This is a genomic window from Streptomyces sp. NPDC030165 (assembly GCF_055573595.1).
This window is the reverse complement of record NZ_JBVIBD010000030.1, coordinates 1-57,198: the sequence shown is the minus strand read 5'-3', so window position 1 is coordinate 57,198 and position 57,198 is coordinate 1. Positions and strand designations below refer to the sequence as shown.

Here is a 57,198-nt window from a genome sequence, read left to right as displayed (position 1 = left end):
TCACCCCGGCGCAGCGCCCGTTCGCCCCGGGTGCGCCAGAAGAGGTCCCGCTCGGCGAGCCGTTCGCCGCGCAGGAGGTAGCCCGCCAGGCTCGTACCGTCCAGGGGGTACGCGCGGTGCGGCCGGGCTCCGGCGACCTCCAGGAGGGTTGCCGTCCAGTCGGGGCTGAAGTGCGGCTCGTGGCTGACCTGGCCGCCGTCGATGCGGGCCGGCCAGCGAACGATCGCCGGGATGCGGATGCCGCCCTCCTGGAGGGTGAACTTGTTGCCGCTCAGCGGCCAGTTGTAGGACCAGCGCTCGCCGCCGTTGTCGCTCCCGAAGAAGACCAGGGTGTCCTGATCCTGCCCGGAGCGCTTCAGGGCGGCCAGTACGGTGCCCACGGACCGGTCCAAGTCCTCGACCATCTCCCGGTACTTCGCCAGCGAGCCACCGTCCCGGTGCTGGAGTGCGCTCTTGTCACCTGCCGTGATGCGGCGGACGATCTCCGCGCTCGCGGCCTGGTCGCCGTCCGCGACCCATGGCCAGTGCGGGGTGGTGTAGTTCAGGTTGAGCAGCCAGGGCCGGGTCCGGCGTTCGCCCACGAAGTCGACGGCGCGTTCGGTGATGATCCGTGTGTAGTAGCGCAGATCGCGGTACTCGGTGTCGCCTTCGGTGACGTTGCCTTCGTAAAGGTCGTACTCCCCGGCCAGGCCGAGCTTGGAGTAGTACTCCAGCGCGCCGCCGAAGTTCCCGAAGAAGGTCTCCCAGCCGGACTTGGTGGGGCTGTGGTCGGGCAGGTAGCCGCAGTGCCACTTGCCGATCAGTCCGGTGGCGTACCCCGCGTCGCGCAGCAGGGAGGCGAGGGTGGGGTGGTCCGGTTCCAGGCCGACGGACCGGTCCGCGATGGGCTCGGCCAGCCCGCCTTCGGTACGGCCGGGGAACCGTCCGGTGTAGAGCGAGAACCGGGTGGGTGAGCAGGTCGCCGACCCCGAGTACGCCTGGGTGAAGCGCACGCCCTGTCGGGCCAGGCGGTCCAGGTGCGGCGTACGGATGTGCGGTGACCCGTACGAGGACAGGTCGGCCCAGCCGAGGTCGTCACCGAGGATGAACAGGATGTTCGGGCGGCGTTCCGGCCGGCGGCCGGTGGCCGCGCGGAACGGCCGCTCCTGGTGGGCGGGCCCGGCTGCGGCGGCCGGACCCCCGGTACCCACGGCCAGGGTGCCGGTGGCGGCAGTCGCGCCGACCAGGCCGCCGAAGGCGCGGCGGGAGATGCCGACCCTAGGAGAAACCCGCTCTTCCCTGGAAGAACTCTCTCTGGACGCACCCTTCCTGGAGGCACCCTCTCTGGAGGCACCCTCTCTGGAGGAATCGGGGTGGGGCGAAGGCGTGCGGGCAGCGTCGGAACGCGTCACGGGACAGGACCTTCCGGAAGGGGGCGCAGGCGGGGAGCGCCATGGACGGGCGCGGAGAGCGCCATGGGTGAGCGCGGGGAGAGACGCGAGAAGCCGGGGTCGAAAAGCCCGGAAATCACCGGAACGCTCGCCGCGGCCCCACCTCCGTACGGCGGAGTGGCGCATCTCACCTCAGACCCGGTGCGGGCCGTCGGAGAGGCGGTACGGCGCACGCCGGCCCCGGACCGGAACCGGCCGGACCTCGCGTGAAGAGAACGTGAAGACAGATGCGGGGGTGAGCGGCGTTCAGCCGCGCCGCGCGCAGCGACAGATGGCGCTGGCGACGCGACCGAGGTCGACGTGGCGGCGCTGCACCAGGGGCTGCGGGCTCTGCATGACGCATGATCCTGTCCGTGAGTGCATGCCCACGTCAAGCACTCGGCCACCTGGAGCAGGCGCCCCGGACCCGGTCCCGGTTCGATCCCCGGTTCGGATGAATCGCGGACCTGCCCTAGACTCAGTGATGTGCCACGTGGTGACGGACGACTCAGCCACGACCTGCTCCCCGGAGAGAAGGGCCCCCAGGACGCATGTGGCGTCTTCGGTGTCTGGGCTCCGGGTGAAGAGGTCGCCAAACTCACCTATTTCGGGCTGTATGCCCTGCAGCACCGCGGACAGGAGTCCGCGGGCATCGCAGTGAGCAACGGCTCCCAAATCCTCGTGTTCAAGGACATGGGCCTGGTTTCCCAGGTCTTCGACGAGACTTCCCTCGGCTCCCTCCAGGGCCACATCGCTGTGGGCCACGCCCGCTACTCCACCACCGGTGCCTCGGTGTGGGAGAACGCCCAGCCGACGTTCCGCGCGACTGCGCACGGCTCGATCGCCCTGGGGCACAACGGCAACCTGGTCAACACCGCCGAGCTGGCCGAGATGGTCGCCGCACTGCCCCGTGAGGGCGGCCGCGCGACCCAGGTCGCGGCGACCAACGACACCGACCTCGTGACGGCCCTGCTGGCCGGCCAGGTCGACGAGGACGGCAAGCCGCTGACCGTCGAGGAGGCCGCGCCGCGCGTCCTGCCCAAGGTCTCCGGCGCCTTCTCGCTGTGCTTCATGGACGAGCACACCCTGTACGCCGCCCGTGACCCGCAGGGCATCCGCCCGCTGGTCCTCGGCCGCCTGGAGCGCGGCTGGGTGGTCGCCTCCGAGACGGCCGCCCTGGACATCTGCGGCGCCAGCTTCATCCGCGAGATCGAGCCGGGCGAGCTGATCGCCGTCGACGAGAACGGCCTGCGCAGCTCCCGCTTCGCCGAGGCCAAGCCCAAGGGCTGCGTCTTCGAGTACGTCTACCTGGCGCGTCCCGACACCGACATCGCGGGCCGCAACGTGTACCTCTCCCGGGTGGAGATGGGCCGCAAGCTGGCAGCCGAGGCGCCCGCCGACGCCGACCTCGTCATAGCGACCCCGGAGTCCGGCACGCCGGCCGCGGTCGGCTACGCCGAGGCCAGCGGCATCCCGTACGGCGTCGGCCTGGTGAAGAACTCCTACGTGGGCCGGACCTTCATCCAGCCCTCGCAGACCATCCGCCAGCTCGGCATCCGCCTCAAGCTCAACCCGCTCAAGGAAGTCATCCGCGGCAAGCGCCTGGTGGTCGTCGACGACTCGATCGTCCGCGGCAACACCCAGCGTGCCCTGGTCCGGATGCTCCGGGAGGCCGGCGCCGCCGAGGTCCACATCCGGATCTCCTCGCCGCCGATCAAGTGGCCGTGCTTCTACGGCATCGACTTCGCCACCCGCGCCGAGCTGATCGCCAACGGTCTGACCGTGGATGAGATCGGCACGTCGCTGGGCGCCGACTCGCTGGCGTACATCTCGATCGACGGCATGATCGAGTCGACGACGATCGCCAAGCCGGACCTGTGCCGCGCCTGCTTCGACGGCCAGTACCCGGTCGATCTGCCCGACCCGGAGCTGCTGGGCAAGCACCTCCTGGAGGCGGAGACCGCGGGCCAGGCCAAGCCGGACCTGGACGGCGTCGAGACGCTGACGGCCGGGGTCGGCGGCGCCGACGCGCTGCGCCGCCCGTAGAGCTCGTACACACCGACAGGAAGATCTCAACGCCATGTCTGCCGAGTCTTTTGAGCATGCCCAGCACGCGGGCACCAGCGCCAGCTACGCAGCAGCCGGCGTGGACATCGAAGCGGGCGACCGCGCCGTCGATCTGATGAAGCAGTGGGTCAAGAAGGCCACCCGCCCCGAGGTCGTCGGCGGCCTCGGCGGGTTCGCCGGCCTCTTCGACGCCTCGGCCCTCAAGCGGTACGAGCGGCCGCTGCTCGCCTCGGCCACCGACGGCGTCGGTACCAAGGTCGACATCGCCCGCCGGATGGGGGTGTACGACACCATCGGCCACGACCTGGTCGGCATGGTCGTCGACGACCTGGTCGTCTGCGGTGCCGAGCCGCTGTTCATGACCGACTACATCTGCGTCGGCAAGGTCTACCCGGAGCGGGTCGCGGCGATCGTCAAGGGCATCGCCGAGGGCTGTGTGCTGGCCGGCTGCGCGCTGGTCGGCGGCGAGACCGCGGAGCACCCGGGGCTGCTCGGGGCCGACGACTTCGACGTCGCGGGCGCCGGTACGGGCGTTGTCGAGGCGGATCAGGTGCTGGGCGCGGATCGTATCCGTACGGGTGACGTCGTCATCGCGATGGAGTCCTCCGGTCTTCACTCGAACGGGTACTCACTCGTCCGTCACGTACTGTTCGACCGGGCCGGGATGTCCCTGGACCAGCGGGTCGAGGAACTCGGCCGCACGCTCGGCGAGGAACTGCTGGAGCCCACCAAGATCTACTCGCTGGACTGCCTGGCGCTGACCCGTACGGCCGAGGTGCACGCCTTCTCGCACATCACCGGCGGCGGCTTGGCCAACAACCTGGCCCGGGTCGTCCCGGACGGCCTGCACGCCACGGTCGACCGGTCCACCTGGACCCCGGACCCGATCTTCGACCTGGTCGGCACGGCCGGCGACGTCGAGCGGCTGGAGCTGGAGAAGACCTTGAACATGGGCGTCGGCATGATGGCCGTCGTCCCGCCGGAGTCGGTCGACGTGGCGCTGGCCACTCTCGCGGACCGCGGCGTGGAGGCCTGGGTCAGCGGCGAGATCGTCGAGCGTGGTGACCACACCGAGGCAGTGACCCTGACCGGTGACTACTCTGCCTGAGCCGGCCGCCCGCAGGGCAGCACAGAACCCGGTCCGAGGTGACTACCCCGGACCGGGTCCGTGGAAATGCTGTGCACACCGTGCACGCACGACAGAGGAGACGTCGTACGTCAGGCGCGACGACGCTGCTGGGACGAGTTGCCCTCGTCCTCGTCATCGTCGTCTCGGTTGTAAAGGTCGGCGTACCGCGCGTACGGGTCGTCGTCCTCGTCATCCTCGAACGGCTCGCCGTTCGGCGGCTGCTGCTGTGCCGGCTGTTGCGGCGATGCACCCAGCTCTTCGGCCAGGCGTGAGAGATCAGTCCCACCGCTGTTGTACTTCAGCTGGCGGGCGACCTTCGTCTGCTTGGCCTTGGCCCGGCCGCGCCCCATGGCTCGACCCCCTCAACGACGGGGCTCGACGGCCCCAGAGTCTTGACACGCGTTCATGATTCAGAGCGGACTCTCGACAGAGAGACCGGCCCGTAGGGCTTCAACGGTACCTGCTTCCGCGGCCATACGGTACGTCGCCCGCATCACCGACCGCTCGGCATGACCGGCAGGACGCCCCGTCCCCGCTGGTCAGCTGCGATTTTAACCTGTCCGCCCGGGCGACCCGCCGACGGGTGGTGAGGGATGTCTCCTTCACCGCTCGTGATCCCTTACGGAGCGCTCGGAGATCGTTACGCGAGCGCTCCGCGGCGCATTTTCCGTACGTACCGTGACGGTGGCCGGTACGGTCCGTGACCGGCGCGGTGTCCGCAGGGTCGTACGGGTCCTCTCGGGACCTTCCGTGAGCATGACCGGATCGCGATCGGCTTCGGTCGGACCCGAGCATTGTCGGACATTGATGAGCGGAAACGGTCGCAGCCCGAGCCACGACCGGCTGGAAAATTGGCCTGAACCGAGCGGTACCGGCCGGGCCGGCGCCACCGGCGGGCAGTGGCGCCGGGCATGTCAGGCCCGCCGGGCGTCCGCCATGCGCTGCTCGGCCAGCCGGTCCGCCGCCGCGGCGGGCGGAATGCCGTCCTCCTTCGCACGAGCGAATATCGCCAGCGTGGTGTCGAAGATCTTCGCCGCCTTCGTCCTGCAACGGTCGAAGTCGAAGCCGTGCAACTCGTCGGCCACCTGGATGACGCCACCGGCGTTCACCACGTAGTCCGGCGCGTAGAGGATGCCGCGGTCCGAGAGGTCCTTCTCGACGCCGGGGTGCGCCAGCTGGTTGTTGGCCGCGCCGCAGACCACCTTCGCGGTCAGCGCCGGGACGGTCTCGTCGTTCAGCGCGCTGCCGAGGGCGCACGGCGCGTACACGTCCAGGCCCGCCGTACGGATCAGCGACCCGGTGTCCGGGACCACACTCACCTGCGGGTGCCGGCTGCGGACGCGCTCGATCGACTCGGCACGCACGTCAGTGATCACGACCTCCGCGCCGTCCTGGAGGAGGTGTTCGACCAAGTGGTGGCCCACCTTGCCGACGCCCGCCACGCCGACCTTGCGGCCGCGCAGCGTCGGGTCGCCCCACAGGTGCTGCGCCGAGGCGCGCATTCCCTGGAAGACACCGAAGGCGGTCAGTACGGAGGAGTCGCCGGCGCCGCCGTTCTCGGGGGAGCGGCCGGTGGTCCACCGGTTGGTGCGGGCGACGACGTCCATGTCCGCGACGTACGTGCCGACGTCGCACGCGGTCACGTAGCGGCCGCCGAGGGAAGCCACGAACCGGCCGTAAGCGAGCAGGAGTTCTTCGGTCTTGATCAGCTCGGGGTCACCGATGATCACGGCCTTGCCGCCACCGTGGTCGAGACCGGCGAGGGCGTTCTTGTACGACATGCCACGGGAGAGGTTCAGGGCGTCCAGCACGGCCTCGTCCTCCGAGGCGTACGCGTGGAAGCGGGTGCCGCCGAGGGCCGGGCCCAGGGAGGTGTCGTGGATGGCGATGACGGCCCGCAGGCCGCTGGCGCGGTCCTGGCAGAGCACGACTTGCTCGTGGCCACCCTGCTCGGAACGGAACAGAGTGTGCAGGACGCCTCCGTCAACGCTGACGGGGGAGGGACGTACGTCGGTCACGGTGGTGACTCCCATAAGTCGCGGAGGACGCCCTCCGAGGACTCCGGATTGCTTGTGGCAGGAGGAGGGGCGGAGGGCCGGTCGGGAAGAGAGTAAGACCTGGGAGGCACGCTGATCGGTGCAGTGCGGAGGATCACCCTCTCCTGAGGGACGGGCGTGGGACGATTTGCCGTATCCCGAGCCGGGTGGCGTGAGCCAACTCCCGGTACTTTGCACCTCTTTGCCAATCTTTGCGGTAGTTCTGCGGACGTCACGTTGTAGGAGACAAAGGAGCGGGCGTGGCCTTGGCGTCGTCGGTGATGGTCCCGTACGCGGCATATCTGCGGGTCTACGAGCCGCTGGCAGCGTTTCCCGAACCGGAGCGCTCCTACTGGGCGCGCTATGCCCGGCGCGCGGAGACCCCCACGGTTCAGGACGAACTTCGGCGGTCTCTGGCCGATTTGCTGCCGACCCCGCCCGTGCCGGTACCGGTCCACGAGAGCAGCGACGCCTTCGTCACGGTCGTGGACGGCGTGACGTGCGTCTGCCCCTGGCGTACGCGGCTGCGCGGCTGGCAGGCCCTGGAGGAGTTGTCCGAGCTGCTCCCGGCGCCCGTGCTGGACGCGGCGCTGCCGCCGGTGGTACGGCGTCAGGCGGCCGCGGACTACGAGGAGTGGCTGGAGCGCAATCCGGACGCCCGGCCCTGGATCCGCACCGCCACCTGGCACGTACCGGTGCGCTGGTTCGCGCTCTTCGGCGACGGCGAGCGGGAGTACACCAAGAGCGAGCACGGCCCGGTGCTGCGGTACCGCACACCCATGGTGCAGGCGCGGCGCCGGGTGGCGCGGGGCCTGCGCACGCTGCGCGACTCCCTGGAGGAAGGGCCGCTGATCGACGGCCTGGTGGACGTGGGCCGCTGGCTGGAGGAGTTCCATCCGCGGGCGCTGGTGGAGCTGGACTACGGCGGGCTGGTGCACGCGGTGCCCGAGGGGCAGCTCGCCGAGGACCGGTCGGCCGCCGAGGTGGCGGAGGGGCTGGCGGCACTGCGCGAAGGGGACAGCGACCGGGCCGGCGAGGCGTACGAGAAGCTGTCGGACCGGTGGCGCGAGGTGCGCGAGCGTCAGTTCGCCAGCTGAGACGGGGTCTTCCGTCCCTCGGCAGGACGACAAAATGATCTGCGACCGACGAGGCTCGTGCACACTACTGGTGCGGAGGTGCAGGACGTAGGTCCCGATCCGGGCGATTGCCTCAAGCGTGACCTAAAGCACTGACTTCGGGCCTTGCGGCCAAGCCATACCCTCGTGCCAAAATAGGACAAGGAGCCTGACAAGGGCCCCTTCCGCCCCGCTAAGGGCGGATAGTTCGGTATTGCGCTCCTTGGTGGGTCTGATGGCGGCTGATCACCGTGTGACTGATCGTCACGGTGGTGTGACTGTCCGCTATGGCATGGTCCATCGGCTTCCGCCGAGGTTGAACACCTGAGAGGGCAATTCCATCGGTTTGGCCGACGTGGCTGGACAGATGGTGTAGTTGTAGTGCCGAGGACAAGCCGTTCGTCCTATAACCGACTCGGCCCGCGTCCGCCATTTCGGGCAACGCGGGTCAAGGTGCAGAATTTAGAGGAAAGAACCGTGATGGTTCGGTTCTCCCGAGGAGGCCGCTCATGACCGCTCGCACCCCTGACGCCGAGCCGCTGCTTACCCCCGCCGAGGTCGCCACGATGTTCCGCGTGGACCCGAAGACGGTGACCCGCTGGGCCAAGGCAGGCAAGCTCACGTCCATCCGTACGCTCGGAGGACACCGGCGCTACCGCGAAGCCGAGGTTCGCGCTCTGCTCGCGGGCATTCCGCAGCAGCGCAGCGAAAGCTGAACAACCGCATGACCGGGCTGTTTTCGGGCCCCCCAACCCGACCTCGGCCCATGGAGCCCCACCCGGCTCCACTCAGCACCACCTAGCACCATACGACGCGGAGCCTGCCCCAACAGGCCCCACACCCGCATCATCTGGGTACGTCATCGATCGCGCTGGACTCCGCCGGGTCCAGCGCGATCTTTTTGTGCGCGCCAAGGCTCGTACGGGCGGCCGGTCCGGCCGGCCGCACACCGCCCGCGAGGGCTGCCGGGGGCGGGCCCCGTTGTTCTCCGGTCCGGTCCAAGGGCTGCCGGGTGAGCGGTGCAATTGCACATATTAAATTGACCGGGTGTAGGGCGACCGTAAGATTCCCGGTTCCTGAAACCCGGACGGTGACACCCGTCACAGCCCGATAAGGTTGTGGCGCCGACGCCGCTGCGATAGTGGGCCCACGCGCCCATCCCTGCTCAACAGCCTCCCACCGCAGGGCTGGTGGGAAAGCCGCCGTTGGTCACCGGGCCGGGGGACTTTGGTCCCCGCCCGCCTCCACGGGCGCCGCGGCGGGCGTACCGGCCGCCGTGCGCGGGGCTTCGGTGGACGCCGGGTCCGTACTCGGCGCGGCTCCAGAAGCCGTGGAGGGCCCCCTGGAGGGCTTCGCAGGCGTCGGGGCGGCGGAGTCGGCGGCCGGGGCGCCGGCGGCGCGGCCGCGGGGCTCCATGGCAAGCCGCAGCAGGCGGGCGCAGACGGGGCAGTGGCGGGTCAGGTGGCGATAGCCCGTGGCGGCCGACAGGTGGGCCCGCAGCAGCGCCCTCGTCTCATGCCTGGCGGCTGACGACATCGCACACCCCTCCCGGCCCCGCGCCCTTTCCTCGTGACTACCGGTGGTACGTGCCCCAGTCAATACGCGCACCGGCCCAGGCCCGTACGACCCGGACCTTCAGGCCACGGGATGGAACGCCGCTCCCGTCCACACTCCCCAGGCGCCGGGCGACGCAAACGGCCCGCGTCCGGGAGGGAGACGGGCCGGACGGCGCGGCAGGCCGGGCACTTGTCAAAGCAACGCAATCGGCCCGCATCCCTGAGGGATGCGGGCCGATATCTGCGGTCCTGACGGGATTTGAACCCGCGGCCTCCACCTTGACAGGGTGGCGAGCACTCCAAACTGCTCCACAGGACCTTGGTGCCGCTTCCGCTTGCGCGGTGCTGCGAAGCAAGACTCTACAGCAGGTCAGGGGGTGCGGTCGAACTCGGTCCCGGAGGCCCGCCCGGGAGGGGCCCCGGGACCGGTCACGCCTTGGGCACCGCCGCGTCCACGGCCTTCACGATCCGCTTGTCGGAGACCGGGTACGCCGTACCGAGCGCGTGCGCGAAGTAGCTCACCCGCAGCTCCTCGATCATCCAGCGGATCTCCCGGGCCCCGGCCGGCACCGGCCGGCCCTGGGGGTACTGCTCCAGCAGCCAGGCGTACTCGTCCTGCATCTCCTTGACCTTCGCCATCCGGGCGCGGTCCCGCTCGGCGTTGTTGGGGAGCTGCTGGAGGCGGCGGTCCACTGCGACCAGGTAGCGCATCAGGTCCGGCAGGCGCTTGGCGCCGTGCGCGGTCACGAAGCCCGGCTTGATCAGGGCGGCGAGCTGCTCCTTGATGTCGGTGAGGGACGGGAGCAGCGAGGCGAAGGTGGTGGCCTTCAGGCGGCGCTCGCACGCCTGCCAGGCCGCCAGCACCTCCCGTACCTGCTGGACCGTCTTCATCGTCGCGTCCACCAGGTCGGCGCGGACCGCGTCGAAAAGCTTGCGGAAGGACTCCTCGTCCCAGGCCGGGCCGCCGTGTGCGGCGATCAGCCGGTCGGCCGCGGCGGTCACGCAGTCCTCGAAGAGGGCCTGTATGGAGCCGTGGGGGTTGGCCGACAGCGCCAGCTTCTGTTGATTGGTGAGCTTGCCCTGCGCGAACTTGGCTGGGTTGCTCGGAATATTCAACAAGATCAAACGGCGGGTGCCGGTCCACATCGCCGTCTGCTGTTCCGCCTCGGTGTCGAAGAGGCGTACGGCCACGCTCGTGCCCTCGTCCACCAGCGCCGGGTACGCCTTCAGCGGCTGGCCCCCGCGCCGGGTCTCGAACGTGCGGGGCAGCGTGCCGAGCGTCCAGGACGTCAGGCCGGTGCGCTGTTCCAGGCCGCCCGGGGCGCCGGCCGCGGCCGCGGTGTCCCCGCCGCCCTTGGCGGGCCGTTCGGCGGCCTGGGCGAAGGCCTTGCTGAGGGCCGCCTGTGTCTTCGGCTTGAGTTTCAGGCGCAGCGCTTCGAGGTCCTTGGCCTCGGCCAGCTTGCGGCGGCGCTCGTCGATCACCCGGAACGTGATCTTCAGGTGGTCCGGGACCTTGGCCAGGTCGAAGTCGGCCGGGTCGACCGGGACGCCGACCATCCGCTGGAGCCCGGCCGCCAGGGACGTGGTCAGCGCGCCCTGGAGGGGCACCGTCGAGTCCAGGAAACGGGCGGCGAAGTTCGGTGCCGGTACGTAGTTGCGGCGGATCGGTTTGGGCAGCGAACGGATCAGTTCGGTCACCAGTTGTTCGCGCAGGCCCGGGATCTGCCAGTCGAAGCCTTCGGAAGAGACCTGGTTGAGCACCTGGAGGGGGATGTGGACGGTCACGCCGTCCGCGTCCGCGCCCGGCTCGAACTGGTACGTGACGCGGAACTTCAGCTTCCCCTGCCGCCAGGAGTCCGGATAGTCGTCCTTGGTGACGGCCTCGGCGGACTCGTTGATGAGCATGGAGTGCTCGAAGTTGAGCAGGTCCGGCTCGTCATGGCGCTTCTTCTTCCACCACGAGTCGAAATGGGCGCCCGATACGACGTCTTCGGGCAGCCGCTGGTCGTAGAAGTCGAAGAGCGTCTCGTCGTCCACGAGGATGTCGCGCCGCCGGGCGCGGTGCTCCAGCTCCTCGACCTCGCCGAGCAGCTTGCGGTTGTCGTGGAAGAACTGGTGGTGGGTGCGCCAGTCGCCCTCGACCAGGGCGTTGCGGATGAACAGGTCCCGGGAGGTCTCCGGGTCGATCCGCCCGTAGTTCACCTTCCGCTGGGCGACGATCGGTACGCCGTACAGCGTCACCCGCTCGTACGCCATCACCGCGGCCATCTTCTGTTCCCAGTGCGGCTCGCTGTACGTCCGCTTCACCAGGTGCTGGGCCAGCGGCTCGATCCACTCGGGTTCGATCTTCGCGTTCACCCGCGCCCAGAGGCGGGACGTTTCGACCAGCTCCGCCGACATGACCCAGCGCGGCGGCTTCTTGAAGAGCGCCGAGCCGGGGAAGACCGCGAACTTCGCGCTGCGGGCGCCCAGGTACTCGTTCTTGGCGTCCGTGTCCTTCAGCCCGATGTGCGAAAGCAAACCAGAAAGGAGGGAGGTGTGAATGGGGTCGGGGGCCGCGTCCTGCTCGCTGAGATGGACACCCATCGTCTTGGCGACCGTCCGCAGCTGCGAGTAGATGTCCTGCCACTCGCGTATGCGCAGGTAGTTCAGGTACTCGTTGCGGCACATCCGGCGGAACGCCGAGGACGACAGCGCCTTCTGCTGCTCGCGCACATACCGCCACAGGTTCAGGTACGCCAGGAAGTCGCTGGTCTCGTCCTTGAAGCGGGCGTGCTGCTGGTCGGCCTGCTGCTGCTTGTCGGCGGGCCGCTCCCGGGGGTCCTGGATGGACAGCGCCGCCGCGATCACCATGACTTCGCGTACGCACCCGTTGCGATCGGCCTCCAGCACCATCCGGGCCAGCCGCGGGTCCACCGGCAGCTGGGAGAGCTTCCGCCCCATCTGGGTGAGCCGCTTCTTGGGGTCCTTCTGCTTCGGGTCCAGCGCGCCCAGCTCGTGCAGCAGGTCGACGCCGTCCTTGATGTTGCGGCGGTCCGGCGGGTCGATGAACGGGAACTTCTCGATGTCACCGAGGCCGGCCGCGGTCATCTGCAGGATGACGGAGGCCAGGTTGGTGCGCAGGATCTCGGCGTCGGTGAACTCCGGCCGGGCGAGGAAGTCCTCCTCCGAGTACAGCCGGATGCAGATGCCGTCGCTGGTCCGGCCGCAGCGGCCCTTGCGCTGGTTGGCGCTGGCCTGCGAGACGGGCTCGATCGGCAGCCGCTGGACCTTGGTGCGGTAGCTGTAGCGCGAGATCCGGGCCATGCCGGGGTCGATCACGTACCGGATGCCCGGCACGGTCAGCGAGGTCTCCGCGACGTTGGTCGCGAGCACGATCCGGCGGCCGGTGTGGCGCTGGAAGACGCGGTGCTGCTCGGCGTGCGACAGACGCGCGTACAGCGGCAGCACCTCGGTCTGCGGCAGGTTCTTCTTGTTGAGCGCGTCCGCCGTGTCGCGGATCTCGCGCTCACCCGAGAGGAAGACCAGGATGTCGCCGGGGCCCTCGCCCCGCAGCTCGTCCACGGCGTCGCAGATCGCGGTGATCTGGTCGCGGTCGCTGTCGGTGCCGCCCTCCTCCAGGAGCGGGCGATAGCGGACCTCGACCGGGTACGTACGGCCGGAGACCTCGACGATCGGCGCGCTGGGGGCCTCCTCCCCGTCGCCGCCCCCGTCCGCCTGTACGGAGGTGAAGGAGCCGAAGTGCCGGGCGAATCGTTCCGGGTCGATGGTCGCGGAGGTGATGACGACCTTCAGGTCCGGGCGCCTGGGCAGCAGCTGGGCCAGGTACCCGAGGATGAAGTCGATGTTGAGGCTGCGCTCGTGGGCCTCGTCGATGATGATCGTGTCGTACTGGCGCAGCTCACGGTCGGTCTGGATCTCCGCGAGGAGGATGCCGTCCGTCATCAGCTTCACGAGCGTCTCGGAGCCGACCTGGTCGGTGAAGCGCACCTTCCAGCCGACCGCCTCGCCCAGCGGGGTCCTCAGCTCCTCGGCGACCCGCTCGGCGACCGTACGGGCGGCGATCCGGCGCGGCTGGGTGTGCCCGATCAGGCCGCGTACGCCGCGGCCCAGCTCCAGGCAGATCTTGGGGATCTGGGTCGTCTTGCCGGACCCGGTCTCACCCGCGACGATCACGACCTGGTGGTCGCGGATCGCTTCGAGGATCTCGTCCTTCTTCTGGCTGACCGGCAGCTGCTCCGGATACGTGATCGCGGGCACCGCGGCGCGGCGCTGCCCGACCCGCAGCTCCGCCTCCTCGATCCCGGCGGCGATCTCGGCGAGCACGGCCGCGCGGGCCTCGGGCTTACGGATCCGGCGCGCGCCGTCGAGCCGGCGCCCCAGCCGCTGCTGGTCGCGCAGCATCAGCTCGGGCAGCCGCTCCAGGAGAGCGGGCAGGGAGGGGGCGGCACCGTCGGGCCGGGCGGAGGCAGGCTGACTGGACATACGCGACCCAGGATCTCACCTCCGCGAATACGGTGGCGAACGAATTGCCGCCGGTGCGCGGACGGGAGGGGTTGTGCGGCGCTCAGGGGGAGAGGCCGCAGGGGGCATACGGCGTGCCACGGAGCGCGTGAGGACGGAGCTGCGGGGCGCCCCTGGGGAGCCCTCCCGGCCGCCCCCGGCAGGTCTCGCGCACGGTGGGCCGACCACCAGGGGAATGTCCGGGTTAGGTGCTTTAGCGTGGCCTTATGGCTGATCAGCACGGTGACCTTCCCCAACCGCACGGCGCCCACGGGCGGCCTCCCACCAAGGCCGAGAGATGGGCCGCGTTCAAGAAGTCGCCGTTCCTGCCCGCCACCGTGCTGGTCCTCATCCTCGCCGTCGCCGCCGGCCTCTTCGCGGGCTCGTACACGTACACCATGGCCAACCCGACCCCGCGGCACATCCCGACCGCCGTGGTCGGCCCGCCGGACTCCCCGCACGGCAAGGCGTTCGTCGGCGGCATGGAGAAGGCCCTGAACGCCTCCCTCCAGCTGCACACGTACGACTCGTACGCCGCGGCCGAGAAGGGCATCGAGGAGCAGGAGGTCTTCGCGATCCTGCGGGTTCGGGACAAGAGCATGGAGCTGGACGTGGCCGGGGCGGCGGGCGCCCAGGTCGCGCAGGTGCTGGAGCAGGCGGGCCCCAAGGTGGGGCAGGCGGTCGGCGTGCCGGTCGAGGTCAAGGACCTCAAGCCGCTCCAGGAGGGCGACCCGCGCGGGCTCGCCCTCTTCTACATCTCGCTCGCCGCCGTGATCATCGGGTTCGTCGGCGCGATCCAGCTGAGCGTGCACGCGCGCGGGCTCAATCCTCTGGAACGGATCGCCTTCACCGTCCTGTACGCGCTGCTGGGCGCCTTCGCGATCGCCGCGGTCGTGGACTGGCTGCTGGGCGCGCTGGACCTGCCGTTCGTGGAGTCCTGGCTGATCCTGGCGCTGACGATGTTCACGTCCGGCATGGTCTTCACGATGTTCAACACCCTGATCGGGCGCTGGGCGATGATCCCGACGTGGGGCCTGATGGTGCTGCTGGGCAACCCGTCCTCGGGCGGCGCGGTCTCCTGGCCGCTGCTGCCGTCCGCCCTCGGGCACATCGGCCGCTGGCTGCCCCCGGGCGCCTCGGTCAACGCGCAGCACACGGCCGTCTACTTCGGCGCTTCGCAGCACCTCTTCCCGTTCCTGGTGCTGGCCGGCTGGGCGCTGGTCTCCTGCGCGGTCTTCTGGACCTGGCGGCACCGGCACCCGGGCGGGCGTGAGGTGGGCGCGCTCGCGTCGGGGGTGCACCGGGCGGGCGCACCGGGCGCGCCGGGCGCCTGACGTACGCGGGGCCGGTCCTCGGGGCCGGCCCCGGTATCCGCCGTACGGGTGGACGGGGGCCGGGTGGAGACGGGCGGACCGAGACGGAAGCTGCCCCGAGCCCACGAAGAAGGCCCCGATCCGAAGATCGGGGCCTTCTTCCACTGCTGGTGGCTGGGGCCGGGGTCGAACCGGCGACCTATCGCTTTTCAGGCGATCGCTCGTACCAACTGAGCTACCCAGCCACAGCGGTCCTGACGGGATTTGAACCCGCGGCCTCCACCTTGACAGGGTGGCGAGCACTCCAAACTGCTCCACAGGACCTTGCACTGTGCGAGATCAAGCGTACCTGGTCTCGCACACGGTAATGCGTGCCCCCAACGGGATTCGAACCCGTGCTACCGCCTTGAAAGGGCGGCGTCCTGGGCCACTAGACGATGAGGGCTGATGGCCCGCCTCGGTGCCTTGTGGGGCGCCGTCGGGGACGTGAGAAGCATATGGGATGCAGGGACCGTTCGCCAAAACGGTTTGTTCGAGCCCGGCGGCGGAGGCGTTCGGGCGGGGTGACCGGGGCGGGTGGCGCGCCGTGTGCCCCAGCCGCCCGGGGGGCCTACGGGGAGCCCGGGGAGGGCGAGCCGGGCGGGGCCGAAGGGGCTCCCGGGGAACGTGTAGCCGGGGACCCGGCTCCCGGCGACGCCGTGGTGCTCGGCGACGGCGTGGCCCCCGGCCGGTTCTCCTGCGGCAGGTGGCGGCTGACCTCGGCCTTCGACAGTCCCAGCCCGCCGAGCGTGATCTCGTCCCACGCCTGGAGGCGCCGGGTCTCGCGGTCCAGGTAGAGGACGGACGCCTGCACCGGAGCGGGCTTCTTGCCCTGCACCGCGCGCAGCCCGCCACCGCCCGTGGAACCCTCGATCATCAGCCGGGTGCCCCGGGGGAGCACGCTGTTCTCGCGATGGTGGACGTGGCCGGCCAGCGCCAGCGGGACCAGGCCGTCCGCCTCGGACACCGCGACCGGGTTGTGCGCGAGCGCGACGTCCACAGGTGTGCCCGCGAGCCGCTGCGTACGGAGCGAGTCGGCCAGCTTGCCGCCCGCCGTGCGCTCGGAGAAGTCCCCCTCCGCGACGACCGAGCGGTCCGGCGTGAACTGCGGATCGCCGACCCCCGCGATCCGCAGCCCGCCGACGCTGACCGCCCGCCCGTCGTCGAGGACCGTGGCGTTCTTCCGGGTGGCGAGGTACTTCTGCGTGGTGGCGGAGTCGTGGTTGCCGCGCACCCAGACGTACGGCGCGCCGAGCGTGGCGACCGGGTCCAGGAAGGCGTTCTCGGCGGCCGAGCCGTGGTCCATGGTGTCGCCGGTGTCGATGATCACGTCGATCTTGTACTGCTTCACCAGCGACTTGATGATCTGCCAGGCCGCCGGGTTGAGGTGGATGTCGGAGACGTGCAGCACCCGGATCGTGGTGGGGTCGGGCGCGTACGCGGGCAGGGTCGAGGTGGCTTCGTACAGCTTGGTCACGTTCGTCACCAGGCGCGCCAACTCCCGCTGGTACACGTCGAACTCGCTGACGATGTTGCGGGCGTTGCCGACCACCGAGGGCGCGGAGGACAGCAGCCCGGAGAACTTCGGCTCCAGGACGGACTTCGGGTTCCAGGTGGCGTACGCGGCGGCGCCCGACGAGGCCAGCAGCGCGAGCGCCAGGCCGCCCGCGGCCAGCGCGCGGCGCGGCCGCCGGTAGACGGCCAGGCCCAGCGCGGTGGCGCCGGAGACGACCGCGACGCAGGAGCGGAAGGCGAGGGTGCCGGTGCCGCTGACGACGTCGCGGGTGACCTGCTCCTGGAGGCCGGCGAACCGTTCGGGGTGGTCGACCAGGGCCTGGGCCCGTACGGGGTCCAGCCGGTCGACGTCGACGTCGAGGCGTATCGGGGCGTAGTGGCTGCGCAGCTCCAGGGCGCCCAGCGGCGAGACATTGATCTTCGTGCCGCCGGAGAACGACGGGCGCAGTGTCATGTTCGTGTCCACAGGCCCCACGGGGGCGTGGACGCTGCCGACGATCAGCAGGCCCAGCCAGGCACCGAGCAGGGTGACGGCGATCAGGCCGAGGGCGCGGGCGTACGGGTGCGGGGTGTGGGTGAGGGTGCTGGTGGGGGCGGTGTGGTGGGAGCGGTAGTCGCGGAGGACGGCGGCGGGGAAGCCCCGTACCCGGGCGAGCGAGGCACGGAGCAGCCGGAGCACGGGAGAGCCGGGGGCGTCGTCCCCGGGCGGCGCGACACGGGCCATTGGGCGCGTATTCCCGGGCGCCGCGCCCGCCATGCCCGGGAACGGGCCCCGGCCGCGGCTTCCGGGTACCGGCCCGTCGGCGGTTCCGCTCGGTACCGCTGCCGCGCGGTGGCGTGGCGGACAATGGGTGGTGTGCTGGAGATGACGCGCGAGGAGTTCGAGGAACTGGTGGCCGAGGCGCTGGACCGGATCCCGCCGGAGCTGACACGGCTGATGGACAACGTGGCGGTGTTCGTCGAGGACGAACCACCGGCCGAGGACCCCGACCTCCTGGGGCTGTACGAGGGGACGCCGCTGACCGACCGCGGTGAGTGGTACGCGGGCGTGCTGCCCGACCGGATCACGGTCTACCGCAACCCGACCCTGCGGATGTGCGACACCCGGGAGGACGTGGTGGCGGAGACCGAAGTGACCGTCGTCCACGATACCCCGTCGTACACCTCTTCGGGTGACCTTCGCCCGGTCGGGTGACGCCCCGAAGGGCCTACCGCTACCCCCAGCCCAGTTCGTGGAGCCGCTCGTCCTCGATGCCGAAATGGTGCGCCACCTCGTGGACCACGGTCGTGGCCACCTCGTCCACGACTTCTTCCTTCGTCTCGCACATGCGCAACGTGGGCCCCATGTAGATGGTGATGCGATCGGGCAGTACGCCCGCGTACCACTCGCCGCGCTCGGTCAGGGGCGTTCCCTCGTACAGGCCCAGCAACTCCGGATCGTCCGCGGGTGGCTCGTCCTCCACGAATACGGCCACGTTGTCCATGATCCGCGTCAGCTCGGACGGGATCAGGTCGAGGGCGTCACTTACCAACTCTTCGAAGGTTTCGCGCGTCATCTCCAGCACACGGTCATTGTCCGGGACAGCGGCCCGCTGGCGCCCTCCGGGCAACGAGAAGGCCCCGCCCCGGCTGCCGATGACGGCAGCGCTCGGACGGGGCCAGTGCGAAGGTCACTGCGGGACGTGAGCGCGGGCGCTCTGCTCTCGCAGGTCGGTCAGCCGTCGCTGATACAGCATTCCGACGGCGTGAGCGCCCCTCTCTCGGCTGGGGGTGGCTTGCTCGATCAGGTGGTGGGCCGCCGCCTTCAGGTGCGCCGCCCACGCCAAGACGTGCTGCTGAGCGGTTCGCCCACACTCCTGGGGCTCACCAGGGAGACACAGCGGGAGATCAGGACCGACCTTGTTCGCGGCGTGGCGGATGTACCGGGCGATGACGGTCCACTCTTCCTCGGTTCGCTGTACGGCACTGGCGTTGCCGTCAGAACCCCACGCGCCGAAGTCGTCGCCGTGATCGTGCATGTGCGCGCTCCCTGGTGATCTCAGCGGGTCAGGCAGGTGCGCCGATCGTAACCGCCCCGGCCACGGCGTCAGCCTCCCTTGGGTCGCAATGCCCCACAGAGGGGACGCACGGCGAGCACGGTCCGCACATGGGCAGGAATTGCGGAGGTGTGCAGGACTGCGCCCCTTGGCCGTGCACGGCGGTGATGCCGGCCGTCACCTCGGTCATCTGTGTGCCGCCCCAGATGTCGGCGAGTGGCGTTTCCCGCACGTTGCCCATGGTCAGGAACCGGCCCAGGACGCACGGCCACACGTCCCCCGTCGGACCGATGGCGCACTTCTCGTGAGCGCAGTGCCCGCACAGGTCGGCGATCGTCGGTGCGGCCCCTCGGCTGGCCCGTCCGAACGCCCGGGCTCGGTCACCTCCCACCGTGCCCACGCCAAGGTCCATAAGGTCTCTGGCCGCTTCCTGGACGCGCTGCTCCTGGCGCACCGCGACCACGCCGCCGCGCACCGGGATGTCCAGGCTGAGCGCCTTTTGGATGTTCCTTCGGGTCCGGCGGTGTGATCCCCGGAGGTTGGTCACCTTGTCGTGGTCGTCGGCCATGTCGGAGTAGTACGACGTGGCGAGCTTGACCCCGCAGTCCGTGAAGGTCGCCCACAGGTGATCGCGGACGTGGGTGAGGTTGGAGAACACCTCCACGGACAGGCCCGCCTCGTGGGCGTGCCTGATCAGGCTCGACAGGTGCGGGTACAGCGTCGGTTCTCCGCCGATGAACTGCACGTCCAGCGCGCCCAAGGCCGCGAGCTGGTCAATGGTGCGTTTCCAGTCCTGGAGGGTCATCGTGCCGTGCGTCCCCTTCGGGGACGAGTCCGCATAGCAGTGATCACAGAACTCGTTGCAGAATCCCGTGACCTCCAGCCATGCGAATTTCAGCCGGTTCCGGGCATGGCTCATCGCCGCCTCCTTGCGACTGTGGATGAGAGATTGCCCGCCCCTCAAGCGGGTTGCGCAGCGTGGGGGAACACAGTGTTGCGCGCCGTCAGGCCACCGCGAGAGGGGCGGGGGCTAGCGGGCCGTGCGTTCCTGTTGCGGCCCTTCGGACGGAAGCGGCGGGATCGCCGCCCGTCCCTCGTTCAGCTCCAGACGGCGCACCAGGGCCACGTCCTTGAACGTCCGGGCGAACGTCGGGTGCCCCGTACGACCCGTGTGCGTCATCATCGCCAGATCGGCCGCCTTCAGGTCGGCGGTCGTCTCCAGCACCCACGGGCATCCGCCGTTCAGGCAGCGCGCCGATACAGTGATCTTGCTACGCGGGTGTGTGCCGATGGCGTGCTTCACGGCGCGGATCACGCTGCGGGCGCTCACGGGCGTACCGCCGGAGCGTCGAGCGGCAGCCCCGTCACGCGCGGCTGGTGCGGGTGGTTGCGGATCTCCAGGGAGCAGTCCACAGCCCGGGACTGGTTCGTGTAACCGTCCGTCGTGCCGTTTCCCGTCCGGTATGCCTGCCGCCACGCGGCAGCGTGCGCGCACACCTTGCAGCCTTCAACCGGCGCGGGTTCGAGCGATAGAGACCGTACGGGGAGATCTACCGGCGGTTCCGAATAGTTGTGGTGAGACACGAAGTAGGCACGGCTCACGGCCGGCCCCCAACCGGGCGGGTCCAAGTCAGCGCCCGCGCGTGCTCTTCATCAGTGGGCTTGCGCAATTGGTCGGGCTTGACCGCCCACTCCGCGCCACCACCAGGGGGCACGAGGTACGCAGACCCTTCGAACAGCCTGCGTACCTCTCCGATTCGGCCGGTCGCCTTGTCCACCGCGTACGTGCCCGTGGTGGGGGCCCAGTCGTAGGCCATGGTTTATCGCCGTCCCCTCGTGTGGTCCGATGGCTCCACGCTAGGAACGGCAACTTCCCATTGTCTGTGGCACTTCGAAGGCCCGATAACGGGAAGTGCCACAAACGCTAGAGCGGCAGGCCCACCACGTCGGCCATGGTTCGCATGTCCGACGTCAACGTCCGCCGCCCCCGGATCACCCGGCCGAGGATGTCACGCGCATAACGCTGGTTCGGCAGCCACTCCGGGCTGTCAGCGCGAATCTGTTCCAGCTTGCTGAATGCCTCGGCATAGTCGCCGGTCTTGGCGTACGCGTCGGCCACGTCCAGCAAATGGCGGTTCCGGTTGTTCGACGTGGGCTTCAGGCTGAAGACGGGCACACGTTCGGCGATGCGCAACACCATGTCGGGTCGGTCGATCACGCTGGCGTTCTCGGCGGCCTTGAGCTTGACCGTGGTCGGCCCGAACGTGCGAAGGAAGTCGTTGTTCGGGGTGTGTTCGCGCCCCAGTGCAACTGCGGCTGCTGTGGCGAGTTTCAAAGCGTCTTCCGCCGCCCCAGGCTGCGAGTTCCGGACGGCCGCAGCGGACACGCGAAGGAGCATCCAGCCCCACGTACTCAGCTCCTCCGGGGTCGCACGGGATATCCGGGGCTCGGTTTCGTCGGCCCACTTCACGGCCAGGTCGTACGCCTTGCCCAACTCGCCCTGGCGTAGCCGCAGCCAGCACAGCGTGTGCACCGTGGCCGCGCCCTCCATGCGGTCCGTCGCGTCGTCCAGAGCGCGCTCCAGGGCCGTTTCGGCGGCTTGGAACTGGCGGGTCTGGACCATGAGCCATCCGGCAAGTTGCAGGAGCCGTACCCGGACCGCACGGCCCTCTGAGCCGAGCGCGTCAGCGTCCCGCAGCAGGGACGGCAGCAGTACGGACAGTGCCGTGTACTGATCGCCGGAGAACAGGGGCGTTGCGTCTCGTAGGGCGGCGCGTACCCCGCTGACAGTTGGCGGTTCATCGTTCAGCCCCAGGGCGATGGGGGGACTCTCCAGCGCGCCTCGAACAGCCGCCCACCTTGCCACTGTGTCGGCGCTGGCATCCTCCGGGTTCGGTTCACCAGCCAGGCGCATGGTCGGCACCCTGAGCGCGTGCGCGAGCTTGCGCAGTGTCTCCAGTCGGGCTGTCTCCCGTTCCCCCTGTTCGAGCTTCCGGATGATCGAAAGGGAGACTCCCGATGCCTCCGCCAACTCACGCTGTGACAGCCCGCGACGCTTGCGGACTTCCTTGATCCTCTGCCCCGCAGTGGTCATGCTCCGAGCGTACGGCGCAGGCCGTGCCCCAGGGACATGCAAAAGGCCCCGCGCCCGCCCAGTGAAGGGCAGAAACGGGGCCATGGGCTCGAAGAAGCGCGACAGCACAGTAAAGCCAAGGAGTCCCGTTGCAGGCATGGAAGCGCCGGCCAGGGGAGTGCGTTCGGACCAAAGAGGCACGGGCCACCAGAGCCCTGGTAACAGGCGTTTTCCGGGAGTCGCTAACCCGGCGTACCCGCTGGTCACAGCGTGGTTGACACGTGGGGCTTCGGCTTCTGACGGACCTTGGAACCCGTACAGGGTCTGGACTGCTATCACGCTTCGGTCTTCCGGCCCGGCCGAAGGGGGTCACCCCCCAGGGCGGGCCGCTCGCAACAGGCTCCGTGCTCATAGCGTCCTTATGGAACGACGCGAAGAAGACGCCGAGCCGCCGTCACGCAGCCTTGGTCAGGCTGACGCGCTGGATCGCAGCCGGATGCGGGAACGCATGCGCCGCCCGCATCGTGGCCTTGATCGCCACCTGGTCTCGGGTGAACCGGACGTGCTTGGACACGTCCAGGGTCACGTCCCGACGCATGACCACCATCACGCGGTCACGCGGGATGCCCCAGACGGTTCCGGCGGTCACGGCGTTGGAAACGTACAGCGGGACGCCCAGGATGGTTCGCCGGGTCGGCGTGGTCGGGTCGGAGCCCAGGAGCGGGACGTTGCTGTCCTTGGTCTGCTTGAGCTGGGCCAGGGTCAGCGCGTCCACCGGGTTCGCGGCGAACGCCGTGATCGTGGCGCCTACGTCCTCCGCCCGGTTGATGGCCTCCTGAAAGGCGTCCAGGTTGGTGAACTTGGTACCGGCGTTCACGGTGCCCACGCCGTCCACGGCCTCCAGGCCCGCCGGATTCGGGGCAGAGAGGTTGCCGAAGAACGAGCGGTCCAGGGCCCCGGCGATAGAGCGGGCCAGGCCGTCACCCACGAGCTTCTGTGCGTCGGGGTCGCTGTCCTCGGCCAGCTCGGACGACACGATGGACAGGCCGGCGCACTTGGCCGGGACGATCTCCAGCTCGCCCATGACGGCATCCGTGGCGGCGATCTCCTCCCCCTCCGCCACGAAGGACGCGCCCGCGTCGGTGTGCACGATGGGGATGTGGACCGTGGTGCGGTCAGTCTTCAGCTTGCTGGCGACCTGGAGCGCGACGCTCTGCCGCTCCACGGGCTGGACGATCAGCGGGCCGTAGTCGTCGGGGGTGATGCCGGAGACGCCGGGCGTGGTGGTGAGGAGTGACACGGAGGTTCCTTTGCTGGGGGTTGCTGATCAGAGGGCGGAGCGGAACAGGCCGCCCCAGGTGGCCCGCCCCTCGTCGGATGGAGTCAGTCCCCCGCGTCCGACGCTGGGAGGGAGGGCCTGAAGGAAGGCCCGATCGACGGCGCCGGCCACGGCCTCCAGGCGCTCCAGGGGAAAGTCCGCACCCAGCGCCTGGACGATCTCCGGCGTCACGTATCGGTGGCGCTGGAGGAGGCCGTCCACAGCCTCTTGGCGCTCCCGGGCGTCACGCTCCCGACGCAGTTGTGCCAGCTCCTCACGGAGCCGTGCAGCTTCCTCCGCCGCCGTGTCGCCAGGCTCTGGTGGGGCCGGAGGGACACCGGCCGGGGCGGACGGAAGAAAGCCCTCCTGCTCAGACACGAACGCTCTCCGTCTCATGCTTGGCGCCGTAGATGGGCCGCAGGGCGGAGCGGACTTCCACGTCCGTGATCACGCCGTTCGTGAACGCCCGCTCCACAGTCGTGTTCAGGTCTCGGGAGGTCGCGTCCCGCAGGGCGTAAAACTCCGCGGATCGTTCGCGGTCGCCCTGGCCGTTCGCCAGGTGGAGGGCATCCGAAAGCGCGGCGATCAGGCGGCGCAGAAGATTGATTCGGTCGGTCAGCATAGGAAGGCTCCAGGCCAAGCGGATTTGGGTAAAAAGAAACCTCGCGACCTGGAGGACCAGGACGCGAGGTTGAGTGGCCAGTTGGTCCGCGCCAGAGGTGCGCTCCCGGGTGCCGCCGGGTGGGGAAGTCGGTAGACAAGTGCCCACATTCAAATGAACTGAGAGGTGTTACAGGAAGTCCCCCGTCGTGACTGCCGACGGGGGAAGCAGAAAGCCTGCTTCTCGTACCTTCTTTCTCTATGCGCGTATAGAGAAGTAGTACTGAGAAGCGGGTTCTCTGCTTCCATTGATGGGTAGGAGGCTTGTTGCATCTATGTGGAAATCCGCCAACAGCAAAGGCCCGCCGCTCCGCTAAGGGAGAGGCGGGCCCGTGAGCTGGCGACCGCTAAGGCGGCTATTCAGACAGGCTCAGCGAAACGCCGATGTCTGTCGGCTCCGGGTCGCCGACCCACCAGAAACGGAACCGGTCCAAGGATGGCTTGACGCCGGACTTCGGAGCCTTGAAGAGCCAGGCGCGTTCCAGGACCAGGCCGATGATGTCGCGCTTGGTTGACAGGGGCCAGTCCGCCCACGCCTCTTCGAAAATCGTGGCGTCCCGGAGGAACGTGATGTCCAAGGCCGTGCCGGTCGGCAAGGACTGTAGTTCCTTCTCATAGGTCGACAGGCGCTCGTTCGCGGCGTCGTAGCGACCCCGGAACCGCATCTCACCCCGTGCCCCCTGGAAAAGCCCGCCCAGCTTCTCTTCCTCCAGGCGGTCCAGGAACTGTTCCTCCTCTTGGATCAGCGCCTCCAGGTCCCGGCGCCGGGCCGCGTGCTCAGGGTGGCGAAGGTCATTCCAGCGTTCCGCGATGGCCAGGAGGGCGGGGTGGTCGTCATCCAGGGCGTTCAACCGCGTAACCACGGCCTGGGTCACGAAGTGATCAGCATGGGTGCCCTTCATCAGGGTGCCGGGGCATCGCCCGCTGAAGTGGCGACGGATGCACCGGTAGCGGGGCCAGGGCTCGCCCTTCCGGATGAAGTACGCGTCGTAAGACTCTCGGGAGCCACATTCGCCGCAGTAGAGGTAATCGGACAGGAGGCCGGTCACCAGGCGGCCCGTGTCCTTGGACTTGGTGCTGGGCACCGCCGACCGCTTCCAGTGGGTGGGGACGCGTTCTCCGAACATGGGTCTCAGCCGCGTCCAGTCAGCCAGGGAAATGATCTCCGGGCCCACGCGGACCATTTCGCCGGTCTCAGGGTGCCGGTAGATCCCGCCCTTGTGCGGCAGGTAGCCGGTCATCACGGGAGAGGTGACCAGTTGGCGCACCACTGGCCAGGACCACGAGTTGGGCGACTTCAGAGGCTTCTCACGGAGCTTCTGGGCCTTCAGGGGTTCCCCCTTGGCCTCCAACCGGGCAATGCGGATCTTGCGGCTTGCCCAGCGGGGGGCGTCGTGGCCCTGGGCGTTCACCCATGCGGCGACGGAGCGGAGGGATGCCGGTTCCGTGGAATCCAGGAGCTTCCCCACGATGGCGCGTATGACCTTGGCCTCCTCCTCGTGGATCTCCAGCTTCCGTTCCGGGGTGACCAGGAAGCCGTACGGTCGGGAGCCCATCCAGCGACCAGCGTCCCGTTCATCCGCCCGGAGGTCCGTGACCCGGAGGGATGTGTTCTTGCTCTCTTTGTGGGCCTGGTGGGCGGCCAGCATGAGCTGGAGTTCCCAGCCCTCCTGGTTCGAGTCGATGCCGTCCGCGATGGAGATGAAGCGGCATCCCGTGTCGTAGACGATGCGGATGATCTCTGATGCCTGGGGGATGCCCTGGCGGGTCGCCCGGTCCACCTTGAAGACGATCAGCACGTCTGCCAGGCGCTGGCGGAGCATGTCCAGGGCGTCGTCCCAGCCGGGCCGGGTCACATAGGTGTGGAATCCAGACTTGTCTTCATCTTTCAGGACCTTGATCACTTCCGCGCCTAGGTCGTCCGCCTTCTTGCGGCCTGCCTTCTCCTGGCGCGGGATGGATGTGGAAGTGTCCGTTAGGTCCGATATGCGTAGATACAGGATCGCGCGCAGTACGGCTGCTGCGGCGCGTGCGAACGGTTCCCGTGGTGACACGCAGTCCTCCCCTTGCCCTCAGTTCGGCCGTGGTCACGGCCTGGAAGTAGTGACTGAGGGGCATTTCTGCGTGCACGAGATCGCGCACCATTTCGGGATCGACGACGAGCGGCTGCACGCGCTGGGGTACGGCTGAGCCGCGGGGTGTCGGCCCGGCGCCGGGCGGTGGCCGGACCCGGGGCTGCCGGGCGGGTGCGGGGCGGGTGCGGGGCCGGTTCGGGGCATTCGCGGCGTTCGAGGTGGTGCCGGGGGCGTCCGGGGCGGTGATCAGGCCCGAACAGGTGCGATCTCGTGCGTACGGCGCGTGTCCTCGGGCGGTCGGCGGGAGTTGGGCAGGGCGTTCATCTCCGCAGTCTCCGCACCCCGGATCCGGAGGTCCCGCACGTGCGCCCGATCGCTTCCCCCCATACCGGCCCGGCTCTGAACCGGCTCGCCGCCGCTGTGGCCACCGCCTCCGCCCTGGCCGCGTCGCTGAGCGGCTGCATGAGCGTGAGCGACGCGGAACCGCCCAAGCCGTCGGGCTCGTCGTCGCGGCCCGACGGCGGGCCCGCGCCCGACGGCGGAACGGTCGACAGCCGCGGCGGGAGCCCGGACCGCAGGGGGCGTGCGGGCGGTGGGCACGGCGTGGAGGGGCACGCGGGGGCGCCCGCGAGCGATCACACGCCGTCGGCGGACGAGGCGGAGCCGGAACCGGAACCGGCGTCGGGCGCCGCGCCCGGCCCCGAGCAGCCCGGACCGCCCGGCAGCGGTCCCGCGGCGCCCGCTCCGACGCGCCCCGGCAGCGGCCGGCCCTCGTCGACGGCCCAGCCGCCCCGTACGACCCCGACCGTCAAGCCGACCCCGAGCGCGAGCCCGGACCCGCAGCCGAGTTCCCCCGCGCCGGCCCCGTCGTCCGCGCCGCCCGCACCCTCGAACCCGGAGACCGGGGGGTAGGGGCCATCGGGGCGGGCGGACGGCAGGGGCGAGGCGCCGGTCGCGCGGACGGCGCGGACGAGGGGGCCGGTGGCGGGCGGGGCCAGGGCGCACGGAGCGGGGCGCGGGGCCGGGGAGCCTCGGTGGGGAACGGGGGTTCGGGAGGGCATTTGCCTTCCGGGGGCCGGAGTGAGTATGGTGGTAGATCGTTTGATCCCATTTGCCCGGCGCATGATGCAGCGCCGTGTGGCGCGTTCTCTCCCTTGCCGTGGCTGACCGCATTGAGGCGGTCGTTTGTGAAGTCTCACGGAGTTTGGGCGCGTGCCTGTGCCGAGACTCCGGAAGGTTTCGCATTTCGCATGTCTGTTTCCACTGATCAGTCCGTCCTGCCCGCAGCCGATGAGCAGGCGGCTCCCCAGCAGGACCAGCCGCAGGACCAGGCCGTCCAGGCCGTCACCGATGCGCCGGCCGAGCTGTCCGAGTCGGCCGAGCCGACTGAAGCGGCCGAGCCGACCGAAGCGGGCGAGGCGGCCGCCGAGGACGCGGCCCCCGAGGTCACCTTCGCCGACCTCGGCCTCGACGACAAGATCGTCCGCAAGCTGGCCCAGAACGGTGTCACCACCCCGTTCCCCATCCAGGCCGCGACCATCCCGGACGCGCTGGCCGGCCGCGACATCCTCGGCCGTGGCCGCACCGGCTCCGGCAAGACCCTCTCCTTCGGCTTGCCGCTGCTGAGCCGCCTGGCCGGCGGCAGCACCGAGAAGAAGCGCCCGCGCGGCGTCATCCTCACCCCGACCCGTGAGCTGGCCATGCAGGTCAGCGACGCGCTGCAGCCGTACGGTGACGTCCTGGGCCTCAAGCTCAAGGTCGTCTGCGGCGGTACGTCCATGGGCAACCAGATCTACGCGCTGGAGCGCGGCGTCGACGTCCTCGTCGCCACCCCCGGCCGCCTGCGCGACATCATCAACCGCGGCGCCTGCTCGCTGGACGACGTCGAGACCGCCGTCCTGGACGAGGCCGACCAGATGGCCGACCTGGGCTTCCTGCCCGAGGTCACCGAGCTGCTCGACCTGATTCCGTCCGGCGGCCAGCGGATGCTGTTCTCCGCCACGATGGAGAACGAGATCGGCACCCTGGTCAAGCGCTACCTGACCGACCCGGCGACCCACGAGGTCGACAGCGCCCAGGGCAACGTCACGACCATGACCCACCACGTGCTGGTCGTGAAGCCGAAGGACAAGGCGCCGGTCACCGCCGCCATCGCCGCCCGCAAGGGCCGCACCATCATCTTCGTCCGCACCCAGCTCGGCGCCGACCGCGTCGCCGAGCAGCTGTGCGACTCCGGTGTGCGCGCCGACGCGCTGCACGGCGGCATGACGCAGGGTGCGCGGACCCGCACGCTGGCCGACTTCAAGGACGGGTACGTCAACGTCCTCGTCGCCACCGACGTCGCCGCCCGCGGCATCCACGTCGACGGCATCGACCTGGTCCTGAACGTGGACCCGGCCGGTGACCACAAGGACTACCTGCACCGTTCCGGCCGTACCGCCCGCGCGGGCCAGTCCGGCACGGTCGTCTCGCTGGCCCTGCCGCACCAGCGCCGCCAGATCTTCCGGCTGATGGAGGACGCGGGCGTGGACGCCTCGCGTCACATCGTCGGCGGCGCCGGCGCCTTCGACGAGGACGTGGCCAAGATCACCGGCGCCCGCTCGCTCACCGAGGTGCAGGCCGACTCGGCGACCAACTCCGCCAAGCAGGCCGAGCGCGAGGCCCAGGAGCTCTCCCGCGAGCTGGAGCGCGCGCAGCGCCGCGCCGCCGAGCTGCGCGAGGAGGCCAACCGGCTGACCGCCCGCGCCGCACGGGAGCGGGGCGAGGACCCGGAGGAGGCGGTGGCCGCCGCCGAGGCCGCCGTGGAGGAGGCCGCCGTACCGGCCCAGGCCGCCCCCGAGGCCGACGAGGCGCCGCGCCGCTCCACGCACCGCGACGAGCGGGGCAACTACGAGCGCCGGGACCGCCGGGACAACGAGCGCGGTGACCGCGGTGACCGTGGCGGCTTCCGTCGCGACGACCGTTCCGGTGGCGGCTTCAACCGTGACCGCCGTGACGACCGCGGTGACCGTGGCGACCGTGGCGGGTTCAACCGTGACCGCCGTGACGACCGCTCGGGTGGTGGCTTCCGCCGTGACGACCGTTCCGGTGGCGGCTTCAACCGTGACCGCCGCGACGACCGTGGCGAGCGCGGTGACCGTGGCGACCGTGGTGACCGCGGTGGGTTCCGCCGTGACGACCGCTCGGGCGGCGGCTTCAACCGTGACCGCCGTGACGACCGTTCCGGTGGCGGCTTCAACCGCGACCGTCGCGACGACCGCGGTGGTTTCAACCGGGACCGCGGCGACCGCCCGAACCGTTCCTTCAACCGTGACGACCGCTCCGGCAGCCGTCCGGGCGGCGGCTACCGCTCCGGTGGCGGCGACCGTCCGTACAATCGCGACCGCCGCGACGACCGCCCCTCCTCGGGCGGCTACCGCTCGGGTGGCGGCGACCGTCCGTACGGCCGCCGTGACGACCACCGTGGCCACGGCACCGGCTCCTTCGGCCGCCGCGAGGACAAGCCGCGCTGGAAGCGCAACGGCTGACGGAGACCGGGACGCCCGGCGGCGACCGAGCCGTCTGACGGATCTCGGGACGTCTGACGGGTCTCGGGACGCCTGACGGGCGCCGCTCTCTCCGACCGCGGGGCCCGCGCCGCACTTCCGTACTCCGGTACGGGGTGGGCGCGGGCCCCGCGTCTCAACTCCGCATCCCGCACGGCCCCTTGGCCGCGCACCCCGCCGTACGGCGGCTTCGCACGCCACGCCCGCCCCGAAGCGGACGCGGCGCCTCCGCCAGTCCGATGGCCAATGCCTTCGGGCTGCGGAGGGAACGCGGGCTATGCTGCTCGGTGCGGGCCATTAGCTCAATTGGCAGAGCAGTGGACTTTTAATCCATTGGTTCAGGGTTCGAGCCCCTGATGGCCCACCAGGTACGCGCCGGAAGCGAGCCCTCCGGCCCACCGCACAGCGCCCCCGCCGGAAGTCACCGGCCGGGGCGCTGTCGTGTTTCCGGGGCTGGAAGGCCGCTCCGGGACGTGCCTCTTCCGCGGCCCGTATGACCCGTCCGGCCCAATCCGATTCGCCGCCCGGCCCGGCAACGGAAAACCTTGGGACGGTGACGGTGGCCGTACGGACGGGCGCGCGGGAGTGGGAGGCAGGCCGGTGCGGGTGCGTCGAGGCGGCAGGGGCCGTACGGGCGAGCAGGAGCGCAAGCGCCGCCACTCCCGCATGTCCCCGTTCGGCCGGCAGCTGGTCTGCTGGCTGCCGCTGATCCTGCTCGTGGCGGGGCTCGTCTTCGACAGCGGCACGCCCGCCCGGTACACGGCCGCGCCCTTCTTCTCCGCCGCGCCCCTGGTGGCGGCACCGCTGTACTCGCTGCGCAGTACGGCCGTGATCGCGGCGGCCGCCGTCGTCGCCGAGACCTGGGTCGTGACGTACCACGGGGGCCGCGACGCCAACCAGTCCTTCACCGAGGGCCTGACCGTCCTGGTCGTCGCCGTTCTCGCGCTGGGCATCAACCGGGTCGTACGGATGAGCGATGCCCGGCTCGCCTCCGTGCGGGACGTCGCGGAGGCGGCCCAGCGGGCGGTGCTGCCGACGCCCGCCGAACGCATCGGCGGGCTGGCGGTCGCGGCGCGTTACGTGGCGGCGCAGGCGGACGCCCGGATCGGCGGCGACCTGTACGCGGTCCAGGACACCCCGTACGGCGTACGGCTGATCGTCGGCGACGTACGGGGCAAGGGACTGGAGGCGGTGGAGGCCGCCGTGATCGTCATCGGCGCCTTCCGTGAGGCCGCGGAGCAGGAAGCCAGTCTGGAGGCGGTGGCGGGGCGGCTGGAACGGGCACTGCAGCGCGAGGGCAGCCGGCGGGAGGGTCTGGACCAGTTCGAGGGCTTCACCACGGCCGTACTGGCGGAGCTGCCCTCGGACGAGCACGCGGCACTGCGCGTCCTGAACCGCGGCCACCCGGCGCCGCTGCTCCTCGCCCCCGACGGCGAACTGTGCGAACTGACCCCGAAGTCGCCCGCGCTGCCGCTCGGCATGAGCGAGGTGGCCGGCTGGCCGGACCGGGCGGACGAGACGGTCTGTCCCGCGGGCTCGATCCTGCTGCTCTTCACCGACGGCGTCACCGAGGCCCGGGACGCCGGCAACGTCTTCTACGAGCCGGCGAAGCGGCTGCGCGGGCGGGTCCGGGCCTGCGAGGGGCCGGAGGCGCTGCTGGACACGCTGGTGGCGGACGTGGCGGCGCACACGGGCGGGGAGACGGCGGACGACATGGCGCTGCTGGCGGTGCAGCGGCCCAAGAGGAGGTGAGGGGCGGGGGAGGGGACGGGAGGTGGTGAGGCCGGGGCGGATCGTGGTGGGGCAGAGCCGGGCCGTGGCGGGGGGCGTGGTGGGGCAGAGCCGGGTCTTGGCCGGGCGGCGTGGTGGGGGCGCGTCACAGCCACTGGAGGCTCTGCCCGTGCTGGCCGGCCAGGGCGACCGGCCGCTCGTCGAGGGCCAGGGTCTGCAGTCGTTCCGTCACCTGGAGGGGGTGCGCGGGCCGGGGCGTGGTGATCCACGGGAGGACGGCGGGGTGCTCGTTGGAGATCCAGTGCCCGGGGCGGACGCGTTCCCGGAGGACGGTCCGGACGAGCCGGGCGAACTCCTCGCGGCGCTCCAGAGGCAGGTACGTCAGCACGGAGGTGTGGAAGACGACGAGCGTCGCCTCGGGCGGGGCCTCGGCGGCCAGCGCGGGCAGCGCGTCGATCAGGTCGCCGCGTACGACACGGGGGCGCGGCGCGGACCGTACGGCCTCGACGGCGGCCCGCTGGCGCCGTACGCGCTCTTCGGAAGCGCCCGGCCAGATCAGGGCCTCCAGCCAGCGGACGTCGTCCGGGTCGGCCGGGTCGAGGGGGTTGAGGTCGATGCCCGCGCGCCAGGCGATGTCCGGCACGCGGTCGGGTACGGGGGTGCCCGGCCCCGTACGGCAGGGGAAGACCGCCGCGCTGTCCGGAGCGCCGAACTCCGGCCGGTCGTCGTAGCGGTAGCGGTAGCGGTCCGGGTGCAGGCACAGGCCCGCCGACGCGCCGACCTCCAGGAGGGCCAGCGGCTGTGGGAGCCGGGCGAGGAGGGGCAGCAGGGTCGCGCAGCGGGCCGGCTCGTTGGTCTGCGTCAGGCGCCGCATGACGACGGCCCTGACCTCCTCCCAGTGCCGCAGGGTCCATTCACGCCAGCCCCGGTACGCCGCGTCGCCGCGCGGCCCGTGTTCGGCGTACGGGCCGTCGAGGTAGCGGACCGCGGCGAACAGCAACTTGGGCTGCTGTTTGTTGCCCGCCGGCAGGGAGCGCGCGAGATGGTCGCAGAACTCGGGGTCGTGGCCGATCCGCGCGGCCAGCTCCTCATGGGCGTCGGACTGCCCCCGCGCCTGGTACCAGGCGAAGTCCACATATCGATCCGCCAGTGCCTGCGCGCTGTTGACGACCATGATCAGACGTTACTGCGCTCACGCGGGGTGAGCGCCGGGCACCCCTGTGCATAACAACTCCCGCACAATCGCGCATCACAGGTTTGAGGGCCGTCCGGCAACTCGCCCTGTTTGATGCCCTGATGGGCGTTTAAGTTCAGGCCAAAGCCACCCCAAAGCGCCCATGAGTTCGGTGGAACGCTTGGTATCGGGCCGTCGCGTCTATTACAGTCCGATAACGCAGCGCGGTCGTCCCAGCCGTCGCAAGAGGCGGCACCGTGCGCCGACGCCTAATCCCGTCAGCAGGTTCACAACTGAATCACCGTTGGGGCACCGCTGGACCGGCCCACGGGCCGGTGCCCTACCAGCGCGTGCCCTGGGAAACCGGGGAACCACCACGTTGGGGTGCGCCGGGCCGGACGGCCACCACCGATCTGTCGGAGGCGGTCCGCCACCGTCCACGGCAGACCTCCCTGCTCCGAACGTCCCAGCGCCTGAACGGCCCTGGAGGGCCTTCCCCTCCGGTGCCGGTCCGGCCTGGGGGCGGCCCCACCGCTGACCCGGTAGGCGAGAGGAAGGAAAGGAGTGCGCCCCCGTGGCGTCCAACAGCCCTGCCGGCTCTGTCCCTGAGGTTCCTTTCGGCGCTGTTCCTGGCGTGTCCGGTGTTCCCGGTGTATCCGGTGTTCCTGGTGTGTCCGGTGGCTCGGGGGCGTTCGCCGGGGCCGTTCCCGGTGGTTCCCCCGCCGGGCCTGAGGCGTCCGTGGCTGCCGGTACTGACGCGTTCGCCGCCGAGCCCGGTGCGTTCGACACCGGCACCTGGGAGGAGTGGAACCCCGCCGAGGACTCCGTACGGCCTGTACGCGGCAAGCACCGGGTGGCCGGAAGGCAGCGTGGTGGACTCGCCCGCGGCGGTACGGTCCTGGGCGTCGGCGTGATCGCGGCGGTCGGGGCCGGTGGCATGGCCACTGCCGAGGAGAAGCCGCAGCTCGCGATATCCCTGCCGGACGTCGGCGACCTGGCGGGCGATCTGGCGGACGACCTCGCGGCGCAACTGCCGGACGCCGACTCCCTCCCGGGCATCGGCGGCCTCATATCCGGCTCACCGGAAGCGGTGTCCTCGAACGCCGCGGGGCCCGCCACCCACTCCGCCCCCTCTTCACCCGGGGGCACCGGAGCCTCCGCCCCCCTCTCCCAGGCCGGCCTCACCCAGGCCGAGGCCGAACAGGGCATGGGCGCGGGCCAGTCGCTGAGCGACCGTATCCGCCGGCAGGCCGAGCGGCAGCAGAGCGCCGCCGAGGAGGAGGAACGCCGGGCCGCCGAGCAGGCCGCCGCCCAGAAGGCCGCATGGGACGCGGCCGCGCACCAGCAGCAGGCCGAGCAGGCCGCGGCCGCCAAGGAGTCGGCTGCGCGCGAGGCCCGGCGCGAGGCGGCGCAAACAGCCCGCAAGAAGGCAGAGGCCGAGCGCCGCGCCGAACTCGCCCGCAGCTACGTCTCCCCGCTCACCACCTACACCCTCACCGCCGGATTCGGCCAGGCCGGCGACCGCTGGGCGGCCAACCACACGGGTCTGGACTTCGCCGCCCCCACCGGCACCCCGGTCAAGGCTGTCCACGGCGGCACGATCACCCAGGCGGGCTGGGCCGGCGCGTACGGCTACCGGCTCGTCCTGACCCTGGACGACGGTACGGAACTGTGGTTCTGCCACCTGTCCTCCCTGGTGCGGACCACCGGCAAGGTCGCCGCCGGAGACGTCATCGGCCGGGTCGGCGCCACCGGAAACGTCACCGGACCACACCTCCACCTCGAAGTACGCCCCGGCGGCACCCCGGTCGACCCGAAGCCGTGGCTGCGCGAACACGGCATCGACGTCTGAGGGCCCGGACGTACCCGTACGTACCCGGATGTCTGGGGCCTGGATGCCTGAGACCTGGACGGCCGAAATCTGGACGTCCGAGATCGGGATGCCCGAGACTCAGACGCCCGAGTCCCGGGGCACCTCCTCCCGGCTCCTCGCCCCCCGACTCCCTGTTGCCTCCCGCCTCCTCAGCCCCCCGCCCCTCCACCCCTCCCACCCCTCCCAGCGCTCCCCCCTCCGCGACACGCGTGCCGCGCCGTGGGGCCGGCCTGCCCCGATGGCTCGTCGCCTCGTAAGAGAATCCCTCTCAACCTGGGCATTTCCCCCGCTTCGCGCGCTGTCCGCCGGGCACTCGGATGGATGCGCCGCCGGGGTGACCGGCCCCGGCCCGGTTCAGGAGGGTGCGATGAGTCCGAACGACAAGGCGGGGTACCAGTCAGGGCCGGAGCCGGGCGACGGAGCCGTACCGGCCGGGCACAGCGGCCCCCGTACCCCCGCAGGCACCCATCCGTCCACGGACACCCACCCGCCCACGGGCCCCCGAACCCCTGCCGACCCCCGAACCTCCGCCGACCCCCGCCCACCCGCCCCCGTCACCACCGACGTCCCAGCCCGCCTCGACCGCCTCCCCTGGTCGCACTGGCACTGGATGGTGGTCGTCGGCCTCGGCACGGTGTGGATCCTCGACGGTCTGGAAGTCACCGTCGTCGGCAACATCGCCGGGCGCCTGTCCGAGCACGGCAGCGGGCTTCCTGTCTCGTCCGCCCAGGTCACCGGTATCGCCGCCGCGCTGTATGTGGCCGGGGCCTGCCTGGGCGCGCTGTTCTTCGGGCGGCTCACCGACCTCTTCGGCCGTAAGAAGCTCTTTCTGATCACCCTGGCCGTCTACCTGGCCGCCACCGCCCTGACCGCGGTCTCCTTCTCCTCCTGGTGGTTCTTCCTCTTCCGCTTCCTGACCGGTTTCGGGATCGGCGGCGAATACGCGGCGATCAACTCCGCCATCGACGAGCTGATCCCGTCCGCCTACCGGGGCCGCGTCGACCTCGTCATCAACGGCAGCTTCTGGCTCGGCGCGATCGGCGGCTCCCTGCTGTCCATCCTGATGCTGGACACCAGCATCTTCCCCATCAACGTCGGCTGGCGGCTGACCTTCGCGCTCGGCGTCGTCCTCGGCCTGGTCATCCTCCTCGTACGCCGCCATGTGCCCGAGAGCCCACGGTGGCTGTTCATCCACGGTCGGGGAGACGAAGCGGACGGACTCGTCGCCTCCATCGAGAAACAGATCACCGACGAGAAGGGCGAGCCCCTCCCCGAGCCCGAGGGCGAGATCACCATCCACCCCCGCAAGAGCATCGGCTTCCTCGAAATCGCCCGCACCGTCTTCTCGCGCTACCGCCGCCGCGCCGTCCTCGGCCTCGCCCTCTTCATCGGCCAGGCGTTCCTCTACAACGCCGTCACCTTCGGCTTCGGCGCCATCCTGACCTCCTTCTACGACGTGTCGACCTCCAGCACCGGATATTTCTTCGCCGTCATGGCGGCCGGGAACTTCCTGGGCCCGCTGGCTCTCGGCAAGCTCTTCGACACGGTCGGCCGCCGCGTCATGATCTCCGGCACCTACCTGCTCTCCGGCATCCTCCTCTTCGCCACCGCCTGGCTCTTCGCCGCCGGCCACCTGACGGCCACCACGCTCACCGCCTGCTGGTGCGTGGTCCTCTTCTTCGCCTCGGCCGGCGCCAGCAGCGCGTACCTGACCGTCTCGGAGATCTTCCCCATGGAGACCCGGGCCATGGCCATCGCCTTCTTCTACGCGGTCGGTACGGCCGCGGGCGGCATCAGCGGCCCCCTGGTCTTCGCCGAACTGACGAAGACCGGCGTGATCGCCGACACGGCACTCGCCTTCTGCATCGGCGCCGCACTGATGAGCCTGGCCGGCCTCACCGCAGCCTTCCTGGCCGTACGCGCCGAACGCCGCTCCCTGGAAGACATCGCCAGCCCGCTGTCCAAGGCGCCCGACGTCTGACCCTTTGCCTTCCGTTTCCTCCCTTTGCCCGCCCTATGTCCTCCCCATGGCCTCCCCTTGCCCCGTGTTTCCCTCTGCCCGGCCGCGACATGGCTCCGCTCCCCTTAGGTTGGAAGATCATGACTGCGACACAGAAGACCCTCGGCTCCCTGTCCGTCTCGCCCCTCTCCCTCGGAGGCAACGTCTTCGGCTGGACCGCGGACGAGCCCCAGTCCTTCGCCGTCCTGGACGCGTACGTCGCCGGCGGCGGCAACTTCATCGACACCGCGGACGTGTACTCGGCCTGGGTGCCGGGCAACAAGGGCGGCGAATCCGAGACCGTCCTCGGCAACTGGCTCGCCTCCCGCGGCAACCGCGACGAGGTCGTCATCGCCACGAAGGTCGGCGCCCACCCGGACCACAAGGGCCTCGCCCCGGCCACGATCAAGGCCGCCGTCGACGCCTCCCTGACCCGCCTGCGCACCGACTACATCGACCTCTACTACACCCACTACGACGACGAGTCCCTTGACGTCTCCGACTTCCTCCCGGCCCTCGACGAACTGGTCAAGGCCGGCAAGGTCCGCGAGATCGCCGCGTCCAACATCTCGGCGCAGCGCCTGGAAGCGGCCCTGACCTTCTCCGCCGACGAGAACCTGGCCCGCTACGTAGCCGTCCAGCCCCACTACAACCTGGTCTCCCGCGACACGTACGAAGGCGAACTGGCCGACACCGCCGCCCGCCACGGCGTCTCCGCCGTCCCGTACTACGCCCTCGCGTCCGGCTTCCTCACCGGCAAGTACCGTCCGGACAGCAACGTCAGCAGCGCCCGGTCCGGAAAGGCCGCCGAATACCTGGCCACCGACCGCGGCCGCAAGGTCCTCGCCGCCCTGGACACGGTCGCCGCCGCCCACCAGGCCGAACACGCGACCGTAGCCCTCGCCTGGCTCGCCGCCCGGCCCACGGTCGCGGCCCCCATCGCCAGCGCCCGCACGGTCGACCAGCTCCCGGCCCTCATGGCCGCCGCCGACCTCCACCTCACCGCGGACGACCTGACCCTCCTCAACGAGGCCTCGGCCTGACCCCGCCTCCCACGCAAAGGGCGGTCGCATACCCCAGGTACGCGACCGCCCTGCACGTCAGAGGGCTTCCCTCTTCCCTACTTCCGCCGATCGGCAACCACCCAAGAAGCCGCCCCCACAACCCCCGCCACCGCGAACACCGACGGCCAGGCCCCCACCTTCTTGGCCAACGGATGCGACCCGGCAAACGCCGCCACATAAGCCCCGCTCAACGCCGCCGCAGCCTTCTTCCCCGCCTTCCTCTCCCACTCCCGAGCCGCCACAGCCCCCACAGCCGCCAACGCCACCCCACCAAGCGGCCGCTTCTTGGTCCAACGGGCTACGGCGTAACCGCCTACGAGCCCTGTCGCAGCGACCAATGCACTCGGCACCTTGGCCATGAGAATCCTCCCTCGTCAGTACACGTGTGCTCGAGACTACGCCGGTGACAGGCCGGTGCTTCGAGGCGCCGTGAGCGAGGTGGTGGGAAGCGGCAGGACGCCCTCAGTCACCGGGGCGCCTGTTCACGTGCTGATCGGACGAGGGCCGTCGCCGGCTGCTGCGAGCCGTCGAGACAGCTTCTGCGATGCGTTCCGTCACGGTCGCCGGATCCTCGTGCTCCCAGAAGCGGAGCACCATCCAGCCGGCTTCGGTCAGATGCTCCGTCGTTTCCTGGTCACGGGAGATGTTCCGGTCGAGTTTCTGGCGCCACCATTCCGCATTGGCCTTCGGGTGCGTGGCATGACGAGGGCAGCCGTGCCAGAAGCACCCGTCGATGAACACGGCCACGCGGGCGCCCGGGAACGCGATGTCGATCGTGCGTCGTTGCATGCCAGGCACGCGACGTTGAAGGCGGTACCGGACGCCCGATCTGTACAGAAGACGTCGTACGGCCATCTCGGGGTCGGTGTCCCTCCGCGCTTGCCGTTTCATGCGCGCGGAGACGCCGGGGGAGGACGGAACGGCAACCACGGCGTCATTGTGCCAGCGGTGTCGTCGGAACGGCGGCAACGCCTGGTCAGCGAGGTGGCAGGGGGAATTGATCGCGCCGGTACGCGGGCGGCACCGGCCGATGCGTCGTATGCAATGCCTGGAGCAGCGCCGGATGGGCCACCGGCTTGTGGTGCCACAGGTGGTTGAGGAGGGCGCGTTCCTGGGTGGGGAAGTCGGGGGTGGGGCCGGTGCGGTGGGCTCGGCGGCGGAGGAAGGCGAGGGAGGTGGCTACGGCGGCGTATTCGGTGACGGCGCGGGCGGCGGTGGGGCCGTGGGTGCGGCGGGCGATGTCGCGGGCGACCGAGCGGGTCTTGAGGGAGGACAGGGAGATCGGTTCGGTGGGGGAGAGCCAGCCGGTGGTGACGTACGGGGGGAGGTAGGTGCGCAGGGCGAGGAGTTCGCGGTGGCGGGCCCAGACGGCGAGCCAGGTGAGGGTCGCGAAGACGGGCAGCATGAAGAGGCCGTAGACCGTGATGAAGCCGAGGTCGCCGAGGGTGGTGGCGGCGTTCCAGATGGAGTGCAGGAGGACGGCGGTGGCCAGGCCGACGAAGGGCAGGGCCAGGCGCAGCGGCCGGCGGCGGGGGTAGCTGGTGGCGGCTATGCCGAAGGCGAGGCCGGTGAGCATGGTGAAGAGCGGGTGGGCGAACGGGGAGAGGATGATGCGTACGAAGAAGGTCGCGGCGGTCCGGGAGTCGAGGCCGGTGTGGCCCAGGGACTGGTCCTGGCCGAAGGCGTTGCCCAGGTAGAGAACGTTTTCGGTGAAGGCGAAGCCGGTGGCCGTGATGCCGGCCAGGACGAGGCCGTCCGTGACGCCGTCGAAGTTCTGGCGGCGGAAGAGGAAGAGCAGGACGACCGCGGCGGCCTTGACGGTCTCCTCGATGACCGGCGCGAAGACGGTCGCGCCCCAGGTCTGGGCGTCGTCGGGGGAGAGGGTGGAGAGGTTGTTCTCCAGCCAGTTCGTGGCGAAACCGTTGGCCAGGATCGCTACGAGGGTGGCGGCGCAGGCACCCCAGGCGAAGGCGAAGACGAGGTTGCGCCGGGGTTCGGGGTCTATGCGGTCCAGCCAGCAGAAGCCGGCTATGAGGACGGGTACGGGGAAGACGGCCAGGCCGAGGCCGACCAGGAAGCCCTGGGTGCCGGTCTGCTGGCGGACCATCGCCAGGATGATCACGCCGGAGAGGGCGAGGAGGGAGAAGAGGGCGATGGCGCGGGCTGTCTTGCTGTGCCAGGGCGCCGGGCGGCGGCGCGGTGCGTAGTGCCACTGCGCCGCCGCGGGCGACGCGGCGGGGGCGGCGTAGCGCGGGTCGGGTGCGTACGCCGGTTTCGGCGGAAGCGGAGGCGGCTGCGGCGGATTCACCCATCGACCCTAACCACCGCGGGGTGGACTATGCCGGGAGCCGCCGGAAGAGGAGGTCGTGGACGACGTGCCCCTTGTCCAGGCCCTGTCCTTCGAACTTGGTGAAGGGGCGGAAGTCCGGGCGCGGGGCGTAGCCGGGGTATTCGTTTTCGAGCGTGGGCTCGGCGGAGAGGACCTCCAGCATCTGTTCCGCGTACGGCTCCCAGTCGGTCGCGCAGTGGACGAGGGCGCCCGGGGCGAGCCGGGTCGTGACCAGGGAGAGGAACTCGGGCTGGATCAGGCGCCGCTTGTGGTGGCGCTTCTTGGGCCAGGGGTCGGGGAAGTAGACGCGCAGGCCGGCGAGGGATTCGGGGGCGAGCATCTCGCGGAGCAGGATGATCGCGTCGCCGTTGGCCACCCGGATGTTGCTCAGGCCGTTGCGTTCCGCGAGGCCGAGCAGGTTGCCCTGGCCCGGGGTGTGCACGTCGCAGGCGAGGATGCCGGTGTCCGGGTCGGCGGCGGCCATCTGCGCCGTGGCCTCGCCCATGCCGAAGCCGATCTCCAGGACGACCGGGCGGCCCTCGAAGAGCTGGTCCAGGTCGATCCTGGAGAGGCCGTCGATGTCCAGGCCCCACTTGGGCCAGAGGCGTCGCAGGGCGTCGGCCTGGCCGGGGGAGACCCGGCTGCGGCGCGGCTGGAAGGAACGGATTCGCCGCTCGTGGTGCGAGCCGGCCGGGTCGGCGGCCGGGCCGGTGCCTTCGGGGAACATCGGCTTGGGGGCGGGGCGGGTCACTCCGTGAGCGGCCTCGGCCGCAGCTTCGGGGCGCGGCCCGGTCTCCTGTCCAGGACGCTCGTCCTGGTACGAGGCGGCGTGGGGGCCGGTCTCGGTGGCAGGGCCGATCCTGGCGTCGGGGCCGGTCTCGGCGGCACGGCCAGGCTCGGCGGCAGGGCTGGGCTCGGGGGTGGCGGGGTTCTCGGACACAGTGGGTCGATTCTACGGGCGGGATGCGGCGTAACGGGGTGGGGCGGGGCGGCGGAGGCAGCTCTGACGTGGAGGCAAAGGCGGGTCTGCCCCCGCGCTCCGTCCGGGACTTTCCCGGCTCAGCCCGTCGTCTCCAGCATCGCCAGCGCCCGCCGGGCTATCTCCCTGCCGATCGGCAGGGAGGCCGTGGCGGCGGGGGACGGTGCGTTGAGGACGTGGACGGCGGACGGGGACTCGGTGATGAGGAAGTCGTCGGCGAGGGTGCCGTCGGGCAGGACGGCCTGGGCGCGGACGCCGGCGGGGGACGGGCGGAGGTCCTCCTCGCGGATCGCCGGCAGCAGACGGCGGACCGCTTCGGTGAAGGCGCGGCGGGAGAGGGAGCGGCGCAGTTCACCGGTGCCGTAGCGCCAGTGGCGGCGGGCTATCTGCCAGGAGCCGCGGTACGCCAGGGTGCCGGCCAGCTCGGCGGGGCGGACGGTGTGCCAGTCGTACCCCTCGCGGGCGAGGGCGGGCACGGCGTTGGGGCCGATGTGGACGGCGCCGTCGACACCGCGGGTGAGGTGGACGCCGAGGAACGGGAAGGCGGGGTCAGGGACCGGGTAGACCAGGCCGCGCACCAGGGAGGCGCGGGCCGGGGCGAGGGTGTAGTACTCGCCGCGGAAGGGGACGATGCGCATGGCCGGCGCGTCTCCCGCGAGGCGCGCGATGCGGTCGCAGTGCAGGCCGGCGCAGTTGACCAGGGTGCGGGCGCGGTAGACCGTACCGGCGGACGTGCGGACCGCGACGCGGCCGGGGCGGCGGCCGATGGCGGTGACCCGGCTGCCGTACGCGATGCGGGCGCCCGCGTCCGTGGCCAGGGCGGCGAGGCGCCGGGCGACCGCTCCGAAGTCGGCGATTCCGGTCGTACCGACGTGGATGGCGGCCAGGCCGCTGACTTCCGGCTCGTAGGTCGCGAGCTGGGCCGGGCCCAGCTCGCGGACGGGGATGCCGTGCTCGCGGCCGCGCTGGATGAGGCTGTGCAGGCGGGGCAGCTCGGAGCGGTCGGTGGCGACGATCAGCTTGCCGGTGACCTCGTGCGGGATGTCGTGGTCGAGGCAGAACTTGACCATCTCCGCGGAGCCCTCCAGCGCGAAGCGGGCCTTCAGGGAGCCGGGCGGGTAGTAGATGCCGCTGTGGATCACACCGCTGTTGCGGCCGGTCTGGTGGCGGGCGGGGCCGGGCTCCTTCTCCAGGACCGTCACACGGGTGCCGGGGGCGGCGCGCGTGATCGCGTAAGCCGTCGAGAGCCCGACGATGCCGGCACCGATCACCAGCACGTCGCAGTCGTACGCCGTCACAGCACCTCCCCTGGAATCAGACGTATCCCATCATGACTCGGGGGTCTGACAACGGGCCGGGAGAGCGGGCAGGTGGGGCGCCCGCGCGCCGGGCCGTGAGCTCCCGTGTCACGTGCACCCATACCCACACTCGTACGCGCCGTACGCGCCCCCGCACCTGCCCTACGCGCCCCCCCGCACTGCCGTACGCGCCCCCGCGCCCGCCCCTACGCCGGCGCCACGAGCAGCGGCCGCGCCCGTTCGCGCAGCTCCACGACGCGGGGCTCGTCGCCGTACGGCTCCAGGCGGTGCAGAAGATCGCGTACGTACTCGGTCGTGCGGGCCGACGAGATACGGCCGGCCACTTCCACCGCCCGGGTGCCGGCCGCGCACGCCGCGTCGAGGTTGCCGGACTCCAGCTCCGCCACCGCGGAGACGACCAGCCGCAGCCCGTGCGAGCGGACGTACTCCTCCGTGGGCCGGGACAGCGCCTGCTCCGTGAAGCGGCGTACCTGACGGGGCAGCCGCAGGTCGCGGTAGCACTCGGCGGCGTCGGCGGCGAAGCGCTCGTACGAGTAGAAGTCCAGCCAGGACGGGTCCGGATCGCCCTCGCGGGAGCGCTCCAGCCAGCCCTCGGCGGCCTTCAGCGCCACTTCGCAGGCGCGCGCCTCGTTGGCCTTGGCCTGTGCGCGGGCCTCCACCAGGCGGAAGAAGCTCATCGTGCGGGCCGTGGCCAGGCCGCGGTTGCGTTCCAGCGCGGCCTGCGCGAGGTCGACGCCCTCGTCGGCGAAGCCGCGGTAGGTCGCCTGGAGTGACATCGATGCCAGGACGTATCCCCCCAGTGGGACATCGGCGGCGGCCCGGGCCAGGCGCAGGGCCTGGATGTAGTAGCGCTGGGCCGCCTCCTGCTGCCCGGTGTCGAAGGCCATCCAGCCCGCGAGCCGGGTCAGCTCGGAGGTCGCGCCGAACAGTGCCCGGCCCACCTCGTCGCTGTACGAGGCGAGGAGCAGCGGCGCCGCGTCCACCCGCAGGCATTCGGGCACCATCGAGGAGCGCCAGTCGCCGCCGCCGTACTTGGAGTCCCAGCGGCGGGCGTCCTCGGCGGCCTCGCGGAGCTTGGTGACGTCGCTGTGGCCGACGTGCTGGGGCGCGGCGCTCTCCCCGGGGGCGCCGTCCTTGCCGGGCGCGCCGTTGCCGTCCCGCACCTCCCGCAGGTCAGGCGCTTCGCGTGCGACGGAGCTGTCGGCCGGGGATATCAGCCACCGCGAGGCGGGCGTCGCGTAGGCGCTCACCGAGAAGGATCCGGCCAGGCTCTGCCAGATGCCTCCGCCGCCACGGCGTCCGGCCAGGTCGAGGCGGTACAGCTCGGTCGCGGACCGGACCGCGGCACCCACGTCGCGCGGGAAGGCCAGGCCCACCTCCGGGGCCGGGTCGGCGTCGGCCAGGCCGATCTCGTGGAGCGGCACCGGACGGCCGAGCTTGCCGGCTATCGCGGCCGCGATCAGATGGGGCGCGGCGCCCTGCGGCACCATGCCCTTGGACACCCACCGGGCCACCGACGTCTTGTCGTAGCGAAGCGTCAACCCGCGCTGCGCCCCGAGGTCGTTGACCCGGCGGGCGAGCCCGGCATTGCTGATCCCCGCGAGGGCGAGAACGGTGCCGAGCTTCTCGTTCGGCCCGCGTATATCCCTTGACATGCGCACCCCTCGACACAGCGACGGCAGCCCCGGTACCCCGGGGCACGCGTCCACCCAGAGTAGTTCGCCGAATCCCTACCGTTAAGGCCCGATGTCCCGGATGGCGGGTTTCAAGTCCAAGCCGCCACAGGGGGTTTGGCATGTGCTCCGGGTACGTGTTGCCGTGCGCCCGTGTGTGCGCGCTGGCCGGGCTGGTGCGGGAGCGCTTCCATGAGACCTGCGTGGGTCGGCCCGCTGCACTGGATCCAGTGGGCTGGGGGACACCGCCGCCTCATTCCCCGCGGGTGGCGGTCCGGTCCGGGGGGCGAGTCCCGCCTCCCGGACTGTCGCATTGCGCGGGAAGGGCCCGCCGGGACGGCCTGGAGGGTGCCCGTTCGATCCCGGAGGTGTCCGGGAGGGGGCGCCCGGCCGTTCGGCGCGGCGTCCTGCGGGGCGTGCCCGGATGTTCGACAGGACAGTCCGGCGGGGGACGGGCCGGGCTGCGGCCGCCCTGGCCGGTATCGGGCCAACCGGGCTTTGCCGCACAGAGTTTGGCCGAAAATCGCCGTACGGGAGTTTGCCTTCGGGATCGGGGGCGGGGCGGGGCGGGTGCGCGGAAGGGACTTTTACGGAGCCGTACGGAGTCTCACAGAGGCGTACAGGCCCCTGCGGCCTCCTGCGCCGTCACCCAGCCGGCGCTGCCCCTCCTGCGGGAGAGGCGTGGGAGAAGGGCCCTTCATACACCACCGGACCCCCGACCGTGCGCCACTGGGCCCGAACTCTTCCTGGCGGCCGATCTCTTCCTGGCGTCCGAACCCTTCCTGCGTCCGAGCTCCTGTCCAGGGTGAATCCCTCCTCAGGCCCGAATTCCTCCTCGGGTCCGGTTCGTCCGGCCTGCCCGGCCCGTCGGCCCTTCCGTCCCGCCCGTCGGCCCGTCCGTCCCGTCCGCCCTCGGTAACGTCTTCCGAACACCCCCGTTCACACGCCCTCCGCGACACCTCCCGAACGCCGCTGTCGTGGCAGCATGGTCCGCACAACAGCTTGGCAACGGCTTGGAGATCCGCTGTGCGGGGCGGCGGTCCGGTCCACCCTGCCGACCATCAGGGGCGTTCCTGAGGTGGGCGGGCGTCCGCACGGCGGACGGACGGGGGCCGCCCGGCGGCGGCGAACAGGGTGGAGGCGGCGATGCGCTGGTTGGTGGGGTGGAGCAGTACCGCCACGGAACCGGCCCCCACCGAGGAGGCCCGTACGGTCCTCCCCGTAGGCGCTCAGCTTTTGTGGGGCGACCCCGATCCGCTGTGGGCGGTCGGCGACTGGCGCCCCGACGAGGTGCGCGTGGTCCAGGCCGACGCCGAGACCCGGCTCGCCGTCTTCGGCGTCTGCGGCGCAACCGACGACCAGTTGCGGGTCGGGCTCTTCGCGGCCCGCGGGGGCGCGTTGCGCCACCTCACCGCCTGGCCGGGCAGTTACACGGCCGTCGTCCAGGTCGGCAGGCGCGTGACCGTCACCGGTGACGTGGCGGGCGCGCGGCCGGTCTTCCACACCCCCTGGGCAGGCGGTACGGCGTATGCGACCGCCGCCCTCCCGCTCGCCGACCTGATCGAGGCGAGCCTGGACGTCGGGCACCTGGCCGCGTTGCTGGCCTGCCCGGACGCGCCCGAAGCGCTCGGCGCCGGGACCCCGTACGAGGGGGTGCGACGGGTACCGCCCGGCCACGCGCTCGTCCTCCGTGGGGGCAGCCGCGACATCACCTCCTACGAGCCGACGGCCTCACTCGCCGTCGCCGCGCCCCAACTGCCCCCCGAGCAGGCCGTCGATGGCGTCCGTGACGCGCTGGTCGATGCCGTACGGGCCCGGCTGTCCGGGCCGCGGCACGCCCCGGACCCGGACGGGCCGAGCGGCCTGGACCCGGGGCCCGTACCGGGCATGGGGCCGGCCGAACGGCGGGCCGCGCGCGGCGCCCCGGCCCCCGGTGTCGGCGCCGACCTCTCCGGAGGGAGCGCCTCCGCCACGCTGGCTCTGCTCGCGGCCGGGCTGCCCGGAGTGCCCGGTACGGTCAACGGGCGCGGCGAGCGCCTCCTGGCCGTCACCTTCAACGACCGTGCCACCCACGGGGGCCGCCCCTACCGGGAGGCCGAGCTGGAGCGGGCCCGCAGCATCGCCGCCAATCCGCGGCTCCACCACGTCGTCGTCGCGGCGGGCGAGGAGGCCCTGCCGTACGCGGACCTGGAGGGCGGGCCGCTCACGGACGAGCCGGGGCCGTCACTCATCACGGCCGGGCGCCACCGCCGGCGGCTGCTGGCGGGCAGCGCGGACCACTTCGTGGGCGCCGGGGCGCGACAGGTCCTGGACGCGCACCCGGCCCGCCTCGCCGACCTCCTCCTGGACCGCCGCAGACGCCATCTGCTGCGGCCCGTCACGGCACTGGCCAAGGCCGACGGGCCGCTGACGCAGTCCGCCCTGGTGCCGTTCACCGTGTACCGCGCCGCACGCAAGCTGGCCCGTATGCCCTACGGGGCGGGCATCGCCGACACGGCGACGCGCCTGAGAGAACGGCGGTTCACGGATGATCCGGTGACGGGCGGCGGGGCGGTGGACGCGTCCTTGGCGGCGCTCTCCTGGTGCCGGCCCGGGCCCGCGGCACGGTGGCTCACAGGGGAGGCGCTGGCTGAAGTATCGGTTCGTCTCGACGCGGCGGCGGCCCGGACACCGACCGTGGGGCGGCCGGGCGAACGCCGGGCACGCGCCGCGCTGGCCCGCCACGCCGCCGACCACCGGATCTTCGAGCAGGCCGCGGAGGTACGCAACCAACGGCTGCACGCCCCCTTCCTCGACAACCAGGTGGTGCTGGCCTGCCGCGCGCTCCCGGACACGCTGCGCGTCCAACCGGGGGCTCGGGCCGCCGTGTTGCGCGCCGTCCTGTCCGGCGCGGGCGTCCGCGACCTGCCGCCCGGCTGGGGTGCCACGTCCCACATCACGCACGCCGCAGCCGTACGGGCCGGGCTGCGCACCTCCATTGGTGACGTGGTCAGCCTCTTCGACACACCGCTGCTCGCCGACGCGGGCCTGGTCGAGGCACGGGTCGTACGGAAGGCCCTGCGGGCGGCGGCCGAGGGCGCCCCGCTCCCCCTCGACGGACTCGCCGAACTCGTCTCCACCGAACTGTGGCTGCGCCGCCTCCTCGCCCGCCGCGGCACCTGCTGGACCGGCACGTCCGCACCCCGCCAGCGGGCGGTTGCGGGCGGGGTGACACCGCGGCCGGGCCTTTGAGGGGTCAGCGGCAGGTGATCTGTGACTGGGCCCAGTCGCCCAGGAACATCACGGTGTGCGAGGAACCCGGCTCGACGACCAGGCGCAGCGTCTTGTGGCCCCGCAACGGCACATGTACCGGGACGGCGGGCTGACCGCCGTGTACCACTCCCGAGCGCCAGAGCCGCTGACCGTCCCCGTACACGGAGAAACGCAACTTTCCCAGGCCGAGTCCCATGTCGTCCACGCCGGCGAAGGCGTCGTACGCCGTGCACGGCCGGTTCAGGTCGATGGTCACGGACGACGGCGCGTGCACGGTCACCCCGTGCCGGAACGTCCGGCCGCCGATGCGCAGCCCCTGCCGCTGCCACATCCAGCTGCTGTCCGCCATGCGCACCTCGGGCTTGCTGCCGTCGCCCATGAAGTCCCACGTCAGCTTGTTGATCTGGTACGGGGACGGAGCGGGCGCCGGCGGGGTCGGCGTCGGCCGCGGGGTGTGCGGGGGCGGATCGGTGGGTGCGGGGGAGTGCGGCGGGGCGGGCGCGGGGGTGGGGGAGGTCCGCGTCGGCGCAGGTGTCGGTGTCGGCGTCGGTGTCGGTTCTGGTCGGGGTGAGGCGGTGGGGCCGGGCGACGGCTTCGAGGGGGTGGGGGCGGGCGTCGGGGGCGGTTGCTCCGGCGCGCGCTCCGGCGGCTGGGACGTGGGGGGTTGCGGCGCGGCCGAGGGCGCGCCGGGCTGCTTGGCCTGCGTCTGCGGCGCGGGCTGTGAATCGCCGATCAGCGCCAGGGCGAGCGCGGCGCCTGCGACGATCAGCACACCCGCGCCGATGGCCACCTTCGCGGGCGCGCCGAGCCCCTCACCCACCGCAGCACCGGCCCCACCCGCACCACCGGCCCCGCCAGCGCCTGCCCCCGCAGCCCCACCAGCCCCCGCGGCAGCACCGGTCCCACCAGCTCCTGCGGCACCACCGGCCCCTGCCCCCGCAGCCGCCCCTGCCCCGGCCCCCGCCCCCGTACCGCCGGCCGCCGCGGCCGCGCCGGCTCCCGCCGCAGCGCCCGCACCACCGAGCCCCACCACGGCCGCGGCCCCCTTGGCCGCGTATCCGGCGGCGAACCAGCCGATGACCGCCACCGGCAGGACGACGCGGATGTGCTCGTTGACGTCCGCGACCTCCGAGGCCGCCGTACGGCACCGGGCGCAGTCCTCCAGGTGCTTGCGCAGTCCGCGCTCGGCCCGCACCCGCAGCCCGCCGCGGGCGTACGCGCCGAGCCGGTCCGCATACCGGGCGCAGCCGCCCTCGGCGGTCAGCGCACGGTTCACATGCGCCTGGAGGTACGCCTGCTTCAGACCCTCGCGGGCGCGGTGGGCCAGTACGGCGGTGGCGTTGGCCGACAGCCCGAGCAGCGGCGCGACCTCGCTCGGCGACTCCTCCTCGATCGTGGTGTGCCACAGGACGGTCTGGTAGCGCTCCGGCAGGCTGCGGAACGCCCGTACGGCCAGGGACTGCTCGGCCTCGTGCATGGCGCGTACGTCCGCGCCGAGGTCGAGCGTGTCGTCGTCCAGCGCGTTACCGGCCGCCGATACCGCGAACACCGCGAAGTCCTCGACCAGTTGCTCGCGCTTCGCGGTCTTCCCCCAGGCGGCGGCCACCCGGCGGACGGTGGTGAGCAGGTAGGCGCGTACGGATGAATCGGGGCCGGAGCCGCCGCGTACCGCCTGGAGAGTGCGGGCGAAGACCTCGCCGGTCAGGTCGTCGGCGGTGTGGGCGTCGCGGCAGCACGTACGGGCGTAGCGGCGCACCGCGTCGGCGTGCCGGCGGTACAGCTCCTCGTATGCGCTGTCGTCCCCGCCCCGCATGCGGTCGATCAACTTGCCGTCGGATGACGGCGCCCCGGGCCGCTCCTCCGAGCCACCCTGCTCGGCGGGCTCCTCCGAGCCACGCGCCTCAGCAGATCCGTCCCGCCCGGCAGAGCCGTCCCGCCCGGCAGAGCCGTCCCGCCCGGCAGAGCCGTCCTGCGCGGCAGATCCGTCCCGCCCGGCAGAGCCGTCCCGACTGGCGCGACCACCCACCCCGGACGCCTTCAGGCGGCTCGGCTTCCGGTGGGCGCCACGGCCCTTCGCGCCCCGCGCGTCCCTCGGTCCCCGGGAGTCACTTCGTTCCCGCGCGTCTCCCAGGTCGGGGGTGTTCCCTCGCTCGCGCTGCGGCGGAACGCTTCGCTCGGCCGGGCCCGGCCGGTAATCGTCCTCGGCCCGGTCGTGCCGTTCCATGGGGCGCCCCGACGAGCCGGTGTCCGGCTCACTCGCCCGCTCCGGTCCGTACGACCGTTTCTGCCCGGGCACTTGGGGCTCCCGCGGTCCGTTCGCACCATCCGCCGTACCGCCCCTACCGCCTGTCCCACCCGCCCCGGCGTTCCCGCCGCGCCGCTCGTCCCGCCCGTCCACACCCATCGTCGAGGCCCCCGAACACGCCGTCACTGCGGTAACACCGCGCAAGCGTGCCACAGGCGGGCCCCGGACCTGTCCGGCAAGCGCACCAACCACTCGTACGGTGCGAGTTCATGACCGCGAGCACTAGAGGTCACTCGTACAGGGAATACTCGTCCGGCGCGCGCCCCGGCCGCACGGACGGCGGTCACGGCGCCCCCACTCATGTGCGAAGAAGCGCAAGAAGAACGGGGCGCGACACCGACCCACAGCCGGTCCCACGCCCCGCCCCATCCGACAAGCAGCCGGCAGACAGCAGCCGGCTATCGGCTATCAGCAAGCAGCAGACAACAGTCAGCCGCCAGCCGCCAGCTACACCTCCACCCGCCTCACTCAGCAGGCCGTGACCGCAGCCCCCCCAGCAGGATCTCCAGCAGCCGGGCCGAGGCGGCCTGCTGCTGGGCCGGGTCCGGCAGGGACGGCGCGCCCGTGGCGATGACGAGCAGTACGTCGGCGACCGTCACGTCCGCCCGCAGTTCGCCCGCGTCACGCGCCCGCTCGACGAGTTGCCCGACGACCTCCAGCAGCGCCTGGGCGCCACCGTCCGCCGCGGCCTCGCCGGGCCCGGACGGCGCGTCCAGCGTGTCGGCGGCGGCCGTACCGCGCGCGGACACGCCGTTCGGAGCGCTGGCGGGCACCCCGTTCGAGACCGTGGCCGGTACGTCCGTGACCTCGGCCTCGGGCGCGCCGCGCTGTGCCACGACGCGGAACTCGGCCGGTATGTCCGGCACATCCGGTGCCCCCGGTATGCCGGCCGACACGCTCGGCCCGCCGGCCGCCGTGCCGTCCGCCTCGTACGCCTGGCGCTGCTGCGGCACCCGCGGCTCGGCGTCACCGGGGCCGGCCGCGCCGTCCGGAGCCGGAGCGCTGGCGCTCACCCGCAATATGCTCGGCGGCAGCAGCCGCCCCGCGCCGGAGGCGACTGATGTCCGCAGGAAGCGCGAGAGCGCCGACCACGGGTCGTCCTCCTGGCCGAGCGCCGTACGCGCCTGGTCGGTGAGCCGGGAGGTCTCCTCCTCGGCTATTCGCCGGACCAGCACGTCCTTGCTCGGGAAGCGGCGGTACACCGTCCCCACCCCGACGCGGGCACGCCGCGCCACGTCTTCCATGGGCGCGCCGTACCCCAGCTCGCCGAAGACCTCGCGAGCCGCCCGCAGGACGTGCTCGAGATTGCGCTGCGCGTCGACCCGCAGTGGTGTGCTCCGGCCACCGGCACCGGAGTGCATGGTGTGCGGGTGTGTGTGCGTGGTGCCGTTTCCCCTGCCCTCCGCGGCGTGCGCGGTGGCAGTTACGGCAGTCGGCCATTGAGAGCCCTGAATGTGCATAGATGATCCCCCGGTAATGACGTCTCCCCCCGGAGACTCCCCGCCCTGACTGCTGGGGTGTAACGACGTGATGACGAGAGGCTGCACCCCAACGAGGTACGAACATAGTTGAGCCCAGGTCAAGAATGAAGAGGGCAGTTCCGCACAGTCCGTGCACCGATCGGAGTACGGGTCCCATCCGCCCCGATTCCATACCCTCCTTGCGCCGTATAACCACCACCTGACCTGCACTCCTGCACGCGACGGCGCGGAATCCGGCCCTCCGGGGCAATGTGCCGGACCGGTCATACATTTCGTCGAGCCTGTGGACAAAGGCGTGTCGCCGGTGCGTCATGGAACATGGCTGTGCCCTTCCGGGGGCACAGTGCCTGGTGGTGGCAAGCCAGTCGGCCGGCGGTGGCAACCCGCGTGGGCCGGCCTTTCGATGTCGCGAGGAGAACCTCTGTGAAGGAACCGGCGCGCATTCTCGTTGTCGGCGGGGGCTATGTGGGGATGTACACCGCCCTGCGCCTGCAGCGGAAACTGAAACAGGAACTGCGGCGGGGCGCCGTCGAGGTGGTCGTGGTGGACCCCGACCCGTACATGACGTACCAGCCGTTCCTGCCGGAGGCAGCGGCCGGCTCCATCTCGCCGCGGCATGTCGTCGTACCGCTGCGCCGGGTGCTGCCGCACTGCAAGATCATCGTCGGTGAGGTCACCGCGCTCGACCACGCCGCGCGGACCGCCACGGTCACGACTCCGGCCACCCAGGAGGACGGCACCGGCGGACTGCAACTCCCGTACGACGAGCTGGTGCTGGCCCCCGGGTCGGTCTCCCGCACCCTGCCGGTCCCCGGCCTCGCCGAGGGCGGCATCGGCTTCAAGACCGTCGAGGAGGCCATCGGCCTGCGCAACCACGTCCTGGAGCAGCTGGACATCGCCTCCTCGACCCGCGATCCCGCGATCCGCGACGCCGCCCTGACCTTCGTCTTCGTCGGCGGCGGGTACGCGGGGGTGGAAGCGCTCGCGGAACTGGAGGACATGGCGCGGTTCGCGGCGCGCTACTACCACAACGTCGAGCCCCGTGACATGAAGTGGATCCTGGTCGAGGCGACCGGCCGCATCCTGCCGGAGGTCGGCCCGGCGATGGGGCAGTACGCGGTACGGGAGCTGCGGGCGCGCAACATCGACGTACGGCTGGAAACTCGTCTGGAGTCGTACGAAGGGCGAGTCGCCGTCCTGAGTGACGGGGCGCGCTTCCCGGCTCGCACTCTCGTGTGGACCGCGGGCGTCAAATCGCACCCGGTCATCGCCGCTTCCGGCCTGCCGCGTACCGGGCGCGGCCGTCTCAAATGCACCGCCGCCCTGCGGGTCGACGGCGTCGGACACGCCTGGTCGGCGGGCGACGCCGCGGCGGTGCCGGATCTGACGGCGGAGCCGCCGGCCGAACCGGACGAGCCGCGCAAGGAGTGCGCGCCCAACGCCCAGCACGCCGTCCGCCAGGCGCGGGTGCTGGCCGACAACGTGGCGGCGACGGTGCGCGGCGGGCCCGTGGTGGACTACGCGCACAAGTACGCCGGATCGGTCGCCTCGCTCGGCCTGCACAAGGGGGTCGCGCATGTCTACGGGCGCCGCTTGAAGGGTTACCCGGCGTGGTTCATGCACCGCGTGTACCACCTGAGCCGGGTGCCCACGTTCAACCGGAAGGCGCGGGTGCTGGCCGAGTGGACGCTGGCCGGGCTGTTCAAGCGGGAAATCGTTTCTCTCGGCTCGCTGGAACACCCGCGCGCCGAGTTCGAGCTGGCGGCGGGCACCGGGCGGCACAACGAGCCGACCTGACCGGACGTCAGCCTGCCGCGCCGGTACGCCACGTCACCGTACGAACCCATCGGCTCGCCCCCCCCGGTCCGTACGAATCCGTCGATCCGTCACGCGTCCGTACGCCCCGTCGGTCCGCCCCGCCCCGTACGTTCCGTCGGCCCGCCACGCCCCCGTACCCGGAGCGAGGAACTCCACCTGGTGGCTCCGGCGTCTGACGGATGTCAGTCCGGTCGGCCACACTGGACGTGTGACCATGGGTGGGCTCGTATCTGCGAAGAGTGACAATCACGAGGATTCTGGACGTTTGCTGCAATCCGCCAGAGGGCGCCGAGCGTGCCCCCAGCCGACACCGCTCCCCGCGTCCGCCGGGCGGGCGTCCCTCCGGTGTGCGCGCGGGGAGTTCCACCGGGCCGACGGCCCGATCCCGCGCGACGACGCGAAGTAAGAGGTAGCCCTCCGTGAACTTCACGCGCTGGAGCGCCCGTCTCCCCGGCACACAGCGGCGCGGCGCCGCCCGGCCCGACCGTGCCGCGCCGACGGCCGCCGTGGTGCCGGCCGCGTCCGCCGCCCCGGCCCCGAGCGGCCCGCCGGGCCCGGGCCCCGCCGCGGTCCCCGCGGCCCGCGCCGAACACTCCGACTCCGACGCGGCCGGTGACGGCCCGTCCACCGGACCGGACCGCACGCCCAGCGTCGACGCGCTGTCCGTCCACGACATCCTGGGCAAGGTGCCCGCCCTGGTGGCGGTCGTGTACGGCCCCGAGCACCGCATCGCGTACGTCAACGGCGCGTATGCCACCGTCTTCGGCCCCCGCCCGCCCGGCGCCACCGCGCGCGAGGCACTGCCCGAACTGGACGCGCTCGGCCTGCTCCCGCTGATGGACCAGGTGCTGCGCAGCGGCCGCCCCCGTACGGTCAAGGCCCGCCGGGTGCCCGGCGGCGCCGGCGCCGACCAGTCCCGCGACGGGTACTACACCTTCACCTGCACGCCCATCGAGGTCGCGGCCAGCGGCCCGGCGCCCGACCCCGAGGTCGCCTGTGTGGCGCCGCACAAGGGCGTGCTCGTCTTCGGCGCGGACGTCACCGATCAGGTGGAGTCCACCGAACGGCTGCGCGCCAGCGAGGCACGCCAGCGCGCCGCCGCCGTGACGCTCCAGCGTTCCCTGCTGCCCCAGGAGCTGGAACAGCCCGACGACCTACGGGTCGCCGCGACGTACCAGCCCGGCGGCACGGACGCCGCGGTAGGCGGCGACTGGTACGACGTCATCACCCTCGGAGCCGGCCGCACGGCCCTCGTCATCGGGGACGTCATGGGCCGGGGCGTGCGCGCGGCAGCGGTCATGGGCCAGCTCCGTACGGCGGTCCGCGCCTACGCCCGGCTCGACCTGCCGCCCCACGAAGTCCTGCAACTGCTGGACGGGCTGGCCGCCGAGATCGACGCCAGCCAGATCGCGACCTGCGTCTACGCGGTCCACGACCCCAACGAGGGCCGCCTGGTCTACGCCTCCGCCGGCCACCTGCCCATCCTGGTGCGTGACGCCGAGGGCGTGGTCCACCGCGCCGCCGAGCCGACCGGCCCGCCGCTGGGCACCGGCGGCTGGCTGCACTCCTCCGGCAGCGTCCCGCTGGGTCCGGGTTCGACCGCTGTCCTCTATACGGACGGCCTGGTCGAACGCCGCGACAAGGACATCGATCACGGCGTGGAGGCCCTGGAGCGCGCCTTCGCGGGCGCGACCGGCGCGCCGGACATCATCTGCGGCCGCCTGCTGCGCGCACTCGGGATCAGCACCGACCACGACGACGACGTGGCCGTCCTGGTCCTCCAGCACCCCGCCCGTACGGGGCACGACGCCGAGCTGTTCCACAACGCCGCCCTCGAATTGCACGGCGGTACGGAAGCGGCGCCCCGCGCCCGCGCCTTCGCCTCCGGGGTGCTCGCCTCCTGGCGCTTCTCCCCGGAACTGCACGACCTCGGCGTCCTGGCCGCCAGCGAACTGGTCGCCAACTCGCTCCAGCACGGCACGCCACCGATGCGGCTGCGACTGCGGCGTACGGACCGCCGCCTGATCGTCGAGGTGACCGACGGCGACGACCACCTGCCGCGGCGCCGCCGGGCCGAGCCCGCCGACGAGGCCGGCCGCGGCATCTCGATCGTCGCGACGATCGCCTCGGCGTGGGGATCGCGGCGGACACCCGGGGGCGGCAAGGCCGTGTGGTGCGAGTTCGCGTTGCCGCGGGAGTAGGGGAACAGGGGGTGGGGCCGGTCCGGCACGTACGCGGCGCCACGTACACGTAAAAGAACGGACCGGCCCCGCTTGAGCAAGCAGGACCGGCCCGTACGGACCCGGCTGTTCCGCGCGGTTTACGCCACCGCCGTCACGGACTCACGCCGCGGCGCGCCCGCGTCGGCCGCCGCATCGGCCCCCGTGTCGGTGACCGTGCCCGCCGGCGCGTCCGGGGTGAAGGCCCGGATGTGCGGGTTGTCCTGCGCGGGGCTCAGCATCCGCCCCAGCCGCAGCGCCAGCACGCTGATGCCGACGGCGCAGAGCACCAGCATCCCGATGTACGGCGCGGACATCCCGTGGCCCACCATGAGGGCGCCCACCGCCGGGCCGATCGCCAGGGCCAGCTGCTTCACCAGGGCGAAGACCGAGTTGTACTGGCCCACCATCGAGGCCGGTGCCAGGTCCGCCACCAGGGGGGCCACCGTCGGCGACAGCATCGACTCCCCTATACCGAACAGGGCGTAGGTCGAGATCAGCAGAGTGGTGGCCACCGCGTGCGCACCGTGCACCAGGCCCGACAGTCCCGCCGCCAGCCACGCGACGGTCCAGATCAGCCCGACCACGGCCATCACCCGGCTGCGCCGCCGCCGCTCGACCAGTTTCAGGACCACGAACTGGGCCGCCACGATCGCCGCCGTGTTGGCGGCGAGCGCGATACCGAGCGTGGACGGCGAGATCCGCGTGACCTCGGTGGCGTACGCCGCGAGCCCCGACTCGAACTGCCCGTAGCAGGCGAAGAACAGCACGAAGCCCAGCAGGCAGAGCCACATCATGCGGCGGTCGGCGAACAGGGCGCGCCAGGCGCCCTTGGCCCGGGCCTCGCTGGGCACCGGGTCGTCGACCCGCGGCGTCCGGGGCAGCCGTACGGTCGCGACGGCCGCGCCCAGCACCAGGAACATCACGGCCTCGATCGCGAAGAGCCGGACGAAGCTGCCGGCCGCCGACTCGTCGACCAGCAGGCCGCCGATGAGTCCGCCGATGCCCAGGCCCAGGTTGTTCAGGAAGAACTGGGTGGCGAAAGCCCGCGAGCGGGTGACCGTCGTGGAGCACCAGACGATCATCGTGGCCAGGGCGGGCTGGATGACCGCGATACCGGCACCGAGGGCGATGGCGGAGGCGATCACCAGGGGCTCCGTGGTGGACAGGCCCAGCCCGAGCGACCCGACGGCCGCGGTGACGGCACCCACGACAGCCACCGGCAGCGGACCCTTCCGGTCGATCGCCCGACCGGTCAAGGGCAGCACGACGAGCGCGGCGACGGCCAGCATCGCGAGCACGACACCGGCCGTACTCGCGCCGAGGTCCCGCACCTTCGCCACATAGACGTAGAGATACGGAACCGTGAAGCCGTTGCCGAACGCGCTCAGCGCGTTGCCCAGCTGGATCCGGCGCAGCGCGGCGCCCATCGCGGTGGTCACACTCACCTACCTAGGTCAGATCGAGGGGGACTGGACAGTCACACCCTGAAGACTTCAACACTAAAGTTCGAAGCTAAAGAGTACATGCCGAAGGACTTCAACGCCAATGAGGTACGTGTCATACTTCCCGGCATGTCAGAGCCCTCAGATGCGGCCCCCAGCCCTGCGGAGCCGAGCCTCGAGGAACAGATCGCGGCCTACCAGCGCGAGTTCCAAGGCCTCGACCCCCAGGTGGAGCAGGTCGTCTCCGCACTGCAGCGCCTCAACCGCCGGATGAACGTCGCTTACGGGCGGCAGACCGCCACCCTCAACATGAGCAACGCGGAGTGGGAGGTGCTCAAGGCCCTCGTCGTCGCGGGGGCGCCCTATCAGATGGGCCCCGGCGAGCTGGCCAAGCGCCTCGGCCTCACGCCGGCCGCCATGACCCATCGCATCGACCGGATGGCGAGCGAGGGGCTGGTGACACGGGAGCGCGACGAGGCCAACCGCGTGCGGGTGATCGTCGAGCTCACCCAGGAAGGCCGCGAGAAGTGGGTCGAGGCGATGCGGATGGCCTCGGTCTTCGAGGAGGACCTGCTCCAGGACCTCTCCACCGAGGAGCGCGGCCAGCTCGGGGAGATGCTGACCCGCCTGCTGTGCCGCGTCGAGGACGCCCAGCCGGACGCCGACGGCCGGCTGAACGACCTCGACTGAAGCGGGGCAAAACCGGTTGACCGGAGGTGGTTGACATGGGTTGCCGACGTACGTAGAGTTCTTCGAGTTGCCACGGAGCTGTAACGGTTCTGCGGTAGCCCCTCACGCCGCACCGGCGGCACAACCACTACTGCACGACTCCCGAATGGGATGAATTTCGGCATGCCGAAATTCGGACCAGTGACTCGATTATGTGTCACCGGGAAAAAGCACTAAAGTAGTGATCACGCCGGAAGGCGCGAACACCCCCCCGACGGGGAATCGGATTCACATTCGAGCCGTCAGCTTCTTTCACCGGAAGCCCGGAACGGAAATCGGATCTGATAGAGTCGGAAAGGCCGGAAAGCGAAAGCCGGACGGCCGCCCCGCTCCAGCAGGGGCCGGATACGGAAAGCGGAAACGCCGAACGGATCTGGTAAGGTTGGAACCGCGCAGAAGCCGAAAGGCCGAAACGCACC

Annotated in this window: 43 protein-coding genes, 5 tRNA genes and 1 pseudogene (1 of these 49 only partly in view); 17 read left to right on the top strand and 32 right to left on the bottom strand. The window is 71.3% G+C overall.

The window, feature by feature from the left end; all coding sequences use genetic code 11:
- Together ACZ4Z1_RS36985 and ACZ4Z1_RS36980 are read right to left on the bottom strand one after the other, a co-directional pair.
- Positions 1–1,250, bottom strand: the 5' portion of a protein-coding gene (locus ACZ4Z1_RS36985) for a sulfatase family protein (protein WP_468491083.1). It extends 166 nt beyond the left edge of the window; only the first 1,250 of its 1,416 coding nucleotides appear in the window; the start codon lies at positions 1,248–1,250; its stop codon lies off the left edge, out of view.
- Between the two features lie 426 nt (positions 1,251–1,676).
- Positions 1,677–1,766, bottom strand: a complete 90-nt coding sequence (locus ACZ4Z1_RS36980; protein ID WP_358973297.1) for a putative leader peptide — start codon at positions 1,764–1,766, stop codon at positions 1,677–1,679.
- A 129-nt stretch (positions 1,767–1,895) separates the two neighbouring features.
- Here ACZ4Z1_RS36980 and purF point away from each other — a divergent pair, with 129 nt between their 5' ends.
- Positions 1,896–3,455 (top strand): amidophosphoribosyltransferase, encoded by a 1,560-nt coding sequence (gene purF, locus ACZ4Z1_RS36975; RefSeq protein WP_468491059.1) that lies wholly within the window; start codon positions 1,896–1,898, stop codon positions 3,453–3,455.
- A gap of 34 nt (positions 3,456–3,489) precedes the next feature.
- Positions 3,490–4,584, top strand: a complete 1,095-nt coding sequence (gene purM / locus ACZ4Z1_RS36970) for a phosphoribosylformylglycinamidine cyclo-ligase (protein ID WP_468491058.1) — start codon at positions 3,490–3,492, stop codon at positions 4,582–4,584.
- 110 nt (positions 4,585–4,694) lie between these two features.
- Here the strand turns inward: purM and ACZ4Z1_RS36965 are convergent, their stop codons facing one another.
- Together ACZ4Z1_RS36965 and ACZ4Z1_RS36960 are read right to left on the bottom strand one after the other, a co-directional pair.
- A complete protein-coding gene (locus ACZ4Z1_RS36965) occupies positions 4,695–4,955 on the bottom strand; it encodes a DUF3073 domain-containing protein (protein ID WP_030372983.1) in 261 nt (86 codons plus the stop codon).
- Between the two features lie 564 nt (positions 4,956–5,519).
- Entirely contained in the window at positions 5,520–6,638 is a 1,119-nt protein-coding gene (locus ACZ4Z1_RS36960) for a Leu/Phe/Val dehydrogenase (protein ID WP_468491057.1), read from the bottom strand.
- 263 nt (positions 6,639–6,901) lie between these two features.
- Between ACZ4Z1_RS36960 and ACZ4Z1_RS36955 the strand changes: the two genes are divergently transcribed.
- Entirely contained in the window at positions 6,902–7,738 is an 837-nt protein-coding gene (locus ACZ4Z1_RS36955) for a DUF8083 family protein (protein WP_125046185.1), read from the top strand.
- Positions 7,739–8,265: 527 nt separating this feature from the next.
- Complete coding sequence (gene bldC / locus ACZ4Z1_RS36950) at positions 8,266–8,472, top strand: developmental transcriptional regulator BldC (RefSeq protein WP_003980577.1); 207 nt, start codon at positions 8,266–8,268, stop codon at positions 8,470–8,472.
- 493 nt (positions 8,473–8,965) lie between these two features.
- On the opposite strand, the gene ACZ4Z1_RS36945 is transcribed toward bldC, so the two are convergent.
- The 3 genes from ACZ4Z1_RS36945 to hrpA all read right to left on the bottom strand — a co-directional run bounded on the left by ACZ4Z1_RS36945 (position 8,966) and on the right by hrpA (position 13,797).
- Positions 8,966–9,292 (bottom strand): DUF6274 family protein, encoded by a 327-nt coding sequence (locus ACZ4Z1_RS36945; protein WP_468491056.1) that lies wholly within the window; start codon positions 9,290–9,292, stop codon positions 8,966–8,968.
- A gap of 264 nt (positions 9,293–9,556) precedes the next feature.
- Positions 9,557–9,631 (bottom strand) — tRNA-Asp (locus ACZ4Z1_RS36940).
- Positions 9,632–9,741: 110 nt separating this feature from the next.
- On the bottom strand, positions 9,742–13,797 hold the full coding sequence (gene hrpA / locus ACZ4Z1_RS36935; RefSeq protein WP_468491055.1) for an ATP-dependent RNA helicase HrpA: 4,056 nt from the start codon (positions 13,795–13,797) through the stop codon (positions 9,742–9,744).
- 245 nt (positions 13,798–14,042) lie between these two features.
- Here hrpA and ACZ4Z1_RS36930 point away from each other — a divergent pair, with 245 nt between their 5' ends.
- On the top strand, positions 14,043–15,149 hold the full coding sequence (locus ACZ4Z1_RS36930; RefSeq protein WP_468491054.1) for an ABC-2 transporter permease: 1,107 nt from the start codon (positions 14,043–14,045) through the stop codon (positions 15,147–15,149).
- A gap of 147 nt (positions 15,150–15,296) precedes the next feature.
- On the opposite strand, the gene ACZ4Z1_RS36925 is transcribed toward ACZ4Z1_RS36930, so the two are convergent.
- The 4 genes from ACZ4Z1_RS36925 to ACZ4Z1_RS36910 all read right to left on the bottom strand — a co-directional run bounded on the left by ACZ4Z1_RS36925 (position 15,297) and on the right by ACZ4Z1_RS36910 (position 17,406).
- A tRNA-Phe gene (locus ACZ4Z1_RS36925) sits at positions 15,297–15,373 on the bottom strand.
- Between the two features lie 4 nt (positions 15,374–15,377).
- Positions 15,378–15,452 (bottom strand) — tRNA-Asp (locus ACZ4Z1_RS36920).
- 48 nt (positions 15,453–15,500) lie between these two features.
- Positions 15,501–15,573 (bottom strand) — tRNA-Glu (locus tag ACZ4Z1_RS36915).
- A gap of 165 nt (positions 15,574–15,738) precedes the next feature.
- A complete protein-coding gene (locus tag ACZ4Z1_RS36910; RefSeq protein ID WP_468491053.1) occupies positions 15,739–17,406 on the bottom strand; it encodes a metallophosphoesterase family protein in 1,668 nt (555 codons plus the stop codon).
- 132 nt (positions 17,407–17,538) lie between these two features.
- On the opposite strand from ACZ4Z1_RS36910, the gene ACZ4Z1_RS36905 reads away from it, so the two are divergent.
- Positions 17,539–17,877, top strand: coding sequence for a metallopeptidase family protein (locus tag ACZ4Z1_RS36905; protein ID WP_468491052.1), 339 nt, complete (start codon positions 17,539–17,541; stop codon positions 17,875–17,877).
- A gap of 19 nt (positions 17,878–17,896) precedes the next feature.
- On the opposite strand, the gene ACZ4Z1_RS36900 is transcribed toward ACZ4Z1_RS36905, so the two are convergent.
- From ACZ4Z1_RS36900 to ACZ4Z1_RS36860, 9 genes are all read right to left on the bottom strand, one after another.
- On the bottom strand, positions 17,897–18,247 hold the full coding sequence (locus ACZ4Z1_RS36900; protein WP_030600719.1) for a metallopeptidase family protein: 351 nt from the start codon (positions 18,245–18,247) through the stop codon (positions 17,897–17,899).
- A gap of 105 nt (positions 18,248–18,352) precedes the next feature.
- Positions 18,353–18,700: a hypothetical protein gene (locus tag ACZ4Z1_RS36895; RefSeq protein WP_468491051.1), complete on the bottom strand. Its 348-nt coding sequence runs from the start codon at positions 18,698–18,700 to the stop codon at positions 18,353–18,355.
- 28 nt (positions 18,701–18,728) lie between these two features.
- A complete protein-coding gene (locus ACZ4Z1_RS36890; protein ID WP_468491050.1) occupies positions 18,729–19,637 on the bottom strand; it encodes a radical SAM/SPASM domain-containing protein in 909 nt (302 codons plus the stop codon).
- Between the two features lie 111 nt (positions 19,638–19,748).
- Positions 19,749–20,048, bottom strand: coding sequence for a DUF7848 domain-containing protein (locus ACZ4Z1_RS36885; protein WP_468491049.1), 300 nt, complete (start codon positions 20,046–20,048; stop codon positions 19,749–19,751).
- Between the two features lie 594 nt (positions 20,049–20,642).
- Positions 20,643–21,812: a helix-turn-helix domain-containing protein gene (locus ACZ4Z1_RS36880; protein ID WP_468491048.1), complete on the bottom strand. Its 1,170-nt coding sequence runs from the start codon at positions 21,810–21,812 to the stop codon at positions 20,643–20,645.
- 433 nt (positions 21,813–22,245) lie between these two features.
- Positions 22,246–23,091 (bottom strand): phage major capsid protein, encoded by an 846-nt coding sequence (locus ACZ4Z1_RS36875; RefSeq protein WP_468491047.1) that lies wholly within the window; start codon positions 23,089–23,091, stop codon positions 22,246–22,248.
- Between the two features lie 27 nt (positions 23,092–23,118).
- The gene (locus tag ACZ4Z1_RS36870; protein WP_468491046.1) at positions 23,119–23,487 is read right to left on the bottom strand and encodes a hypothetical protein; all 369 of its coding nucleotides are present in this window, start codon (positions 23,485–23,487) and stop codon (positions 23,119–23,121) included.
- Positions 23,480–23,731 (bottom strand): hypothetical protein, encoded by a 252-nt coding sequence (locus tag ACZ4Z1_RS36865; RefSeq protein ID WP_468491045.1) that lies wholly within the window; start codon positions 23,729–23,731, stop codon positions 23,480–23,482. Before ACZ4Z1_RS36865 ends, ACZ4Z1_RS36870 begins: the two co-directional genes overlap by 8 nt.
- A gap of 394 nt (positions 23,732–24,125) precedes the next feature.
- Entirely contained in the window at positions 24,126–25,823 is a 1,698-nt protein-coding gene (locus tag ACZ4Z1_RS36860) for a recombinase family protein (protein WP_468491044.1), read from the bottom strand.
- A gap of 67 nt (positions 25,824–25,890) precedes the next feature.
- Here ACZ4Z1_RS36860 and ACZ4Z1_RS36855 point away from each other — a divergent pair.
- Positions 25,891–25,959, top strand: a pseudogene (locus tag ACZ4Z1_RS36855) (metallopeptidase family protein); the annotation flags it as partial.
- 520 nt (positions 25,960–26,479) lie between these two features.
- Here ACZ4Z1_RS36855 and ACZ4Z1_RS36850 read toward each other — a convergent pair.
- Positions 26,480–26,905, bottom strand: coding sequence for a hypothetical protein (locus tag ACZ4Z1_RS36850; protein ID WP_468491043.1), 426 nt, complete (start codon positions 26,903–26,905; stop codon positions 26,480–26,482).
- A 189-nt stretch (positions 26,906–27,094) separates the two neighbouring features.
- Between ACZ4Z1_RS36850 and ACZ4Z1_RS36845 the strand changes: the two genes are divergently transcribed.
- The 3 genes from ACZ4Z1_RS36845 (at position 27,095) to ACZ4Z1_RS36835 (ending at position 31,141) form a co-directional block, all read left to right on the top strand.
- Positions 27,095–29,371 (top strand): DEAD/DEAH box helicase, encoded by a 2,277-nt coding sequence (locus ACZ4Z1_RS36845; protein ID WP_468491042.1) that lies wholly within the window; start codon positions 27,095–27,097, stop codon positions 29,369–29,371.
- Between the two features lie 309 nt (positions 29,372–29,680).
- Positions 29,681–29,756 (top strand) — tRNA-Lys (locus tag ACZ4Z1_RS36840).
- 299 nt (positions 29,757–30,055) lie between these two features.
- The gene (locus ACZ4Z1_RS36835; RefSeq protein ID WP_468491082.1) at positions 30,056–31,141 is read left to right on the top strand and encodes a PP2C family protein-serine/threonine phosphatase; all 1,086 of its coding nucleotides are present in this window, start codon (positions 30,056–30,058) and stop codon (positions 31,139–31,141) included.
- 124 nt (positions 31,142–31,265) lie between these two features.
- Here ACZ4Z1_RS36835 and ACZ4Z1_RS36830 read toward each other — a convergent pair whose 3' ends face one another.
- Positions 31,266–32,294: a DUF2332 family protein gene (locus ACZ4Z1_RS36830; RefSeq protein ID WP_468491041.1), complete on the bottom strand. Its 1,029-nt coding sequence runs from the start codon at positions 32,292–32,294 to the stop codon at positions 31,266–31,268.
- Between the two features lie 574 nt (positions 32,295–32,868).
- Between ACZ4Z1_RS36830 and ACZ4Z1_RS36825 the strand changes: the two genes are divergently transcribed.
- The 3 genes from ACZ4Z1_RS36825 to ACZ4Z1_RS36815 all read left to right on the top strand — a co-directional run bounded on the left by ACZ4Z1_RS36825 (position 32,869) and on the right by ACZ4Z1_RS36815 (position 37,209).
- The gene (locus ACZ4Z1_RS36825; protein ID WP_468491040.1) at positions 32,869–34,146 is read left to right on the top strand and encodes a M23 family metallopeptidase; all 1,278 of its coding nucleotides are present in this window, start codon (positions 32,869–32,871) and stop codon (positions 34,144–34,146) included.
- Between the two features lie 388 nt (positions 34,147–34,534).
- Positions 34,535–36,148 (top strand): MFS transporter, encoded by a 1,614-nt coding sequence (locus ACZ4Z1_RS36820; RefSeq protein WP_468491039.1) that lies wholly within the window; start codon positions 34,535–34,537, stop codon positions 36,146–36,148.
- A 119-nt stretch (positions 36,149–36,267) separates the two neighbouring features.
- Positions 36,268–37,209 (top strand): aldo/keto reductase, encoded by a 942-nt coding sequence (locus tag ACZ4Z1_RS36815; RefSeq protein WP_468491038.1) that lies wholly within the window; start codon positions 36,268–36,270, stop codon positions 37,207–37,209.
- A gap of 77 nt (positions 37,210–37,286) precedes the next feature.
- On the opposite strand, the gene ACZ4Z1_RS36810 is transcribed toward ACZ4Z1_RS36815, so the two are convergent.
- From ACZ4Z1_RS36810 to ACZ4Z1_RS36785, 6 genes are all read right to left on the bottom strand, one after another.
- Positions 37,287–37,589 (bottom strand): hypothetical protein, encoded by a 303-nt coding sequence (locus ACZ4Z1_RS36810; RefSeq protein WP_468491037.1) that lies wholly within the window; start codon positions 37,587–37,589, stop codon positions 37,287–37,289.
- 103 nt (positions 37,590–37,692) lie between these two features.
- A complete protein-coding gene (locus ACZ4Z1_RS36805; RefSeq protein ID WP_468491081.1) occupies positions 37,693–38,121 on the bottom strand; it encodes a very short patch repair endonuclease in 429 nt (142 codons plus the stop codon).
- 85 nt (positions 38,122–38,206) lie between these two features.
- Entirely contained in the window at positions 38,207–39,538 is a 1,332-nt protein-coding gene (locus ACZ4Z1_RS36800; protein WP_468491036.1) for a PrsW family intramembrane metalloprotease, read from the bottom strand.
- Positions 39,539–39,566: 28 nt separating this feature from the next.
- Entirely contained in the window at positions 39,567–40,499 is a 933-nt protein-coding gene (trmB, locus tag ACZ4Z1_RS36795) for a tRNA (guanosine(46)-N7)-methyltransferase TrmB (protein WP_468491035.1), read from the bottom strand.
- Between the two features lie 119 nt (positions 40,500–40,618).
- Complete coding sequence (gene lhgO / locus ACZ4Z1_RS36790) at positions 40,619–41,836, bottom strand: L-2-hydroxyglutarate oxidase (RefSeq protein WP_468491034.1); 1,218 nt, start codon at positions 41,834–41,836, stop codon at positions 40,619–40,621.
- 206 nt (positions 41,837–42,042) lie between these two features.
- Positions 42,043–43,512, bottom strand: coding sequence for an MFS transporter (locus ACZ4Z1_RS36785; protein ID WP_468491033.1), 1,470 nt, complete (start codon positions 43,510–43,512; stop codon positions 42,043–42,045).
- A gap of 1,164 nt (positions 43,513–44,676) precedes the next feature.
- Here ACZ4Z1_RS36785 and ACZ4Z1_RS36780 point away from each other — a divergent pair.
- Positions 44,677–46,761, top strand: coding sequence for an asparagine synthase-related protein (locus ACZ4Z1_RS36780; protein ID WP_468491032.1), 2,085 nt, complete (start codon positions 44,677–44,679; stop codon positions 46,759–46,761).
- A 4-nt stretch (positions 46,762–46,765) separates the two neighbouring features.
- Here ACZ4Z1_RS36780 and ACZ4Z1_RS36775 read toward each other — a convergent pair whose 3' ends face one another.
- Positions 46,766–48,595, bottom strand: coding sequence for a sigma-70 family RNA polymerase sigma factor (locus tag ACZ4Z1_RS36775; RefSeq protein ID WP_468491031.1), 1,830 nt, complete (start codon positions 48,593–48,595; stop codon positions 46,766–46,768).
- Between the two features lie 956 nt (positions 48,596–49,551).
- Positions 49,552–50,448, bottom strand: coding sequence for a TetR/AcrR family transcriptional regulator (locus ACZ4Z1_RS36770; protein WP_468491030.1), 897 nt, complete (start codon positions 50,446–50,448; stop codon positions 49,552–49,554).
- Positions 50,449–50,991: 543 nt separating this feature from the next.
- On the opposite strand from ACZ4Z1_RS36770, the gene ACZ4Z1_RS36765 reads away from it, so the two are divergent.
- Positions 50,992–52,365, top strand: coding sequence for an NAD(P)/FAD-dependent oxidoreductase (locus ACZ4Z1_RS36765; protein WP_468491029.1), 1,374 nt, complete (start codon positions 50,992–50,994; stop codon positions 52,363–52,365).
- A gap of 440 nt (positions 52,366–52,805) precedes the next feature.
- Positions 52,806–54,587, top strand: coding sequence for an ATP-binding SpoIIE family protein phosphatase (locus tag ACZ4Z1_RS36760; protein WP_468491028.1), 1,782 nt, complete (start codon positions 52,806–52,808; stop codon positions 54,585–54,587).
- 119 nt (positions 54,588–54,706) lie between these two features.
- Here the strand turns inward: ACZ4Z1_RS36760 and ACZ4Z1_RS36755 are convergent, their stop codons facing one another.
- Positions 54,707–56,047, bottom strand: coding sequence for an MFS transporter (locus ACZ4Z1_RS36755; RefSeq protein ID WP_468491080.1), 1,341 nt, complete (start codon positions 56,045–56,047; stop codon positions 54,707–54,709).
- A 132-nt stretch (positions 56,048–56,179) separates the two neighbouring features.
- Between ACZ4Z1_RS36755 and ACZ4Z1_RS36750 the strand changes: the two genes are divergently transcribed.
- Complete coding sequence (locus tag ACZ4Z1_RS36750; protein WP_468491027.1) at positions 56,180–56,740, top strand: MarR family winged helix-turn-helix transcriptional regulator; 561 nt, start codon at positions 56,180–56,182, stop codon at positions 56,738–56,740.
- Between the two features lie 196 nt (positions 56,741–56,936).
- On the opposite strand, the gene ACZ4Z1_RS36745 is transcribed toward ACZ4Z1_RS36750, so the two are convergent.
- The coding region (locus ACZ4Z1_RS36745) for a hypothetical protein (RefSeq protein WP_468491026.1) at positions 56,937–57,198 on the bottom strand (262 nt) is incomplete at its 5' end.

Bases quoted from the DNA above. Each gene is read 5' to 3' on its own strand.
- ACZ4Z1_RS36880 (WP_468491048.1), bottom strand. From the start codon at position 21,812: ATGACCACTGCGGGGCAGAGGATCAAGGAAGTCCGCAAGCGTCGCGGG.
- ACZ4Z1_RS36895 (WP_468491051.1), bottom strand. From the start codon at position 18,700: ATGCACGATCACGGCGACGACTTCGGCGCGTGGGGTTCTGACGGCAAC.
- ACZ4Z1_RS36845 (WP_468491042.1), top strand. From the start codon at position 27,095: ATGTCTGTTTCCACTGATCAGTCCGTCCTGCCCGCAGCCGATGAGCAG.
- ACZ4Z1_RS36850 (WP_468491043.1), bottom strand. From the start codon at position 26,905: ATGCCCTCCCGAACCCCCGTTCCCCACCGAGGCTCCCCGGCCCCGCGC.
- ACZ4Z1_RS36830 (WP_468491041.1), bottom strand. From the start codon at position 32,294: ATGGTCGTCAACAGCGCGCAGGCACTGGCGGATCGATATGTGGACTTC.
- ACZ4Z1_RS36810 (WP_468491037.1), bottom strand. From the start codon at position 37,589: ATGGCCAAGGTGCCGAGTGCATTGGTCGCTGCGACAGGGCTCGTAGGC.
- ACZ4Z1_RS36775 (WP_468491031.1), bottom strand. From the start codon at position 48,595: ATGCGGGGCGGGGACGACAGCGCATACGAGGAGCTGTACCGCCGGCAC.
- ACZ4Z1_RS36785 (WP_468491033.1), bottom strand. From the start codon at position 43,512: ATGTCAAGGGATATACGCGGGCCGAACGAGAAGCTCGGCACCGTTCTC.
- hrpA (WP_468491055.1), bottom strand. From the start codon at position 13,797: ATGTCCAGTCAGCCTGCCTCCGCCCGGCCCGACGGTGCCGCCCCCTCC.
- ACZ4Z1_RS36780 (WP_468491032.1), top strand. From the start codon at position 44,677: ATGCGCTGGTTGGTGGGGTGGAGCAGTACCGCCACGGAACCGGCCCCC.
- ACZ4Z1_RS36815 (WP_468491038.1), top strand. From the start codon at position 36,268: ATGACTGCGACACAGAAGACCCTCGGCTCCCTGTCCGTCTCGCCCCTC.
- ACZ4Z1_RS36960 (WP_468491057.1), bottom strand. From the start codon at position 6,638: ATGGGAGTCACCACCGTGACCGACGTACGTCCCTCCCCCGTCAGCGTT.
- ACZ4Z1_RS36980 (WP_358973297.1), bottom strand. From the start codon at position 1,766: ATGCAGAGCCCGCAGCCCCTGGTGCAGCGCCGCCACGTCGACCTCGGT.
- ACZ4Z1_RS36770 (WP_468491030.1), bottom strand. From the start codon at position 50,448: ATGCACTCCGGTGCCGGTGGCCGGAGCACACCACTGCGGGTCGACGCG.
- ACZ4Z1_RS36805 (WP_468491081.1), bottom strand. From the start codon at position 38,121: ATGAAACGGCAAGCGCGGAGGGACACCGACCCCGAGATGGCCGTACGA.
- ACZ4Z1_RS36750 (WP_468491027.1), top strand. From the start codon at position 56,180: ATGTCAGAGCCCTCAGATGCGGCCCCCAGCCCTGCGGAGCCGAGCCTC.
- ACZ4Z1_RS36835 (WP_468491082.1), top strand. From the start codon at position 30,056: ATGTCCCCGTTCGGCCGGCAGCTGGTCTGCTGGCTGCCGCTGATCCTG.
- ACZ4Z1_RS36820 (WP_468491039.1), top strand. From the start codon at position 34,535: ATGAGTCCGAACGACAAGGCGGGGTACCAGTCAGGGCCGGAGCCGGGC.
- ACZ4Z1_RS36930 (WP_468491054.1), top strand. From the start codon at position 14,043: ATGGCTGATCAGCACGGTGACCTTCCCCAACCGCACGGCGCCCACGGG.
- ACZ4Z1_RS36945 (WP_468491056.1), bottom strand. From the start codon at position 9,292: ATGTCGTCAGCCGCCAGGCATGAGACGAGGGCGCTGCTGCGGGCCCAC.
- purM (WP_468491058.1), top strand. From the start codon at position 3,490: ATGTCTGCCGAGTCTTTTGAGCATGCCCAGCACGCGGGCACCAGCGCC.
- ACZ4Z1_RS36890 (WP_468491050.1), bottom strand. From the start codon at position 19,637: ATGAGCCATGCCCGGAACCGGCTGAAATTCGCATGGCTGGAGGTCACG.
- ACZ4Z1_RS36865 (WP_468491045.1), bottom strand. From the start codon at position 23,731: ATGCTGACCGACCGAATCAATCTTCTGCGCCGCCTGATCGCCGCGCTT.
- ACZ4Z1_RS36965 (WP_030372983.1), bottom strand. From the start codon at position 4,955: ATGGGGCGCGGCCGGGCCAAGGCCAAGCAGACGAAGGTCGCCCGCCAG.
- bldC (WP_003980577.1), top strand. From the start codon at position 8,266: ATGACCGCTCGCACCCCTGACGCCGAGCCGCTGCTTACCCCCGCCGAG.
- ACZ4Z1_RS36910 (WP_468491053.1), bottom strand. From the start codon at position 17,406: ATGGCCCGTGTCGCGCCGCCCGGGGACGACGCCCCCGGCTCTCCCGTG.